The sequence below is a fragment of the Burkholderia sp. BCC0506 genome (genome assembly GCF_902833145.1).
Classification (GTDB): Bacteria; Pseudomonadota; Gammaproteobacteria; order Burkholderiales; family Burkholderiaceae; genus Burkholderia.
On the sequence record NZ_CADFEN010000001.1, the window covers coordinates 857,702 to 915,372 of the forward strand.

48 protein-coding genes and 2 pseudogenes are annotated in these 57,671 nt (G+C 67.2%); 25 read left to right on the forward strand and 25 right to left on the reverse strand.

Features of this window, described 5'->3' with window-relative positions; all coding sequences use genetic code 11:
• The first annotated feature begins 9 nt into the window (after positions 1-9).
• From HWX62_RS03745 to HWX62_RS03755, 3 genes are read left to right on the forward strand one after another with little or no spacing between them, the layout of a single operon-like run.
• Complete coding sequence (locus tag HWX62_RS03745; RefSeq protein WP_175929793.1) at positions 10-3,258, forward strand: efflux RND transporter permease subunit; 3,249 nt, start codon at positions 10-12, stop codon at positions 3,256-3,258.
• A gap of 52 nt (positions 3,259-3,310) precedes the next feature.
• Entirely contained in the window at positions 3,311-4,711 is a 1,401-nt protein-coding gene (locus HWX62_RS03750; RefSeq protein ID WP_175929792.1) for an efflux RND transporter periplasmic adaptor subunit, read from the forward strand.
• A 31-nt stretch (positions 4,712-4,742) separates the two neighbouring features.
• Positions 4,743-6,263, forward strand: a complete 1,521-nt coding sequence (locus HWX62_RS03755; RefSeq protein WP_175929791.1) for an efflux transporter outer membrane subunit — start codon at positions 4,743-4,745, stop codon at positions 6,261-6,263.
• Between the two features lie 344 nt (positions 6,264-6,607).
• Here HWX62_RS03755 and HWX62_RS03760 read toward each other — a convergent pair whose 3' ends face one another.
• The 8 genes and pseudogenes from HWX62_RS03760 to HWX62_RS03795 form a co-directional block, all read right to left on the reverse strand.
• Positions 6,608-7,006 (reverse strand): type II toxin-antitoxin system VapC family toxin, encoded by a 399-nt coding sequence (locus HWX62_RS03760; RefSeq protein WP_175929790.1) that lies wholly within the window; start codon positions 7,004-7,006, stop codon positions 6,608-6,610.
• Positions 7,003-7,248 (reverse strand): AbrB/MazE/SpoVT family DNA-binding domain-containing protein, encoded by a 246-nt coding sequence (locus tag HWX62_RS03765; protein WP_175929789.1) that lies wholly within the window; start codon positions 7,246-7,248, stop codon positions 7,003-7,005. Before HWX62_RS03765 ends, HWX62_RS03760 begins: the two co-directional genes overlap by 4 nt.
• Before the next feature lie 164 nt (positions 7,249-7,412).
• A complete protein-coding gene (locus HWX62_RS03770) occupies positions 7,413-8,873 on the reverse strand; it encodes a heavy metal sensor histidine kinase (protein WP_175929788.1) in 1,461 nt (486 codons plus the stop codon).
• Positions 8,870-9,547 carry a heavy metal response regulator transcription factor gene (locus HWX62_RS03775; RefSeq protein ID WP_175929787.1) on the reverse strand — a complete coding sequence of 226 codons (678 nt, stop codon included), beginning with the start codon at positions 9,545-9,547 and terminating at the stop codon, positions 8,870-8,872. The genes HWX62_RS03770 and HWX62_RS03775 overlap by 4 nt, the downstream gene beginning before the upstream one ends.
• Before the next feature lie 255 nt (positions 9,548-9,802).
• Positions 9,803-10,918 (reverse strand): Rieske 2Fe-2S domain-containing protein, encoded by a 1,116-nt coding sequence (locus tag HWX62_RS03780; protein ID WP_175930152.1) that lies wholly within the window; start codon positions 10,916-10,918, stop codon positions 9,803-9,805.
• Between the two features lie 24 nt (positions 10,919-10,942).
• A pseudogene (locus HWX62_RS03785) lies at positions 10,943-11,197 on the reverse strand (FAD-dependent oxidoreductase); the annotation flags it as partial.
• Positions 11,196-12,473, reverse strand: coding sequence for an ATP-binding protein (locus tag HWX62_RS03790; RefSeq protein ID WP_175929786.1), 1,278 nt, complete (start codon positions 12,471-12,473; stop codon positions 11,196-11,198). The gene HWX62_RS03790 and the pseudogene HWX62_RS03785, both read right to left, overlap by 2 nt.
• A complete protein-coding gene (locus tag HWX62_RS03795; RefSeq protein ID WP_175929785.1) occupies positions 12,457-13,206 on the reverse strand; it encodes a response regulator in 750 nt (249 codons plus the stop codon). The genes HWX62_RS03790 and HWX62_RS03795 overlap by 17 nt, the downstream gene beginning before the upstream one ends.
• 325 nt (positions 13,207-13,531) lie before the next feature.
• Here HWX62_RS03795 and HWX62_RS03800 point away from each other — a divergent pair, with 325 nt between their 5' ends.
• The 6 genes from HWX62_RS03800 to HWX62_RS03825 all read left to right on the forward strand — a co-directional run bounded on the left by HWX62_RS03800 (position 13,532) and on the right by HWX62_RS03825 (position 23,136).
• The gene (locus HWX62_RS03800) at positions 13,532-14,770 is read left to right on the forward strand and encodes an efflux RND transporter periplasmic adaptor subunit (RefSeq protein ID WP_175929784.1); all 1,239 of its coding nucleotides are present in this window, start codon (positions 13,532-13,534) and stop codon (positions 14,768-14,770) included.
• Between the two features lie 12 nt (positions 14,771-14,782).
• A complete protein-coding gene (locus tag HWX62_RS03805) occupies positions 14,783-17,980 on the forward strand; it encodes an efflux RND transporter permease subunit (protein ID WP_175929783.1) in 3,198 nt (1,065 codons plus the stop codon).
• A complete protein-coding gene (locus HWX62_RS03810) occupies positions 17,977-19,383 on the forward strand; it encodes an efflux transporter outer membrane subunit (RefSeq protein ID WP_175929782.1) in 1,407 nt (468 codons plus the stop codon). Before HWX62_RS03805 ends, HWX62_RS03810 begins: the two co-directional genes overlap by 4 nt.
• Positions 19,384-19,740: 357 nt before the next feature.
• Positions 19,741-20,667: a ribokinase gene (rbsK, locus tag HWX62_RS03815; protein ID WP_175929781.1), complete on the forward strand. Its 927-nt coding sequence runs from the start codon at positions 19,741-19,743 to the stop codon at positions 20,665-20,667.
• A gap of 40 nt (positions 20,668-20,707) precedes the next feature.
• The gene (fucP, locus tag HWX62_RS03820; RefSeq protein WP_175929780.1) at positions 20,708-22,081 is read left to right on the forward strand and encodes an L-fucose:H+ symporter permease; all 1,374 of its coding nucleotides are present in this window, start codon (positions 20,708-20,710) and stop codon (positions 22,079-22,081) included.
• 2 nt (positions 22,082-22,083) lie between these two features.
• Positions 22,084-23,136, forward strand: a complete 1,053-nt coding sequence (locus tag HWX62_RS03825) for an aldose 1-epimerase family protein (protein ID WP_175929779.1) — start codon at positions 22,084-22,086, stop codon at positions 23,134-23,136.
• A 46-nt stretch (positions 23,137-23,182) separates the two neighbouring features.
• On the opposite strand, the gene deoR is transcribed toward HWX62_RS03825, so the two are convergent.
• Positions 23,183-23,953, reverse strand: a complete 771-nt coding sequence (gene deoR, locus HWX62_RS03830) for a DNA-binding transcriptional repressor DeoR (protein WP_012337409.1) — start codon at positions 23,951-23,953, stop codon at positions 23,183-23,185.
• Positions 23,954-24,099: 146 nt separating this feature from the next.
• Here deoR and deoC point away from each other — a divergent pair, with 146 nt between their 5' ends.
• Positions 24,100-24,780, forward strand: coding sequence for a deoxyribose-phosphate aldolase (gene deoC, locus HWX62_RS03835; protein ID WP_175929778.1), 681 nt, complete (start codon positions 24,100-24,102; stop codon positions 24,778-24,780).
• Positions 24,758-25,201, forward strand: coding sequence for a hypothetical protein (locus HWX62_RS03840; RefSeq protein ID WP_244135944.1), 444 nt, complete (start codon positions 24,758-24,760; stop codon positions 25,199-25,201). The genes deoC and HWX62_RS03840 overlap by 23 nt, the downstream gene beginning before the upstream one ends.
• Here HWX62_RS03840 and HWX62_RS03845 read toward each other — a convergent pair.
• Positions 25,135-26,112, reverse strand: coding sequence for an ATP-binding protein (locus HWX62_RS03845; RefSeq protein WP_244135945.1), 978 nt, complete (start codon positions 26,110-26,112; stop codon positions 25,135-25,137). The genes HWX62_RS03840 and HWX62_RS03845 overlap by 67 nt on opposite strands.
• A gap of 53 nt (positions 26,113-26,165) precedes the next feature.
• Positions 26,166-26,330 (reverse strand): annotated as a pseudogene (locus tag HWX62_RS03850) (EamA family transporter); the annotation flags it as partial.
• Between the two features lie 72 nt (positions 26,331-26,402).
• Here HWX62_RS03850 and HWX62_RS03855 point away from each other — a divergent pair.
• Positions 26,403-27,203 (forward strand): helix-turn-helix transcriptional regulator, encoded by an 801-nt coding sequence (locus HWX62_RS03855; RefSeq protein ID WP_175929777.1) that lies wholly within the window; start codon positions 26,403-26,405, stop codon positions 27,201-27,203.
• 288 nt (positions 27,204-27,491) lie between these two features.
• On the opposite strand, the gene HWX62_RS03860 is transcribed toward HWX62_RS03855, so the two are convergent.
• The 6 genes from HWX62_RS03860 to HWX62_RS03885 all read right to left on the reverse strand — a co-directional run bounded on the left by HWX62_RS03860 (position 27,492) and on the right by HWX62_RS03885 (position 36,346).
• Positions 27,492-28,346, reverse strand: a complete 855-nt coding sequence (locus tag HWX62_RS03860; RefSeq protein ID WP_175929776.1) for a 3-hydroxybutyryl-CoA dehydrogenase — start codon at positions 28,344-28,346, stop codon at positions 27,492-27,494.
• Positions 28,347-28,384: 38 nt separating this feature from the next.
• Positions 28,385-29,578, reverse strand: a complete 1,194-nt coding sequence (gene bktB, locus HWX62_RS03865; protein ID WP_175929775.1) for a beta-ketothiolase BktB — start codon at positions 29,576-29,578, stop codon at positions 28,385-28,387.
• 48 nt (positions 29,579-29,626) lie between these two features.
• Entirely contained in the window at positions 29,627-31,300 is a 1,674-nt protein-coding gene (locus HWX62_RS03870) for an electron transfer flavoprotein-ubiquinone oxidoreductase (RefSeq protein WP_175929774.1), read from the reverse strand.
• A 36-nt stretch (positions 31,301-31,336) separates the two neighbouring features.
• Positions 31,337-33,127, reverse strand: coding sequence for an acyl-CoA dehydrogenase (locus HWX62_RS03875; protein WP_175929773.1), 1,791 nt, complete (start codon positions 33,125-33,127; stop codon positions 31,337-31,339).
• Positions 33,128-33,545: 418 nt separating this feature from the next.
• Positions 33,546-34,712: an AraC family transcriptional regulator gene (locus HWX62_RS03880; RefSeq protein ID WP_175929772.1), complete on the reverse strand. Its 1,167-nt coding sequence runs from the start codon at positions 34,710-34,712 to the stop codon at positions 33,546-33,548.
• The gene (locus tag HWX62_RS03885; RefSeq protein ID WP_175929771.1) at positions 34,712-36,346 is read right to left on the reverse strand and encodes an AMP-binding protein; all 1,635 of its coding nucleotides are present in this window, start codon (positions 36,344-36,346) and stop codon (positions 34,712-34,714) included. The genes HWX62_RS03880 and HWX62_RS03885 overlap by 1 nt, the downstream gene beginning before the upstream one ends.
• A gap of 310 nt (positions 36,347-36,656) precedes the next feature.
• Between HWX62_RS03885 and HWX62_RS03890 the strand changes: the two genes are divergently transcribed.
• Complete coding sequence (locus HWX62_RS03890; RefSeq protein ID WP_175929770.1) at positions 36,657-37,751, forward strand: AraC family transcriptional regulator; 1,095 nt, start codon at positions 36,657-36,659, stop codon at positions 37,749-37,751.
• Between the two features lie 16 nt (positions 37,752-37,767).
• Here HWX62_RS03890 and HWX62_RS03895 read toward each other — a convergent pair whose 3' ends face one another.
• Both HWX62_RS03895 and HWX62_RS03900 read right to left on the reverse strand, forming a co-directional pair.
• The gene (locus HWX62_RS03895) at positions 37,768-39,282 is read right to left on the reverse strand and encodes a HAMP domain-containing sensor histidine kinase (RefSeq protein ID WP_175929769.1); all 1,515 of its coding nucleotides are present in this window, start codon (positions 39,280-39,282) and stop codon (positions 37,768-37,770) included.
• Positions 39,282-40,001, reverse strand: coding sequence for a response regulator transcription factor (locus HWX62_RS03900; RefSeq protein WP_175929768.1), 720 nt, complete (start codon positions 39,999-40,001; stop codon positions 39,282-39,284). Before HWX62_RS03900 ends, HWX62_RS03895 begins: the two co-directional genes overlap by 1 nt.
• A gap of 265 nt (positions 40,002-40,266) precedes the next feature.
• On the opposite strand from HWX62_RS03900, the gene HWX62_RS03905 reads away from it, so the two are divergent.
• From HWX62_RS03905 to HWX62_RS03930, 6 genes are all read left to right on the forward strand, one after another.
• Complete coding sequence (locus HWX62_RS03905; RefSeq protein ID WP_175930150.1) at positions 40,267-41,046, forward strand: lysine/arginine/ornithine ABC transporter substrate-binding protein; 780 nt, start codon at positions 40,267-40,269, stop codon at positions 41,044-41,046.
• A 156-nt stretch (positions 41,047-41,202) separates the two neighbouring features.
• Positions 41,203-42,279: an FUSC family protein gene (locus tag HWX62_RS03910; RefSeq protein ID WP_175985085.1), complete on the forward strand. Its 1,077-nt coding sequence runs from the start codon at positions 41,203-41,205 to the stop codon at positions 42,277-42,279.
• 341 nt (positions 42,280-42,620) lie between these two features.
• On the forward strand, positions 42,621-43,271 hold the full coding sequence (locus HWX62_RS03915; RefSeq protein WP_175929766.1) for a hypothetical protein: 651 nt from the start codon (positions 42,621-42,623) through the stop codon (positions 43,269-43,271).
• A gap of 194 nt (positions 43,272-43,465) precedes the next feature.
• Positions 43,466-43,651 carry a hypothetical protein gene (locus HWX62_RS03920; protein ID WP_175929765.1) on the forward strand — a complete coding sequence of 62 codons (186 nt, stop codon included), beginning with the start codon at positions 43,466-43,468 and terminating at the stop codon, positions 43,649-43,651.
• 155 nt (positions 43,652-43,806) lie between these two features.
• On the forward strand, positions 43,807-44,322 hold the full coding sequence (locus HWX62_RS03925) for a universal stress protein (RefSeq protein WP_175929764.1): 516 nt from the start codon (positions 43,807-43,809) through the stop codon (positions 44,320-44,322).
• Positions 44,323-44,447: 125 nt separating this feature from the next.
• Positions 44,448-45,488: an alpha/beta hydrolase gene (locus HWX62_RS03930; protein WP_175929763.1), complete on the forward strand. Its 1,041-nt coding sequence runs from the start codon at positions 44,448-44,450 to the stop codon at positions 45,486-45,488.
• 11 nt (positions 45,489-45,499) lie between these two features.
• On the opposite strand, the gene HWX62_RS03935 is transcribed toward HWX62_RS03930, so the two are convergent.
• The gene (locus HWX62_RS03935) at positions 45,500-47,041 is read right to left on the reverse strand and encodes an MFS transporter (RefSeq protein ID WP_175930149.1); all 1,542 of its coding nucleotides are present in this window, start codon (positions 47,039-47,041) and stop codon (positions 45,500-45,502) included.
• 217 nt (positions 47,042-47,258) lie between these two features.
• On the opposite strand from HWX62_RS03935, the gene HWX62_RS03940 reads away from it, so the two are divergent.
• The 3 genes from HWX62_RS03940 to HWX62_RS03950 all read left to right on the forward strand — a co-directional run bounded on the left by HWX62_RS03940 (position 47,259) and on the right by HWX62_RS03950 (position 50,106).
• Positions 47,259-47,765, forward strand: coding sequence for a universal stress protein (locus HWX62_RS03940; RefSeq protein ID WP_175929762.1), 507 nt, complete (start codon positions 47,259-47,261; stop codon positions 47,763-47,765).
• Between the two features lie 236 nt (positions 47,766-48,001).
• The gene (locus tag HWX62_RS03945; protein ID WP_175929761.1) at positions 48,002-49,198 is read left to right on the forward strand and encodes an FUSC family protein; all 1,197 of its coding nucleotides are present in this window, start codon (positions 48,002-48,004) and stop codon (positions 49,196-49,198) included.
• 179 nt (positions 49,199-49,377) lie between these two features.
• On the forward strand, positions 49,378-50,106 hold the full coding sequence (locus tag HWX62_RS03950; RefSeq protein WP_175929760.1) for a TetR/AcrR family transcriptional regulator: 729 nt from the start codon (positions 49,378-49,380) through the stop codon (positions 50,104-50,106).
• A 29-nt stretch (positions 50,107-50,135) separates the two neighbouring features.
• Here the strand turns inward: HWX62_RS03950 and HWX62_RS03955 are convergent, their stop codons facing one another.
• The 3 genes from HWX62_RS03955 to HWX62_RS03965 form a co-directional block, all read right to left on the reverse strand.
• The gene (locus HWX62_RS03955; protein WP_175929759.1) at positions 50,136-51,458 is read right to left on the reverse strand and encodes an SGNH/GDSL hydrolase family protein; all 1,323 of its coding nucleotides are present in this window, start codon (positions 51,456-51,458) and stop codon (positions 50,136-50,138) included.
• A 58-nt stretch (positions 51,459-51,516) separates the two neighbouring features.
• Positions 51,517-52,110: an N-acetyltransferase gene (locus tag HWX62_RS03960; RefSeq protein ID WP_175929758.1), complete on the reverse strand. Its 594-nt coding sequence runs from the start codon at positions 52,108-52,110 to the stop codon at positions 51,517-51,519.
• An 88-nt stretch (positions 52,111-52,198) separates the two neighbouring features.
• The gene (locus HWX62_RS03965) at positions 52,199-53,512 is read right to left on the reverse strand and encodes a HAMP domain-containing sensor histidine kinase (protein ID WP_175929757.1); all 1,314 of its coding nucleotides are present in this window, start codon (positions 53,510-53,512) and stop codon (positions 52,199-52,201) included.
• Between the two features lie 316 nt (positions 53,513-53,828).
• Here HWX62_RS03965 and HWX62_RS03970 point away from each other — a divergent pair, with 316 nt between their 5' ends.
• The gene (locus HWX62_RS03970) at positions 53,829-54,083 is read left to right on the forward strand and encodes a hypothetical protein (protein ID WP_175929756.1); all 255 of its coding nucleotides are present in this window, start codon (positions 53,829-53,831) and stop codon (positions 54,081-54,083) included.
• Positions 54,084-54,230: 147 nt separating this feature from the next.
• Positions 54,231-54,905 carry a response regulator transcription factor gene (locus HWX62_RS03975; protein WP_175929755.1) on the forward strand — a complete coding sequence of 225 codons (675 nt, stop codon included), beginning with the start codon at positions 54,231-54,233 and terminating at the stop codon, positions 54,903-54,905.
• A gap of 207 nt (positions 54,906-55,112) precedes the next feature.
• Here HWX62_RS03975 and HWX62_RS03980 read toward each other — a convergent pair whose 3' ends face one another.
• On the reverse strand, positions 55,113-55,895 hold the full coding sequence (locus HWX62_RS03980) for a hypothetical protein (RefSeq protein ID WP_175985088.1): 783 nt from the start codon (positions 55,893-55,895) through the stop codon (positions 55,113-55,115).
• Here HWX62_RS03980 and HWX62_RS03985 point away from each other — a divergent pair.
• Entirely contained in the window at positions 55,869-56,135 is a 267-nt protein-coding gene (locus tag HWX62_RS03985) for a helix-turn-helix transcriptional regulator (protein ID WP_175985090.1), read from the forward strand. The two genes, HWX62_RS03980 and HWX62_RS03985, sit on opposite strands and share 27 nt — an antisense overlap.
• An 849-nt stretch (positions 56,136-56,984) precedes the next feature.
• Here HWX62_RS03985 and HWX62_RS03990 read toward each other — a convergent pair.
• Entirely contained in the window at positions 56,985-57,641 is a 657-nt protein-coding gene (locus HWX62_RS03990) for a MarC family protein (protein ID WP_244135946.1), read from the reverse strand.
• Between the last annotated feature and the right edge of the window lie 30 nt (positions 57,642-57,671).

Consider the following 57,671-nt stretch of genomic DNA (forward strand, 5'->3'; position numbering starts at 1 on the left):
AGCATCATCATGTGGATCGTCCGGCTGGCATTACGCAGGCCCTACACGTTCGTCGTACTCGCGCTGCTGATCTTCATCGCGGGACCGCTCGCGCTGCTGCGCACGCCGACCGACATCTTCCCGAGCATCGACATTCCGGTCGTCAGCATCGTCTGGTCGTACAACGGCTTCTCCGCGGAGGACATGGCCAAGCGGATCACGTCGAACTACGAACGCGCGCTCACGTCCGACGTCGACGACATCGAGCACATCGAGTCGCAGTCGCTGAACGGCGTGTCGGTCGTGAAGATCTTCTTTCACCCGGGCGCCGACATCAATCGCGCGATCGCGGAAGCCGCGAGCAACGCCGCGTCGATCCTGCGCATCCTGCCGCCCGGCACGCTGCCGCCGAACATCATCACGTACAACGCGTCGACGGTACCGATCCTGCAGCTCGGGCTGTCGAGCGACACGCTCGCCGAGCAGCAGCTGTACGACCTCGGCAACAGCTTCATCCGCACGCAGCTCGCGACCGTCCAGGGCGCGGCGGTGCCGCTGCCGTTCGGCGGCAAGATCCGCCAGATCGTCGTCGATCTCGATACGCGTGCGCTGCAGGCGAAAGGGCTCGCGCCGATCGACGTCGTCAATGCGATCAACGCGCAGAACCTGATCCTGCCGGGCGGCACCGCGAAGATCGGCACGCACGAATACAACGTGCAGATGAACGGCAGCACGCAGACGGTCGCCGCGCTGAACGACCTGCCGGTGAAGACGATCGGCGGCAACGTGGTGTACGTGCGCGACGTCGCGCACGTTCGCGACGGCTACGCGCCGCAGACCAACATCGTGCGCGCGGACGGCAAGCGCGCGGCGCTGCTGACGGTCGAGAAGACCGGCAGCGCGTCGACGCTGACGATCATCGACCAGGTGAAGGCGATGCTGCCGAAGATCGCGGCGGGGCTGCCGAAGGCGCTGCACATCGCGCCGCTCGACGATCAGTCCGTGTTCGTGAAGGCGGCGGTCCAGGGCGTCGTGCGCGAAGCGCTGATCGCCGCATGCCTGACCGCGCTGATGATCCTGCTGTTTCTCGGCAGCTGGCGCGCGACGCTGATCATCGCGATCACGATCCCGCTCGCGGTGCTCACGTCGCTGCTCGCGCTGTCCGCGCTCGGCCAGACCATCAACATCATGACGCTCGGCGGGCTCGCGCTCGCGGTCGGCATTCTCGTCGACGACGCGACCGTCGCGATCGAGAACATCACGCATCACCTGGAACTGGGCGCGCCGCTCGAGGACGCGATCCTCACCGGCTCGGGAGAAATCGCGGTACCGACCTTCGTGTCGACGCTGTCGATCTGCATCGTGTTCGTGCCGATGTTCCTGCTCACGGGCGTTGCGCGCTACCTGTTCGTGCCGCTGGCCGAGGCCGTGATCTTCGCGATGATCGCGTCGTACTTCTTCTCGCGCACGCTGGTGCCGACGCTCGCGATGACGCTGATGCGCGCCAGCGGAAACGGCCGGCCGCCGCGCGGCGTATTCGCGCCCCTCGTGCATTTGGCGCGTTTCCAGGCCGCGTTCGAGCATCGCTTCGAGGCCGTGCGGCTGCGTTATCGCGCGCTGCTGTCGGCGGCGATCGCGCGGCGCCGCCGCTTCGCGGCCGCGTTCCTGCTCGCGTGCGTCGCATCGACCGGCCTCTACGCGTTCGCCGGTCAGGACTTCTTCCCGTCTGTCGACACCGGCGAGATCCGCCTGCACCTGCGCGCGCCGACCGGCACGCGGATCGAGGAAACCGCGCGGCTGACCGACGAAGTCGAGGCGAAGATCCGTAGCGTGATTCCGGCCAACCAGCTCGCGGCCGTACTCGACAACATCGGCGTGCCGGTGAGCGGGATCAACCTCACGTACGACTCGTCGGACCCGATCGGCACCGAGGACGCCGACGTGCTGATCACGCTGAAGCCGAATCACGCGTCGACGGCCGCCTACGTCGCGAAGCTGCGCAACGTGCTCGCGCAGTCGTTCCCCGGCGTGACGTTCGCGTTCCTGCCGGCCGACATCGTCAGCCAGATCCTCAACTTCGGGTTGCCCGCGCCGATCGACATCCAGATCGTCGGCAACAAGCTCGACCAGAACCGCGCGGTCGCGAATGCGCTGCTCGCGAAGCTGCGCGGCGTGCGCGGGCTCGTCGACGCGCGCATCCAGCAACCCGGCGACGAACCGGCGATCGACGTGAACGTCGACCGCACGAAGGCGATCCAGGCCGGCCTCGAGCAGCGCGACGTCGCGCAGAACCTGCTGATCGCGCTGTCCGGCAGCTCGCAGACGACGCCCAACTTCTGGCTCGATCCGCGCAACGGCGTGAGCTACCCGGTGCTCGTGCAGACGCCGCAATACACGGTGAATTCGCTGCAGTCGCTCGCGAACGTGCCGCTGCCCGCCGGCACCGCGCGCTCGCCGCAGACGCCGGCCGGCGGCCCGGCCGCGGGCGTGCCCGCGCAGAACCTGCTCGGCTCGCTCGGCACGTTCTCGCGCTCGACGCAGCAGGCCGTGGTGTCGCACTACAACGTGCAGCCGGTGCTCGACATCTTCGCGTCGGTGCAGGGCCGCGACCTCGGCGGCGTCACGGCCGACGTGACGAAGCTCGTCGACGCCGCGCGCGCGCAACTGCCGCCCGGGTCGTCGATCGTGCTGCGCGGCCAGGTGCAGGCCATGCACGAGTCGTTCGCCGGGCTGCTCGGCGGCCTCGTGCTCGCGATCTCGCTGGTCTACCTGCTGATGGTCGTGAACTTCCAGTCGTGGCTCGATCCGCTCGTGATCGTCGGCGGGCTGCCGGCATCGCTCGCCGGCATCGCCTGGATGCTGTTCGTCACGCGCACCACGCTGTCGGTGCCCGCGCTGACCGGCACGATTCTCTGCATCGGTATCGCGACCGCGAACAGCATTCTCGTCGTGAACGCGGCGCGCGAGCTGCTCGCGGGCGGCGCGTCGCCGTGGCAGGCGGCGCTCGACGCAGGCTTCAGCCGCTTCCGGCCCGTCGTGATGACCGCGCTCGCGATGCTGATCGGCATGCTGCCGATGGCGCTCGGCCTCGGCGACGGCGGCGAACAGAACGCCCCGCTCGGCCGCGCGGTGATCGGCGGCCTCGCGTTCGGCACGTGCTCGACGCTGCTGTTCGTGCCGGTGCTGTTCGGCTTCGTCCATGCGTGGCTCGCGCGGCGCCGCGACGCCGCGGCCGCCCGGCGCGCGCAGCACGCGCCCGACACGCCGGCACTGCAGTGAGCGCGGCGCCCGCCCCTTCTCATCCTTCGATTCGCCCGACCCCGGACCCATCATGAACGACTCGATCGAACCCGTCGCCCCGCCACCCGCCGCCGAAACGGCCACCGCGGCCGCAGTCGTGCCGCCCGCCGCGCGCGGCGCCACCCCCGACACACCGCCGCCTCGCCGCGGCCGCACGCTCGCCGTGCCGCTCGCGGCCGTCGCGCTCGCCGCCGCGCTGCTCGCGCTCGGCATCGTGCCGCGTATCGAAGCACGCGCCGCCCAGCGTGCGCAGGTGGCCGCGCAGCAGGCGCTGCCGGTGTCGGTCATCGTGCCCGGCGCCGCGCCGGCCGACCAGACGCTGACGCTCCCCGGCTCGGTGGCGCCGTATGCGGACGCGTCGATCTATGCGCGCACGAGCGGCTACATCGCGCACTGGAGCGCCGATCTCGGCACGCACGTGAAGGCCGGCCAGACGCTCGCGCAGATCTCGGCGCCCGATCTCGACGCGCAGTTGCGCCAGGCGCGCGCCGACGAAGCGAGCGCCCAGGCGAACTACGACTATGCGAAATCCACCGCGCAGCGCTGGCAGGACATGCTGAAGACGCAATCGGTGTCGCAGCAGGACACCGACACGAAGGTCGCGGACATGAACGCGAAGCGCGCGATGCTCGCGTCCGCGCAGGCAAACGTCGCGCATCTTGCCGAGCTCGTGTCGTACGAATCCGTCACCGCGCCGTTCGACGGCGTGATCACCGCGCGCAACGTCGACGTCGGCACGCTGGTCACCGCGGGCGGCACGCCGGGCAGCCCGGGCTTGTCCGGCGAACTGTTCCATCTCGAACAGACGGACACGCTGCGCGTGTTCGTCGACGTGCCGCAGGACAGCGCGACCGGCGTGTCGGCCGGCACGCAGGTCTATCTGACGACGCCGCAGTATCCGGGGCGGCGCTTTGCCGCGCGTGTCGCGCGCAGCGCGGGCGCGATCGATCCCGTCACGCGCACGCTGCGCGTCGAGATCGACGTCGACAACCGCGATGGCGTGCTGATGCCCGGTGCGTATGCGCAGGCGCATCTCGTCTTGCCGAGCGCGGCGCCGGCGCTCGACCTGCCGGTCAGCGCGCTGCTGTTCCGCCCGAACGGCGTGACCGTCGCCACCATCGACGCGAACGGGCGCACCGCGCTGAAGACCGTGCAGATCGGGCGCGATTTCGGCACGCGGGTGGAGATCGTCGCGGGGCTCGCGGCGACCGATCGCGTGATCGACAACCCGGGCGACGCGATCGCGGCCGGCGAAGTGGTGAAGATCGTGTCGAGCGCGCACGCTGCGGCACCGGTTGCGGCTTCGTCTGCTTCGTCCGCGCAGGCCGCACAACCGGCGTCCGCGACCGTTGCACGCGACGTGCCGCCGCCGCGCGCGGCCGGCACGGCGCCGGCCGCGTCGACGCCCGCTCCGGCGCCCGCCCACGGCTGACCCATCGACGACGACACACGAGATCCCTGCCATGCGCCTTTCCCATCCGCTTCCGTTCGCCCGCCGCGCCGTCGCGCTCGGCGCCGCCACGGCATTGGCCGCATTGACCGCCTGCTCGACGCTGCCGCCCTATTCGCCGCCCACCGTCGCGGTGCCGGCGCACTACGCGGGTGCGCCGTCGGCACCTGCCGAACAAGCCGGCTGGCGCGCCGCGATGCCGGCCGACGCCGCCGCGCGCGGCGCCTGGTGGACCGTCTTCGGCGACGCCGACCTGAACGCACTCGAAGCGCGCGTCGACGTGTCGAACCAGACGGTCAAGAAAGCCGTCGCCGATCTGCAGCAGGCCCGCGCGATGGTCGACTACCAGCACGCCGGCTTCCTGCCGACGATCACGGCAGGCGCCGCGCAAAGCCGCGCGCGCGTGTCGCAGAACCGGCTCGGCTCGTCGCTCGCGGGCAAGACGACGCCCGACTACCAGGCCGGCGTGGCCGCGAGCTGGGAGCCCGACGTGTTCGGCCGCGTGCGCGACGCGGTGGCGGGCGCACAGGCGAACGCGGCCGCGAGCGCGGCCGACCTGCAGGCCGTGAAGCTGTCGGTCACGGCCGAACTCGCGACCGACTATTTCGCGCTGCGCTCGCTCGACACGCAGAAGCAGTTGCTCGACGACACGGTGCGTGCGTACGCGGACGCGCTGACGCTGCTGAAGCAGCAACTCGCGGCCGGCGCGATCGACGCGTCGGCGGTCGCGCAAGCCGAGACGCAACTCGAATCGACGCGCACGCAGGACACCGACATCGACGCGTCGCGGGCGCAGTTGCAGCACGCGATCGCGACGCTCGTCGGCGAGAGCGCGTCGACGTTCGCGCTGGCGCCGCGCGTGCAGCCCTTCCACGTGCCGGCCATTCCGGCCGGCGTGCCGTCGCAACTGCTGGAGCGGCGGCCCGACATCGCGGCGGCCGAGCGCCGGGTCGCGGCCGCGAACGCGCAGATCGGCGAGGCGCGCGCCGCGTTCTTCCCGGATCTCGTGCTGTCGGCGAGCGCCGGCCTCGAGAGTTCGTTCTTCGCGCCGTGGCTCACCGCGCCGAGCCTGTTCTGGTCGCTCGGCCCGCAACTCGCCGGCACGCTGTTCGACGGCGGCCGCCGCAGCGCGTCGCTGCGCGGCGCGCACGCGCAATACGACGGCGCGGTCGCCGATTACCGGCAGACCGTGCTCGTCGCGTTCCAGCAGGTCGAGGACCAGTTGTCCGCGCTCGACGCGCTCGCGTCCGAAGCCGTCAGCCAGCAGCGCGCGACCGACGCGGCCGACCTGTCGCTGCGGCTGACGACGAATCGCTTCAACGCGGGCGCCGTCAGCTATCTGGACGTGGTGACCGCGCAGACGATCGCATTGACGAACCGGCGCACGGCCGATCAGATCGACGCGCGCCGGATGGAAGCCGAAGTCGGGTTGCTGAAGGCGCTGGGCGGCGGCTGGCAGGCGAGCGCGGGCGCAGCCGCGGACGCGGACGCGGAATCAAAAGCCGGCGCGAAGGAACCCGCGGCGGCCAGTTGAACGTGAGAGGCGCGCAGCCGTAGCATCATTCCAACTCTTCGCTCGGCGAACAAAAGGCTGCACGTCGGTAATACGGCTCGTTGACGTCATTCCACGACATGTCACCGTCAGTCACGCGAACCATGTCTTCCCCATCACTTGCGCCCGGGTCGATTGCCTTGCGGTAGACCGTAACGACAAGGAGGGCACCGCGAAGGTTGTCGATGCGACGACCAGCTTTACCGTACAAGGCAGTCAATGGACGCTAACACGCGCCTTGATCCAGGCCCCTGACGAGGCGGAGATGTTTGCCTTTACGCCCATTGTTCAGTCCACGTTTCCCGGTTTATCGGCTCGTGCCGTGATTACTTGATCAACTGCATCCCTGCAACCTTCGAGGCGGTCACGTCGAAAGTAGCCGTGTACTCGCACCCGGCTACATGCGCTGAACGCTCGATCAAGCAGTCCGCGAAATCCGCCTTCGCGGACGCCGCAAAAACTCGAAGCGCCTTCCGCACCGTGTCCGCGCCTTCAACGACCAGTTCTTTGGTGCCGATCATCGAGTCGATGATGTCCTTCATCTGCTCTCGCTCGACACCGTAGCAGCGCCCGAGTACCCACACGATCTCGACCAGTGCGACCTGCGAAACGTACCCCGGCCGTTCGGCCGACAGGGACTCCATCAGCGCTGTCGCCTTCTTCGACTGAACGACGTCGTCCTGGGCAAAGTAGCGAACCAGCACGTTCGTATCCAGTCCGATCATCGTGCGGATGCCCCCTGCTCTGCGATGGCTCGATTCATGTCCTCGACCGACACCGGTTTCGCGGGCTTCTTCACGATGCCCTTGAGCGACGTGAGCGAGCGCGTGGCCGGGTAGATCTCATAGCGGCCGGTTGTCTCGTTGAAGCTGAATTCAATCCGGTCTCCCGAGGCCAGACCAAGCTGATTGCGCACGTCCACGGGAATCGTGACCTGGCCCTTCGAAGTGATAGTTGCTGCCGTCATGGTGATACCTCCAATATTCCTTACTTTAAGGTAAGGAGAATCGAAAAGCAAGGGCAAACCGCAGATGTACCGAACGGCAAAAACCGCCGAGATCGGCCGACCTCAGCAGAGCGCGAGTGCAGGTTCAGGCGCGGAATCGAACACCATCACGCAGGAACCCGCCGTCACGCAGCCCGCGGCCGGTTGAACGTGAGTACGAACCGCGTGCCGCGCGCATCGCTTTCGACCTGCGCGGTGCCGCCGTGCAGCTCCATCACCGAGCGCACGATCGCGAGGCCGAGCCCGGCCGTGCCGCCCGGCGCGCCGCCGCTGCGCGCGGGATCGCCGCGCACGAAGCGATCGAAGATACGCGGCAGCAGCGCGGGATCGATCGGCTCGCCCGGATTCTCGACGACGACGCGCACCGCATCGGCCGTTTCGTCGACGGCGAGCGTGATGACACCGCCGGCCGGTGTGTAACGCAGCGCGTTCGCGAGCAGATTGCCCACGGCGCGGCGGAACAGCTCGACGTCGGCGGTCAGTTGCCCCTGGCCTTCGACGCGCAGCGTCGAGCCCGCTTCGTCGGCGAGCCCCTCGAAATACTCGGAGATGCGCTCGAGTTCCTCGCGCACGTCGAACGCGCGCTGCCGCGTGACGAAGCTCGGATGCTCGGCGCGCGCGAGAAACAGCACGTTCTCGATCATCCGCGCGAGACGGTCGTATTCCTCGAGGTTCGATTCGAGCAGCGTCTGATACTCGTCGGCCGAACGCGGCCGCGCGAGCGCGACTTCGGTGGCGCCGCGCATGTTGTTCAGCGGCGTGCGCAGGTCGTGCGCGAGATCGGCGCTGAATTGCGACAGATGCGCGAACGCCTGCTGCAGGCGGCCGAGCATCGCGTTCTGCGCATCGACGAGCGCGCGCAGCTCCGACGGCGCGCGCGACGCGTCGAGCCGTGTATCGAGCTTGTCGACCGTGATCCGGCCGGTGTCGTCGACGATCTCGCGCAGCGGCGCGAGCGCCTTGCGGATCAGCCAGTAGCCGAGCAGCAGCGCGAACAGCGCGCCGAGTCCGCCCGCGATCTCGAGCCGGTCGCGGTAGCCGTCGAGCAGATCGGCCCGGTCGTGCATGTTGCGCGCGATCGCGATGCGGATCGGCGTGCGGTCGCCGAGCGCGGCCTCGATCACGACGCCGCGCATCGGCGTGCCGCCGTCGGCGGTCCACGTGACGAGCCGGTCGGCCGTGATCCGGTCGTTCGCAGGCACCGGCACCGCATGCGGCGCGAACAGCTGCGCGTCGGCCAGCGGAACCGATGCGGCCGCGGGCGCATCGTCGAGCGCGGCGAGCCGGACGTTGTGGCGCGCGAGGACCTCGCCCCCCGCATCGACGACGGCCATCGACAGCGCCTCGTTGCCCAGCACCTGGCTCGTCAGCCGCTCCGCATGCGCACGCACCGCGTCGAGCGACTCCAGCTCGCCCGCGAGCCGGCGCGTGTGGCGCGCGGCCAGCACGATGTCGAGATCGTCCTGCGTGTTCACCTGCCGCTCGAGGCCGGCATACACATATGCGCCGACGAGCGCGAACGCGGCCAGCGTGGTCGCGGCGAAGGCAAGCGCGAGCGTCGCGGCCAGCGAGCGCGGGCGCGTCATGCGTCGCCCTTCGGTTCGAGCACGTAGCCGACGCCGCGCACGGTATGGATCAGCTTGACCGGAAACGCGTCGTCGATCTTCGCGCGCAGCCGCCGGATCGCGACCTCGACGACGTTGGTGTCGCTGTCGAAATTCATGTCCCACACGTACGACGCGATCTGCGTGCGGCTCAGCACTTCCCCCTGGCGGCGCGCGAGCAGCTGCAGCAGCGAGAATTCGCGCGGCGTGAGATCGATCCGCGTGGCGCCGCGCTTCACGCGGCGGCGCACCACGTCGATGTCCAGATCGCCGACCGCCAGATGCTCGGTCTCCCGCGGCGGCCCGCGACGCGCGAGCGTGCGGATGCGGGCGAGCAGCTCGACGAACGCGAACGGTTTCACGAGGTAGTCGTCGGCGCCGAGTTCGAGGCCGTGCACGCGGTCCTGCACGTCGTCGCGCGCGGTCAGGAACAGCACCGGCGTCGTGTGCGTGTCGCGCAGCCGCTTGAGCACGCCCCAGCCGTCGAGCACGGGCAGCATCACGTCGAGCACGATCACGTCGTAACGCTCTTCCTGCGCGAGCATCAGCCCTTCGGCGCCGTCTTTCGCGAGATCGACGCTGAAGCCCGATTCCTCGAGCCCCTTCTTCAGGTACGCGCCCGTCTTGGGTTCGTCTTCGACTATCAGGATACGCATGGCCGGCTCCGTCGCATTCGTGGGGACATGCGGCGATGTTACCGGGAAACGGCGACGCGGCATCGCTGCGTGCAAGCGCGAACGGCATGGATGACAAAACTGTAATCGACCGGTCAGCCTGGCGTGCGGTTGCACGAAAACAGGGACACATTGAAGTCGCGGACTGGTTCAGACGCGCGCGCCAACGCCGGCCGTCCGTGCGGTTCATCGCTGTTCGCGCGCGCCTGACGGAACGGCGCGGCCGGCCCGGTCAGGCTAACGCCGCCGGCTCGCGCATGGCGGCTCGCTCACCCCGACGCGGTCGACCCAGCCGCGGTAGAACGCGCGGTACTTCAGCACGAGCTTGTCGTACCGGCTGTACGCGCCGCCGCCGTCCGGCTTCATCCCGTTCCAGATCTTGACGTCGTACCCGGCCGCCTGTCGGGTCTGGAGCCCGAACAGCACGTAGTCGATCGCGCGCCGCAGCACGCCGCGCGCCTTCCTGATCGAGATCAGCATGTGCATGACGTTCTTGCCGTCGCTCACCGGCGTCACGCACTGGAGCAGCTTGTATTTGACGTCTGCGTCCAGCGCGACGGTCATCACGCATCCGCCCGGGTAGCCGTCGAAATGCAGGTTCATCCGCGACATGTTCATGCCAAGCGCGCGCGACAGCATGCCGAACGGCCCGAAGTACCGGTTCACGGTGAAGTCGATCCCGGCGCCGAACCACGCGCCCGCCCGCGCCAGCGGCTCGACCTCCGGCCACGGGCGCCAGTCGTCGAAGAGCTTGAGCTCGAACGCCGAGATCGGCAGCGCGTGGACGGGCGTCGCATGCTGCGCGTCGTAGAAGTTCTCGACGATCCGCAGGACCGCCGTCGTCGTCTCGAACGCGAAGTGCAGGTGCATGAAATCGCCGTTGTCGACGTCGGCCGCGGCGATGTCGGGCAGCGGGTGCAGCGGCTGCGGCGAGCCGTACCAGACCCACACGTAGCCGTACCGCTCGACGGTGACCCACGTCGGCTGGCGCGCGCCGCGCGGCACCGGCGCCAGCTGGCGCACCGCCGGGCTGTGGCCGGGAATGTGCACGCACTGGCCGTGCTCGTCGTAGCGCCAGTGGTGAAACGGGCACTGGATGCTCCCGTCCCTGACCTGCCCGTCGGCCAGGTTCGCCCCAAGGTGCGCGCAGTGGCGGTCCATCACCACGGCCCGGCCCGTCGCGTCGCGCCAGGCGACGCAAGGCCGGCCGAACAGCGTCAACGCCGTCGGCTTGTCCTTGAGGTGGTCCGAGCGCATCGCGACGTACCAGCTCGCGGCCACGCGGGTGGTCGCGTCGTACGCCGCCGCGGGATGCTCGCCGGCATCCGCCTGATTCAATTGAACGTCGTCCATCATTTTCATTCCGGGGTCGGCCGACTACTTCAGCGCGAGGCCGATGCGGGTCGTGACGTACGCCCTGAGCAGCGCGAACATCGGGTTGTAGTCGAAGTACCGTTTCACCTCCGCCGGCGCGCTGGTTTGCGTCCAGTGCAGCAGCTTCATCGCGGGCAGCAGGCTGTACTTCGAGTTGTTGAGCTGCGGCCTGGCTCCGGTGATGCAGTAACCGAAGTCGAACATCGGCTTGGCGAACGCCCGTTCGTTGATGAGGACGTGAATCCGTGCCGCCGCCTCATTGCGCGGCGCCGTGCTTCGGAAACCTCATCGCTACGACCAGCCCGCCGTCGGCCGCGTTGGAAATTTTCAGCGTGCCGCCGTGATGGCGAACGAGGCGTTGGACGATGGCCAGGCCCAAGCCGCTGTGCGAGGTGCCGCCGCGCGCGGGATCGAGCCGGACAAACGGACGCAGCACGCGGTCGAGATCGGCCTCGGATATGCCAGGCCCGTGGTCTCGCACCACCAGTTCGTAGTGCTCGCCATGCGCTCGCGTGGCGATCTCCACGGGCGGCTCGCCGTAGGTGAGCGCATTTTCGACGAGGTTCGAAAGCGTGCGGTCGATATCGACCGTGGGCAGCATGAAGTCGGGCCCCGCGTGAAGTTCGAGCGTGACGAGCGCATCCCGATGCGCTTCGCCGCTCGGACTCGGCGCGCCCGCGTAATCGCGACGGCAATACGTGTCCACGCCGATCCGCGGCGCCCCTTCGGGGATCTCGCGCGCAAAGTCGAGAAACTGCGTGATGACACGCGACATCGACTCGGTATCGCGCAGAAAACCCTCGCGATCGCCACGGTCGGTCAGCAGGTCTGCCCGTACCTGCATGCGTGTGATCGGTGTGCGCAAGTCGTGCGCGATACTCGCCAGCATCACGGCGCGCTCGCGCTCGGCCGCGGCCAGCTCGCCCGTCATGTCGTTGAAGTCGCCGATCAGTTCGCGCAATTCGCGCGGCCCGCGCTTGCGCACGATGCTCAGAGGGTGACCGATGCGATGTTCGCGCGCGGCTGCGGCAAGATCGCGAATGGGGCGATTCAGTTGCCAGGCCAGCACGACGGCAACCCCGACAGCGAACGCCAGCGTCAACGCCAGCACCCCGGTGAAACGGCTCGGCGGCACCTCGGCTCGAGGCAACACGATGCCACGCGTGCTGCCTGCGCGGGACACGTGCAGCGTGCCGTCTTCGTCCATTGCCACGTGGGTGCCCGGCGGCAGCACGTGGCGCAATTGCCGTTCGATGGGCCCGTTCGTGTCGTCGCGAAAGCGCTGCGCGTCGGCGGCCGGCAGTTGGTTCAGGTCCACGAACGAAGCACCCAGGATGTCCGCAGCGGACCGCTCGCCGTCGCTGCCCTGCCCGCCCATGCTGGCGGCAGCCTCCACGACGCGGGAAATATGGAAGGCGGCGAGGCTCGCGCGCGTTCGCTCGATCAACAGCAGCGACGTGAGATGAACCAGCACGAGCAGGCCCACCGTGGTGATGACGAGCCGGCCGAACATCGTATCAAGTGGATTCTTCATCGGCCGGGTTGTCGGGAATGAACATGTAGCCGATCCCGCGCACGGTTTGCAGCCGTCGGGGATTGGACGGATCGTCCTCGATCAGGCGGCGCAGGCGCCATACCGGAACGTCGATGCCGCGCTCGGTCACTTCGGCATCCGGACCGTGGAGCAGCTCGATGAGCCGCGTACGCGAAAGCGTTTCCATGGGGTGCGAGGCCAGCACTTCGAGCAGCGCGTACTCGCCGCCGGTGAGCTTCACGGGTGCGCCTTCGCGCAGCAGCGTGCGCGTCGAGAAATCGAGTTCGAAACGGCCGAACCGGCACGGGGCGGGCTTCTCCCGCACCGCCGCGGTTCGCGGTGGCCCTTGGCGACGCAGCACTGCATGGATGCGCGCGAGCAGTTCCTGTGGCATGAACGGCTTGCTCAGGTAGTCGTCCGCCCCGAGTTCGAGCCCGAGCACGCGGTCTACGCCTTCGGCACGCGCGGTCAACATGATGACGGGAATCGTGTCGCCGCTCGCGCGCAGCTGCTTGAGCGCGGTGAGGCCATCCACGCCCGGCATCATGAGGTCCAGCACGATGATGGCCGGCCGCTCGCGCTCCAACCGCCGCGCGAGATTCGTTGCGTCGTGCAGAACGGAGAACTCGATGCCGCGCTGCTGGAAGAACCTGCGCAGCAGGTCGCGCAGTTCCGCATCGTCGTCGACGAGCAGCACTTGCGGCGCGGGGTCGGGGATGGAAGGTGGATGCATTTCGGGTATTCGGGGCGGCGTGAGGACGGAATGATGGTAGCCCGGATACGATCTGACTGGCTTTCGGAATATTACTGTGATTTGCGATCCCTAACGGAACCGCCACAAGGGACGGGCCGCGAGGGTATTACGTACCCCGAAATCCCGATTCTCTTTCCCCTCTCCGGGCGCGTCACTGGACAGTAAGTTTCCGTAAGCACAAAAAAATGCGCCGTCGGTAGCGTTACGCCTTGTCCAGCACCGGTACCGCCGAGGTTCCACCGAAGCGTCCGGTGCCGTCCCGTTCTCGCATCGCGCGACATCGCGATGTCCAAACAGGTCAAAGTTGAAGACGCCAATGCTCCCGAACCACGCGCACCACCCCATGACGTGCAGGCCGCGCCAGTTGTTTGCCGCACTCTCGATACTTGCGATAGTCGGAACCGCCGGCTGCAACCGGCAAACCGGCGCACCGCCCGGCGGCTTCGCCGCGCAGACCGCACAGGTGGGCGTGCTCTCGCTCGCGCCGCAGCACATCGTCGAGACCACCGAACTCTCCGGCCGCCTTTCCTCGCGGAAAGTCTCCGACGTGCGGCCGCAGGTGAGCGGCATCATCCTCAAGCGCTTGTTCGTGGAAGGCAGCGACGTGAAGGCGGGCCAGGTGCTCTACCAGATCGATCCGGCCACCTACCGGGCCGCTTACGACCAGGCGCGCGGCACGCTGGAAAACGCCCGTGCCACGCTGGCCTCGGCGAAGACGAAAGCGGATCGCTTCACTGAACTCGTGAAGATCAACGCCGTGAGCAAGCAGGACTACGACGATGCCGTCGCTGCGGTTCGCGAAGACGCGGCAAGCGTCACGGCCGACGAAGCAGCGCTCGAATCCGCGCGCGTGAACCTCGAATACACGCACGTGCGTGCGCCCATCTCCGGACGCATCGGCGCATCGACCGTGACAGAAGGCGCGCTCGTCACCTCGAACCAGACCACCGCGCTCGCGACCATCCAGGCGTTCGACCAGATGTACCTCGACGTCACGCGCCCCAGCACGGAATGGCTGAGGCTTCGCAAGGCCTTCGCTTCCGGGCGCCTGAAGAAGACGGGCAGCGACAGCGCCGCCGTCACGCTCCTGATGGAAGACGGTACCGAATACGCCCATCCCGGCGCGCTGCAGTTCTCCGGCGTCACGGTGGACGCCACTACGGGTTCGGTCACGCTGCGCAGCACGTTCCCGAACCCCGAACGCGAATTGCTGCCCGGCATGTTCGTGCGCGCCCGCCTGGAAGAAGGCGAGAACGACAACGCGATACTCGTGCCGCAGATGGCCGTGACGCGCGGGTCGGACGGCAAGGCGAGCGTGTACGTCGTGGATGCGGCCGGCAACGCGCAACAGGTGCAAGTCACGGCCGACCACGCATTCCGCGACCAATGGATCGTGACCTCAGGCCTGCACACCGGCGACCGCGTGATCGTGAGCGGCCTGCAGGGCGTGCATGCGGGCGCGCCGGTCAAGGTGGTGGCCGATATGCCGCAGACGCAGGCGAGCGCGGCAGCCACGGCCTCGGCCGTGTCGGCACAACGCTAGGCGGAGAACGGCATGGCAGCGTTCTTCATCAAGCGTCCCATTCTCGCGTGGGTCATGGCCATCGTCATCATGCTGGTGGGTGCGGCGGCGGTCACGAGTCTTCCCGTCGCGCAGTACCCCACCATCGCGCCGCCTTCGGTGCAGGTGACGGCCACTTACCCCGGCGCCTCCGCGGACACCGTCGCCGCAACCGTGACCCAGGTGATCGAGCAGAAGCTGAGCGGCATCGACAACGTGCTGTACATGTCGTCCACGAGCAGTTCCGCCGGGCAGGCCACCATCACGCTGACGTTCAACCCCGGAACGAATCCCGACATCGCGCAGGTACAGGTGCAGAACAAGGTGACGCAGGCCACGCCTACCCTGCCCCAAACGGTGCAGGAGCAAGGTGTGCAGGTAGCGAAGGCGTCGACGAACTTCCTCATGATCGTCACGCTCTCGTCGCCGGGCGGCACCTGGAATTCGGTGGATCTCGGCAACATCATCGCGACCCGGATCCAGGATCCGCTCGCCCAGTTGAACGGCGTGGGCGACGTGACGCTGTTCGGCGCGCAGCACGCCATGCGCATCTGGCTCGACCCGGTGAAGCTGCACGGCTTCGGACTCGTGCCCTCCGACGTGACCACGGCCATCACGAACCAGAACGTCGAGCTTTCCGTGGGGCAGGTCGGTGGCTCGCCGGCAACGGACTCGCAGGCGATCAACGCGACCATCCGCTCGTCGAGTCTGCTGACGAGCGCCGACCAGTTCGCCGACATCCTGCTGCGCGTGAACAGCGACGGCTCGCGCGTGCTGCTGAAGGACGTGGCGCGCGTGGAGGTGGGCGGCGACAACTACGACACCGCGTCGCGCCTGAACGGCAAGCCGGCATCCGCGCTCGCCATCAAGCTCGCCACCGGCGCCAACGCGCTGGACGCAGCCAACGCCGTGCGCGCGAAGCTCGCCGAGATCCAGCTGCAATTGCCGAAGGACGTCGCGATCAGTTACCCGTACGACACCACGCCGTTCGTTCGCATCTCGATCGAAGAGGTCGTGAAGACGCTGGTCGAAGCGGTCGTACTGGTCTTCCTCGTGATGTACCTGTTCCTGCAGAACGTGCGCGCCACGCTGATTCCGACCATCGTGGTGCCCGTTGCGCTACTCGGCACGTTCGGCGTGATGTCGATGATCGGTTTTTCGATCAACGTACTCTCGATGTTCGCGATGGTGCTCGCCATCGGCCTGCTCGTGGACGACGCCATCGTGGTGGTGGAAAACGTCGAGCGCATCATGAGCGAGGAGAAGCTCGGCCCGAAGGAAGCCACGCACAAGGCGATGGGGCAGATTACCGGCGCCCTGGTCGGCGTGACCACCGTGCTCACCGCCGTCTTCATTCCGATGGCGTTCTTCGCGGGCTCCACGGGCGCGATCTACCGGCAGTTCTCCATCACCATCGTCTCGGCGATGCTGCTGTCGGTCATGCTCGCGCTCACGCTCACGCCGGCGCTGTGCGCCACGCTGCTCAGGCGCGCCGACGTGGAGCACCACGAAAAGCGCGGCTTCTTCGGCTGGTTCAACCGGTGGTTCGCCAAGAGCAATGCGGGTTACAGTTCCTCGCTCGCACGCGTGGTCGCGCGACCTGCGCGTTACATGCTTCTCTACGGCGCGATCGCCGGCGTCGTGGCGTTGCTCTACGTCACGTTGCCCTCCTCGTTCCTGCCTGACGAAGACCAGGGCTACTTCATCGTGTCGATCAGCGCGCCCGCGGGCACGCCGGCCTCGCGTACGCTGAAGACGGTGGAGGCCGTGGAGCAGTACGTGCTGAAAGACGAGCCGGGCGTCAAGCAGGTCATCGCCATCAACGGCTTCAGCTTCAACGGCCAGGGGCAAAACAACGCCATCGCGTTCGTGACGCTCAAGGACTGGAGCCTGCGCGGTTCGCGCGACAGCGCGCCGGCCATCATCGCGCGCGCCAACCGGCATTTCGCCGGCAATCGCGACGCGCGCATCTTCGTGCTGAGTCCGCCGGCCATTCAGGAACTGGGTACGCAAAGCGGTCTCGACTTCGAGATAGAAGATCGCGGCGGCGCGGGCCACGACAAGCTGCTTGCGGTACGCAACCAGTTTCTCGGCATGGCGTCGAAGGACCCGACGCTCGCGATGGTGCGCCCGTCCGGGCTGGAAGACACGCCGCAGTTGCAGGTGGACATCGACCGCGAAAAAGCCAACGCGCTGGGGCTTTCCATCTCCGACGTCAACGCCACGCTGCAGACCGCGTTCGGTTCGTCCTACGTGAACAACTACATCGACACGGGGCGCGTGCAGAAAGTCTACGTGCAGTCGGACGCGCCGTATCGCATGATGCCTGCCGACCTTGGCGACTGGTATGTGAAGGCAAGCAGCAGTGCGTCGAGTTCGTCGTCTTCATCGTCGTCGAGCACCGCCACGAGCACGACAGGCTACGACTCCACGATGGTGCCCTTCTCGGCGTTCGCGAAGAGCCACTGGACGTTCGGCCCACCGCAGATCGAGCGCTACAACCGGCAGCTCGCCACGGGCATTTCGGCCGGCACGCGGCCCGGCGTGAGCACCGGCGAGGCGATGACGGCAGTCGAGCAGCTTGCGCGCAAACTGCCGCCCGGCTTCGCCGTGGAATGGACAGGCCAGTCGTATCAGGAGAAGCAGGCCGGCTCGCAAGCCATGATGCTCTATGCGATCTCGCTCGTCGTCGTGTTCCTGTGCCTTGCGGGTCTCTACGAAAGCTGGTCGATTCCGCTTGCGGTGCTGCTCGTCGTGCCGCTCGGCGTGCTGGGCGCGTTACTTGCCGCGCACGGGCGCGGGCTTTCGAACGACATCTACTTCAAGGTGGGGCTGCTGGCCACTATCGGCCTGTCCACGAAGAACGCCATTTTGATCGTCGAGTTCGCGAAGGATCTGCAGGCGCAGGGGCACAGCCTCGTGGACGCCGTACTCGAAGCCGCCCACATGCGGCTGCGCCCCATTCTCATGACTTCGCTCGCGTTCGTGTTCGGCGTGCTGCCGCTCGTCATCAGTACGGGTGCCGGCGCCGGCGCACGCCACGCCATCGGCACCGGCGTGACGGGCGGCATGATCGCGGCCACGGTACTCGCCATCTTCTTCGTACCGGTCTTCTTCGTCGTGGTGCGCAGACTGTTCAAGGAACACGGTCACACCACGGACTCCGCCGACATCAACGAGGGCAACGCATGAAACGCACACTGATCGCCCTTCTTTGCGCGGGCATGCTGGCAGGCTGCACGCTGGACCCGACGTACCAAAGGCCGGCCGCACCGGTCGACACCACCTGGCCCACCGTGCCCGCGCAGCGCACGGCTGCGGCGCCGCTGGGAGCAGACCTCGGCTGGCGCGACTTCTTCAAAGATCCGCGACTGCAAAAGCTGATCGAACTCGCGCTCGCGAACAACCGCGACATGCGCGTGGCCGCGCTCAACGTGGCGCAGTACGAAGCGCAGTACCGCATTGCGCGCGCCAACGTCGGACCGGCCATCAACGCATCCGGCTCGGTCACGCGCGAACGCGCGGCCGGTTCCACGAGCGCATACGGTTCGAGCAGCGCGAGCGTGGGCCTCACATCGTGGGAAATCGACTTCTTCGGCCACCTGCGCAGCCTCAAGCGTCAGGCGCTGGAGCAGTACCTCGCCACGGACGCCGCGCGCACCAGCACGCAGATCAGCCTGATCGCGACCGTCGCCACCGACTATTTGCAACTGCTCTCCGACGAGACTTCGTTGCAGATCGCGCAGGACACCGTGGATGCGGACCAGCACACCTACGACCTCACGGTGAGCATGATGAAGATGGGCAGCGCGTCGCTGCAGGACGTGCGCCAGGCCGAAAATTCGCTGGCGAGCGCGCGCTCGAGTCTCGCCTCGTACACGCGTGCGGTCGCGCAGGACCGCAACAACCTGGTGGCCGAAATCGGTGCGCCGCTACCCGACGATCTGCCGCAGGGCCCTTCGCTGATGGAAAGCGAGAACACGTTCGCGGACATCGGCGAAGGCGTGCCGTCGGATCTGCTCGCGCGGCGGCCCGACATCGTCGAAGCCGAGCACACGCTGAAGGCCGCCAACGCCAACATCGGTGCGGCCCGCGCCGCGTTCTTTCCGAAGATCGAGCTGACGGCTTCCGCGGGCACCGCGAGCGGCAGCCTCTCGAACCTGTTCAAGGCGGGCACGGGCGCGTGGACGTTTGCGCCGACCATCTCGGTGCCCCTCTTCGATTTCGGCTACAACCGCGCCACGCTGGACGTCGCGAAGGTCGAGAAGGACATCGACGTCGCCAACTATGAAAAGGCCATCCAGACGGCGTTCAAGGAAGTGTCGAATGCACTCGCAGGACGCACCACGTACGTCGCCCAGGTAGCCGCGGATCGCGACTACGTCCACTCCGCGCAGCAGTACTACGACCTCGCGCAAGCACGCTACCGCAGCGGCACCGACAGCTTCCTGACCCTGCTCGATGCGCAGCGCACGCTCTACGCCGCGCAACAGCAACTGGTCACGGACATGCTCGCCAAGCAGTCCAATCTCATCACGCTGTACAAGGTGCTGGGCGGCGGCTGGCGGGAAACGAGCGCGGTGGTGCAGCGGTAGCCTTTGTACGCCCGTGAACGACGTGCTTTCACACATCACGGGCGTCTTGCCATCCGTGCCTCGTTCCCCCGCAGGAACGGGCCGCTAAAAACAGCGATGCGCACGACGGATCGCGCGCGGTTCTCACGAACGCTCACTTCTTGGCACATCCTCGCCCCGTCCTCCCACGTGCAATCTTTTTGTATGCCGACAGCGGCATGAGGTCGTCTCGTCCGCCCGGCCGGCGATCGCAAAGTGACCCTCCTAACATCACAGGATTGCATTTTCACATTAAATGTGATTTTATTATCACCTGTCGCGAGCGGCCGCCGACCATGCGCGCGCCGCGGCGCATCCCATACCAAGGAAGACACGCAGATGGAGACAATCGCCGTGATCGGCAGCAACATGGTCGACCTCGTGACCTACGTCACGCGCATGCCCGCCCGGGGCGAAACGCTGGAGGCGCCGAACTTCGCGCTCGGCTGCGGCGGCAAGGGCGCGAACCAGGCCGTCGCGGCCGCGCGCCTCGGCGCGCGCGTCGTGATGGTCACGAAGGTCGGCGACGACGTGTTCGCCGACAACACGATCCGCAACTTCGAGCGCGAAGGCATCGACACCACGCACGTGCGCAAGGTTGCCGGCGTGCCGAGCGGCGTCGCGCCGATCTTCGTCGAGCCCGATTCGAGCAACAGCATCCTGATCGTCAAGGGCGCGAATCGCCACCTGCGGCCGGCCGACATCGACGCGGCCGCGCCGATGCTCGCCGAATGCGCGCTGATCGTGCTGCAGCTCGAGATCGAGCTCGACACCGTCTATCACGCGATCGCATTCGGCGCGCGGCACGGCATTCCGGTGTTGCTGAACCCGGCGCCTGCGGTCGCCGATCTCGATTTCGAACGCATCCGCTCCGTCGAATTCTTCGTGCCGAACGAAACCGAGCTCGCGGTCGTGTCGGGCATGCCGGTCGATTCGCGCGAGAGCGCGACCCGCGCCGCCGAAGCGCTGGTCGCGCGTGGCCTCAAGCACGTGCTGGTCACGCTCGGCAGCAACGGTTCGCTGCTGGTGTCGCGCGACGACGCGCGGCACGTGCCGGGCGTGCCGGTCGACGCACGCGACACGACGGGCGCCGGCGACGCGTACATCGGCTGCTTCGCGCGCTGTTATGCGGCGTCCCGCGACGCCGTCGATGCGATGCGCTACGCATCCGCGTACGCCGCGCATTCGGTCACGGGCCTCGGCACGCAGAAGTCGTACGCCGACGCCGCGACGTTCGAACGCTTCCTCCGCGACGCCGGCATCTGACCGGCGCCTTCATCGACGAGACATTGGGAAGGAGACACCCATGAGCCGAACCCGGATCGAACACACGCCCGACGGCTATTACCTGAACCGCACGCCGCTCTTCGCGTTCACGCTGCTGTGCTGCCTGTTCGCGCTGTGGGGCACCGCCGCGAACCTGAACGACGTGCTGATCGCGCAGTTCAAGAAATCGTTCTTCCTGTCCGATTTCGAATCGGCGTTCGTGCAGTCCGCGTTCTATCTCGGCTACTTCTTCCTCGCGATTCCGGCCGCGACCGTCGTGAAGAAGTTCAGCTACAAGACGACGATCCTCGTCGGCCTGCTGCTCTACACGACCGGCTGCCTGCTGTTCTTCCCGGCCGCGTCGATGGCGAAGTACGGAATGTTCCTCGTCGCGCTGTTCGTGATCGCCGCGGGCCTGTCGTTTCTCGAAACGGCGTCGAATTCGTATTCGACGCTGATGGGCCCGCGCGACACCAGCACGCGGCGGCTGAACATCTCGCAAACGTTCTATCCGTTCGGCGCGATGGCCGGCGTCTACATGGGCAGCTTCCTGATCTTCAAGGAGGGCGACGCGTCGCATGCGCAGCTCGCGGCGATGTCGGCCGCCGATGCGCACACGCACCAGCTCGCGATGATCCAGGCCACGCTCGAGCCGTACAAATGGCTGATCGTCGTGCTCGTCGCCGTGTTCATCGTGTTCGCGCTGACGCCCTACCCCGCGTGCAAGGGCAACGGCGCGAGTACCGTCACGCACCGCATCGACGCACGCGGCACGCTCGCACGTCTGTTCGGCAACCGCCGCTTCGTCGCGGGCGTGGTCGCGCAGTTCCTGTACGTCGGCGCGCAGGTCGGCGTGTGGAGCTTCACGATCCGGCTCGCGATGCAGATCGGCGGCCTTACCGAGCGCGGCGCGTCGCGCTACCTGCTCGCGACCTTCTTCGCGTTCTTCGTCGGCAAGCTGGTCGCGACGCTCGTGATGAAGCGCGTCGGCCCGGCCAAGGTGCTGATCGTCTACGGCATCCTGTGCATCGTGCTGCTCGCGTACACGATCAGCGTGCACAACATCACGGCCGTGTATGCCGCCGTGTGCGTGAGCGTCTTCCTCGGCCCGTGCTGGCCGACGATCTACGGACTGACGATCGACGGCCTCGGCAAGGACACCGAATACGGCGGCTCGATCCTCGTGATGAGCATCGTCGGCGGCGCGGTCGTGCCGCTGATCCAGGGGCTGATCTCCGATCACACCGGCGGCAACATGCAGCTCGCGTTCGTCGTGCCGCTCCTGTGCTTCGTCGTGATCGTCTACTACGGCTTCTACTGCCTGCGTCATCTGCCGGCGGCGACGCCCGACGCGGCGGCCGACGGCCATGCGTCCGCGCGCTACGCGGCGACGCGCAACACGTCGGGCGCCTGACCATGCGCGGCGAGATCGAACTGCGGCGCGACGACTTCCGCGAAACGCCGCGCACGCTGTACCGCACCGACGGCCTCACCGTCACCGCGTTCGCGTATCCGTCCGGCGTCGAGGCGCTGAAGCTCGAGAACCGCCGCGGCCATCTCGTCGTGCTGCCGTATCTCGGCCAGATGATCTGGGCCGCCGAATTCGACGGCCGCGACCTGACGATGAAGCACATGTTCCGGCAGCCGAAGCGCGCGGCGTCGATCATCGATACCTACGGCTGCTTCATGTTCCACAGCGGGCTGCTGCGCAACGGCTGCCCGGGGCCGGACGACACGCACGCGCTGCACGGCGAGATGCCGTGCGCGCCGATGGACCGCGCGAGCCTCGTCGTCGGCACCGATGCGCGCGGCGCGACGGTCGAAGTGACCGGCGAATACGAGTACGTGCAGGGCTTCGGCAGCCACTACGTCGCGCGTCCGTCCGTGCGGCTGGCGGAGCACGATGCGCGGATGACGATCGCGATGGACGTGACGAACCTCGGCGGCACACCGATGGACCTGATGTACATGGCGCACCTGAACTACGCGTACGTGCCGGGCGGCCGCTTCGTGCAGTCGCTGCCGCCCGGCGGCATCCGGCTGCGCGAGAGCGTGCCCGCGCACGTGAAGCCGACCGCCGCGTGGCGCGACTACACGGCCGCGCTCGCGCACGCACCGGCGCGGCTCGCGACGCTCGATGCGCCGGCGCTGTACGACCCCGAGATCGTGTTCTTCATGAACGATGTTGCAACGGACGCCGACGGCGTCGCGCATTTCCGGCTCGCGCATCCGGACGGCGGCGCGTTCCACACCGCGTACCGCCCCGCGCAATTCCCGCATGCGACGCGCTGGATCCTGCACAACGCGGACCAGCAGGTCGCCGCGTTCGCGCTGCCGTCGACCTGCGAGCCGGAGGGTTACGAAGCCGAGCGCCGCAAGGGCCACGTCGCGGCGCTGGCGCCCGGCGCATCGCGCCGCTTCGAGGTGGTCACCGGCTACCTCGGCGCGGCGGAAACCCGCGATGCCTGATGCGATGACAAGTGCGATGCACAGCGCGCCGCACGCCCGCGCCGCATCAGGTCACGAGCGCGATCCCGTGCTCGCGGATCGCCGTTTCGTAGCGGCGGCTCAGTTGCCCGTCGGAGATCACGTAGTTGAAATCGGTCAGTTCGGCGAAATAGGCCGCGCGCACTTCGTCGAATTTGGTGTGGTCGACCAGCAGGAAGCGGTTCTGCGCGCGCGCCATCACCTTCTTCTTCGCATCGACTTCGTGGAAGTTGAAGCACGTGACGCCGCAGCGCTCGCTCACGCCGGCCGCCGAGATGAACGCCTTCGACACGCGCACCGAATCGAGGATGCCCGTTTCGGCGACCGATTCGAACACCATGTTCTGGCGGTGATACGCGCCGCCGCACAGGATCACGTTGCAATGCGGCTTCTGCTGCAGCTTCGCGAATACGTTCAGCGAATTGCAGACCGCCGTGAATTCGAGGTCGTCGGGAATGAAGTCGACGATGAACGGCGTGGTCGACCCGCAGTCGACGAAGATCGTGTCGCCGGTCGTCACGAACTGCGCGGCCAGCTTGCCGATACGGCGCTTTTCCTCGGTCTGCCGGTTGTTCTCGGCGCTGATCAGGTATTCGCCGATGTCGCTGCGCTGCGCGGCGAAATGGCGCGTCACGTAGCCGCCGATCAGGCTGAGGCCGTGCGGGTTGTCCGCGAGATCGCGGCGGATCGTCATTTCGGACACGCCGAACAGCTCGGCGACTTCCCTCAGATGAATCGCGTTCTGCCCTTGCAGCACGTTCATCAATGTCTTGATCCGTTCGCCCTTCTTTGTTTCCATGCCTGTATCCTGCGTGCCCGCCGCGTGAGTCGCCCGTCGTGCCGGGCGCGCAGGCCTGGCCGGAATGTCGTATTTGTAACAAACCGATGTGAAAACATCAACTTTCCGTGTGCCCTTTCCGCACACGATCCGTGGAGTCCCGACACATGCCGCTTTCCAACGCCCAACTCGCCCAAACCATCGATCACACGCTGCTCGCGCCCGACGCGAGCGACGCGCAGATCCGCGAACTCTGCCGCCAGGCGGCCGAGCATCGCTTTTACTCGGTCTGCGTGAATTCGGCGAACGTGCCGCTCGCCGCGCGCGAGCTGGCTGAAACCGGCGTGCTCGTCTGCGCCGTGGTCGGCTTTCCGCTCGGCGCGGGGCTGTCCGCCGCGAAGGCATTCGAAGCCACCGCCGCGATCGCGGCGGGTGCCGGCGAGATCGACATGGTGATCAACATCGGCGCGCTGAAGAGCGGCCGCGCCGACGACGTGAAGGCCGACATCGACGCCGTGCATCGCGCCTGCGGCACGGTGCCGCTCAAGGTGATCCTCGAAACGGGGCTGCTGACCGACGACGAGAAGGTGCGCGTGTGCGAGATGTGCCGCGATCTCGGCGTCGCGTTCGTGAAGACGTCGACCGGCTTCGGCCACGGCGGCGCGACGCTCTCGGACGTCGCGCTGATGCGCCGCACGGTCGGGCCGGCGCTCGGCGTGAAGGCGTCGGGCGGCGTGCGCGATCGCGCGGCCGCGCTCGCGATGCTCGAAGCGGGCGCGACGCGGCTCGGCACGAGCTCGGGGGTGGCGATCGTCACGGATCAGGATGGCGGCGGATCGGGGTACTGACGCGCGAACGGCCGGCAGCGGCGGCAGCGCGCCCGACTTCCGCTGCACGGCCGAAGCGTCGCACGACCGGACGCGGCCCGCCGCCATCGCGCCGTTCTTCGACGACTGGCGTGCGGCGGTCGCCGCCCTGTCGCTGCGGCACGCGGCCGTCGCCCATGTCGAGGACTGCGACCGTCTCGCATACGCGTCGATCGACCTGCCGATCGACGTCGATGCGGTGCGGCCGCTGAAGACGGTCGGGCCCGCCGGCGGCGACTTCCTCGCCCGCATCGGCGCGACCGGCGAACCGCTGTGCTTCGTCGTGCCGGGCGTCGCATTCCGCGTCCCGTCCGAGCGGCTGCTGCAGCGCGCCGTTCAGCCGGTCCGGCACACGGGTGCGCCCTCTCCCACGCCGCTTTCGTCGGCGAGCCGCCCCGCGTAATCGCGCGCGAACTGCACCGCGATGCGGCCCGAGCGCGCGCCCCGTTCGAGCGCCCACTGCAACGCGGGCTCGCGCGCCGCGCGAATCTGCGCATCGTCGAAACCGGCCGCGCCGAGACGGCTCTCGACGACGGCCAGGTACTCGTCCTGCGTGAAGCCGTAGAACGTGACCCAGATCCCGAAGCGCTCGGACAGCGAAATCCGCTCCTCGACCGCGTCGCCCGGGTGCAGCTCGCCGTTCTCCGCGCGCGTCACGTTCGCGTTGTCGCTCGCCTGCTCGGGCATCAAGTGGCGGCGATTCGACGTCGCGTACACCAGCACGTTCGACAGGTCGCTCGCGACCGAGCCGTCGAGCACCGTCTTGAGCCCCTTGTAGCCGGTCTCGCCGGCCTCGAACGACAGGTCGTCGCAAAACACGATATAGCGCTCGGGCCGCGCGCGCACCCGCTCGACGATCGCGGGCAGATCGTTCAGCCCTTCCTTGCTGACCTCGATCAGCCGCAAGCCGTGCGGCGCGAACGCATGCAGGCACGCCTTCACGATCGACGACTTGCCGGTGCCGCGCGCACCGGTCAGCAACACGTGATTGGCCGCGAACCCGTGCACGAACTGCCGCGTGTTCCGCTCGACGATCGCCGCCTGGCGGCCGACGTTGCGCAGCGCGTCGAACGCGACCAGCGCCGGCATGGCGATCGGTTCGAGCGGCGCCGCTTGACGGCCGCCACCGAAACCGCGCCGGCGAAACGCGATGGCCGCATCGAAATCGACGGGCGCCGGCTGGCCGGTGCCCGCGAGCGCCTCGAGCGCGGTCGCAATCCGTTCGAGCTGGCGCGCGAGCGCCGGCGCGGCTCCGGGCGCCCGCCCGTCCGGCAGCGCGGCCATCAGGTCCTGGAGGTCGCGATGGGCGCTCATGGGCGGGCGCCTTGCGATGCGCCGGCCTGAAACGGAAAGCGCTGCGCGATCGCGACGCGCATCAGCGCGACGGCGAGCCGCAACCGGTAGAACGTGATGGCCGACGGGGCGATCGTCGGCGCGAACGGTTTCGACACGACGACGTTATCGGCCCACGGCGCGATCGCGCAGAGGGGGAGCAGAAAAGGAGACTTGTTCATCGTGTTCGACGGATTAATATCGTGACAGGGAGCCTGGCGTGAACCGGAACGCCATCGTGCCCGTCCGCCCACTGCCTGTCTCACGCCAAAATGTCACGACTTGTCGCCAATCGGACACGCCAGTCCGCCCCGCCCTTTGCGCACGTGCGCTACGAATCGACGCCGATGCCCGTGGCGGCGATGGCGGCAACGTATGCACACGGCACGTCGATCCCGTCGCACCGCCATCGCCACGCGCAACTGCTCTATGCGATCGAGGGCGTGATGCACGTGGAATCCGAAGGCGCGTCCTGGGTCGTCCCACCGACGCGCGGCGTATGGCTCGAAGCCGGCCTCGACCATACGGTGCAGATGAGCGGCACCGTGCAGATGCGTACCGTGTTCGTCGAACCGGGCGCGGTCGAGCACCTGCCCGCGCGCAGTTGCGTCGTCGAAGTGCATCCGCTGCTGCGCGAGCTGATCCTCGCCGCGGTCGACGTGCCGCTCGATTACGCGGCGGGCTCGCGCCACGATCACCTGATGCGGCTGCTGCTCGCCGAAGTGACCGTCGCGCCGCTGTTGCCGCTGTACCTGCCGTGGCCGCACGACGCGCGCCTGCGAACGATCTGCGACACGCTGGTCGCCACGCCCGACGACCCGCGCACGATCGCCGAATGGGCCGACCTGCTCGGCCTGTCGGTCCGCACGCTGCATCGTGCGTTCCGGCGCGAGACGGGGCTCGGCTTCCGCCGCTGGCGCGAACAGGCGCGGCTGCTGCTCGCGCTCAAGCGCCTGGCGCACGGCGAGAAAGTGCTGACCGTCGCGATGGATCACGGCTACAGCAGCCAGAGCGCGTTCTCCGCGATGTTCAAGCGGCACTTCGGGATGTCGCCGTCGGCGTTTTATGCATAACGGCGATGCGCGACGGCAGCGCCACCGCGCCGCGATTCCCGCGATGAAGCATGCGTATGCGGCTGCCGATGCCTCCGCGGGTATGGGATTCCACTTCGTCCAGTCGAGCAGGTAGCGCGGCGACGGCACCGCGTCTTGCATCGTGGCCGGGTCGGCCACGGCAGGCGCATCGGTGAGCGCAGCCACGGCGACGTCGGCGATGTCGTCCGCATCGACGAACGGCTCGCGCACCGCGCAAAGCACGCGGCCGCCCGAAGGCGGCCGCGCGAAGCACCGTGGATGGCGCGCTTACTTGCTGTAGTCGTACACGCCGCGCCCGGTCTTGCGCCCGAGCCGCCCGGCCGACACCATCTCGCGCAGCAGCGGACACGCGCGATACTTCGGATCGCCGAAGTCTTTCAGGAACACGTCCATCACCGCGAGGCACACGTCGAGGCCCACGAGGTCGGCCAGCGCGAGCGGCCCGATCGGATGGTTCGCGCCGAGCTTCATCCCCGCGTCGATCTCCTCGGCCGATGCGATGCCTTCGGCCAGCACGAAGAACGCCTCGTTGATCATCGGCACCAGGATCCGGTTCACGACGAAGCCCGGCGAATTGCGCACGCCGATCGGCGACTTGTCGAAGCGCTCGGTCAGCGCGCGCACGGCCGACGCGGTCGCGTCGCTCGTCTGCAGCCCGCGGATGATCTCGACGAGCGGCATCAGCGGCACCGGGTTGAAAAAGTGCATGCCGAGGAAGCGCGACGGATCGGCGAGCGGCGCCGCGAGCGCGGTGATCGAGATCGACGACGTGTTGGTCGCGATGATCGCGTCCGGGCGCGCGACGGCCTCGATCTGCTTCAGGATGCGGCCCTTCAGCTCGACGTTCTCGGTGGCGGCTTCGATCACGATGTCGACAGCGGCAAGCTTCGCGTAGTCGGTCGATGTCGTGATGCGCGCGAGCGCCGCATCGCGAGCGGCCGCGTCGAGCTTGTCCTTCGACACGAGCCGCTCGAGGCTGCCCTTCAGCGTCGCGAGGCCCTTGTCGAGCGCGGCGTCGCTGACGTCGATCATCACGACGTTCAGTCCTGCAACGGCGGCGGTTTGCGCAATGCCGTTACCCATGGTTCCGGCGCCCACGACGCCGACGGTTTCGATGGCCATGACGATTCCTGTGTATTCGGATGCGGAGCGGTCGATTATCAGATGTTCTCGAAGATCGCCGCAATCCCCTGGCCGCCGCCGATGCACATCGTCACGAGCGCGTAACGCCCGCCGATGCGCTTGAGCTCGTACAGCGCCTTCACCGTGATCAGCGCGCCGGTTGCACCGATCGGGTGACCGAGCGAGATGCCCGAGCCGTTCGGGTTGACCTTGGCCGGATCGAGGCCGAGTTCCTGCGTGACCGCGCAGGCCTGCGCGGCGAACGCCTCGTTGGCCTCGATCACGTCGAGATCCGTGATCTTGAGGCCCGCACGTTCGAGCGCCTTCTGCGTGGCCGGCACCGGGCCGATGCCCATGTATGCCGGATCGACGCCTGCGTGCGCATACGCGACGAGCCGGGCGAGCGGCTTCACGCCCTGCGCGCGCGCGGCGTCCGCGCTCATCATCAGCACGGCGGCGGCCGCATCGTTGATGCCCGATGCGTTGCCGGCCGTCACGGTGCCGTTCTCCTTCACGAACACCGGCTTGAGCTTCGTGAAATCGTCCGCGCTCGCGTCGTGGCGCACGTGCTCGTCGGTGTCGAACGCGCTTTCGCCCTTCTTCGTGCGGATCGAGATCGGCAGGATCTGGTCCTTGAAGCGCCCTTCCGCGATCGCGCGCGCCGCGCGACGATGCGATTCGAGCGCCAGCGCATCCTGCGCTTCGCGCGAGATGTCGTATTTCTTCGCGACGTTCTCGGCCGTCACGCCCATGTGGATCGTCTGGAACGGATCGTGCAGCGCGCCGAGCATCATGTCGACGAGCTTCGCGTCGCCCATGCGCTGGCCGAAGCGCGCGGCCGGCACCGTGTACGGCGCGCGGCTCATGCTCTCCGAGCCGCCGCCGATCGCAACGTCGGCATCGCCGAGCATGATCGTCTGCGCGGCCGACACGATCGCCTGCAGGCCGGAGCCGCACAGGCGGTTCACGGTCAGCGCCGGCGTGTGCTGCGCGACGCCGCCGTTGATCGCCGCGACGCGCGCGAGATACATGTCCTTCGGCTCGGTGTTCACGACGTGGCCGAACACGACATGGCCAACCGCATCGCCCGGCACGTTCGCGCGCGACAGCACTTCGGCGACCACCTTCGCGCCGAGGTCGGTCGGCGAAAAATCCTTCAGGCTGCCGCCGAAATCACCGATCGCGGTACGGACACCGCTCACCACCACGACTTCCTTCGCTGCATTGCTCATCGTCTCACTCCGGTTCGTTCGCGCCCGCGGGTGCGGGGATGCGTTGCGTTACATGTTCGGGTAGTTCGGCCCGCCGCCGCCTTCAGGCGTGACCCACACGATGTTCTGCGTCGGGTCCTTGATGTCGCAGGTCTTGCAGTGCACGCAGTTCTGCGCGTTGATCACGAGGCGATCGCCGCCGTCGTCGTTCTTCACGAACTCGTACACCGCCGCCGGGCAGAAGCGTGCCTCCGGCCCCGCGTACGTGCGCAGGTTCACGTTCACCGGCACGCTCGCGTCCTTCAGCGTCAGGTGCGCCGGCTGGTTCTCCTCGTGGTTCGTGTTCGAGATGAACACCGACGACAGCCGGTCGAACGTCAGCTTGCCGTCCGGCTTCGGATACTCGATCGGCGTGCATTGCGACGCCGGCTTCAGCATCTCGTGGTCCGCATGCTGGTGATGCAGCGTCCACGGCACGTTGCCGCCCATCACCTTCTGCTCGAGCCCGACCATCAGCGTGCCGAGGTACAGGCCCTTGGCCATCCACTGCTTGAAGTTGCGCGCGCGGTACAGCTCCGTGTACAGCCACGATTGCTTGAATGCGTCCGGGTACGCGTTGAGTTCGTCCGACCGACGGCCGGCCTGCACCGCGTCGAAGGCCGCGTCGGCCGCGAGCATGCCCGTCTTGATCGCCGCGTGGCTGCCCTTGATCCGCGATGCGTTCAGGAAGCCTGCGTCGTCGCCGATCAGCGCGCCGCCCGGGAACACCGTCTTCGGCAGCGACAGCAGGCCGCCTGCCGTGATCGCGCGTGCGCCGTACGACACGCGCTTGCCGCCTTCGAGGAACGCGCGGATCGACGGATGCGTCTTGTAGCGCTGGAATTCCTCGAACGGCGACAGGTACGGGTTCGTGTAGCCGAGGCCCACCACGAAACCGACCACGACCTGGTTGTTGTCCATGTGATACAGGAACGAGCCGCCGTACGTATCGGACTTCAGCGGCCAGCCGGCCGTGTGGATCACGAGGCCCGGCTTGTGCTTCGCGGGGTCGATTTCCCACAGCTCCTTGATGCCGATCCCGTACGCCTGCGGATCGGCGTTCGCGTCGAGCTTGAACTTCGAAATCAGCTGGCGGCCGAGATGGCCGCGACAACCTTCGGCGAACAGCGTGTACTTCGCGTGCAGCTCCATGCCGAGCTGGAAGTTCTCGGTCGGCTCGCCGTCCTTGCCCACGCCCATGTTGCCGGTGGCGACGCCCTTTACCGAACCGTCGTCGTTGTAGAGGATCTCCGCAGCGGGGAAGCCGGGGAAGATCTCGACGCCCAACGCTTCCGCCTGCTGGCCCAGCCAGCGCGTGACGTTGCCCAGCGAGATCACGTAGTTGCCGTGGTTCTTGAAGTTGTCGGGCAGCGCCCAGTTGGGCGTGGTGACCGCGCTTTTCTCGGACAGGAACAGGAAGCGGTCTTCCGTCACCTCGACGTTCAAAGGCGCGCCCTGTTCCTTCCAGTCGGGAAACAGCTCGGTGATCGCGCGCGGGTCCATCACCGCGCCCGACAGGATGTGCGCGCCGATCTCGGAGCCCTTCTCGAGCACGCACACGCCGATTTCGGTGCCTTTCTCGGCGGCCAGCTGCTTGAGCCGGATCGCCGCCGACAGCCCGGCGGGGCCGCCGCCGACGATCACGACGTCGTATTCCATCGATTCGCGCGGGCCGTACTGCGCGAGCAAGTCCTGTGTGGTCAAAATCCTGTCTCCTGCTGTGTCCCGACCGTCAGCCGGTCAGAACTGGTCTTCCGTCAACGCGAGCACGCTCTCGTTGCCTTTCGCGCCGACGATCGACGCTTCGAGCGCGCCCGCCTGCACCAGCACGTGCTCCGCATAGCATTGCGCGATCGCGATCTTCGCGTCGAAGAACGCCGTGTCGCTCGCGCGGTTCGCGTGCGCGGCCACCAGTGCGCGGGCCATCTGCCATCCGCACAGCACCACGCCCGCCAGCTTCAGATACGGCACGCTGCCCGCGAACACCGCGTTCGGGTCCTGCTTCGCGTTCGCGAGCACGTAGTCGACCACCGTCGACAACGCGCGTGCACCCTTCTCCAGCTGTGCCTTCATCGACGCGGCCGCCGCGCCGTCGATCTTGCCGAGCGCCGCGACCGTGTCGCCGATCTCCGCGATCAGCGCCTTCGCGACCGCGCCGCCGTCGCGCAGCGTCTTGCGGCCCACGAGGTCGTTCGCCTGGATCGCGGTCGTGCCTTCGTAGATCGCCAGAATCCGCGCATCGCGGTAGTACTGCGCGGCGCCGGTTTCCTCGATGAAGCCCATCCCGCCGTGCACCTGTACGCCGAGGCTCGCCACGTCGTTCACCATCTCCGTGCTCCAGCCCTTCACCACCGGCACCAGATATTCGTAAATCGCCTGATGACGTGCGCGCGTCGCGTCGTCCGCATGGCGGTGGGCGATGTCGCTGTGCGCGGCGGCCACGTACGCGAGTGCGCGCGCGCCTTCGGTGAGCGCACGCATCGTGCCCAGCATCCGGCGCACGTCCGGGTGATGGATGATGGTGACCGACTGCTTCGCCGATCCGTCGACGGGGCGGCTCTGCACGCGCTCCTTCGCGAACGCGGCGGCCTTCTGGTACGCACGGTCGGCCACGCCGATGCCCTGCATCCCGACCCCGAAGCGCGCCGCGTTCATCATGATGAACATGTATTCGAGGCCGCGGTTTTCCTCGCCCACGAGATAGCCGATCGCGCCGCCGTGATCGCCGTATTGCAGCACCGCCGTCGGGCTCGCCTTGATCCCGAGCTTGTGCTCGATCGATACGCAGTGCACGTCGTTGCGCGCGCCGAGCGAACCGTCGTCGTTGACCATGAACTTCGGCACGATGAACAGCGAGATGCCCTTCACGCCTTCCGGCGCGTTCGGCGTGCGCGCGAGCACCAGGTGGACGATGTTGTCCGCCATGTCGTGCTCGCCCCACGTGATGAAGATCTTCGTGCCGAACACCTTGTACGTGCCGTCGCCCTGCGGCTCCGCGCGCGAGCGCACCAGCGCGAGGTCGGAGCCGGCCTGCGGCTCGGTCAGGTTCATCGTGCCGGTCCATTCGCCCGAGATCAGCTTCGGCACGTAGCGCTGCTTCTGCTCGTCGGTGCCGGCCGTCAGCAGCGCCTCGATCGCGCCGTCGGTCAGCAGCGGGCACAGCGCGAACGACAGGTTCGACGCGTTCAGCATCTCGATGCACGGCGTCGCGATCAGCTTCGGCAGCCCCTGGCCGTCGTATTCGGCCGGATGCTGCAGCCCCTGCCAGCCGCCTTCGACGAACTGGCGGAACGCCTCGCCGAAGCCCGGCGTCGCGGTCACGACGCCGTCCTTCCAGCTGCTCGGGTTGCGGTCGCCCTCGACGTTCAGCGGCGCCAGCACCTCGCCGCAGAATTTCGCGGATTCGTCGAGCACGGCCTGCGCCGTGTCGTAACCCGCATCCTCGAAGCCCGGCAACTGCGCAACGGCGTCGATGCCCGCGAGTTCCTTCAGCACGAACAGCATGTCCTTGACGGGGGCGTTATAGCTCATGGTCGATGTTCCAATCAGGCGGTGAATAGGGGCGCCACGGGGTCCGATACGGCAAAACCGGCCAGAACCGGGCGACGTGATGAGCCATCCTAACGCCGGGGGGGCGGATTTTCATTGTCATATCCGGCCCACATGGTGACAAAATCGGCCACGACGCGCACCGCCGGCGCCCCGCGCACCCGGCGGAGAGGCCCGTCGGACGGGCGTCGGCGCCCGGTTCGTCCGTATCGATAATCGCGATATCGCGCGCCAAAAAAACGATCGGGCGCCCGCGCGCCGACCCGGCTCAGCGTCGCAAAAGGAGCCAGTTATGGGAGTGTCCTCTGAAATAGCGGCCGTGAAAACCGCAAAGGAAGCCGGTTATGGGATTCGATCCGCGAACCCGCGAATCCGCGATACTCCGGCCCCGCGCCTCACGTCACGTCCGGCGCCGATACGTCCCCGGCGTACTCCCGGTCCAGTGCCGGAACGCGCGATGAAACGCGCTCGGATCGTCGAAGCCGATATCGGCGCCGATCGCCGCGATCGTGTCGGGCGTATCGGTCAGCCGCTGGATCGCGATATCGCGCCGCAGCTCGTCCTTCAGCACCTGGAACGTCGTCCCTTCGGCGGCCAGGTGCCGGCTCAGCGTGCGCACCGAACAATGCAGGTGCTCGGCCGCCTGGTCGATCGCGGGCAGGTCCGGCAGCGCCGCCGACAGGTACTGCCGCACGCGATGGCACACGAGTTGTTCGCTGAACGATTCGAAGATCCAGTCGCCGGGTGCGCGCGCGAGGAACTTGCGCAGGTTGCGCTTGCTCTGCCGGATCGGCGCGTCGAGGTAATCGGCGCTGAAGCGCATCAGCGTGCGCTCGCAGTCGAACCGCACGGCGCCGGTGAAGAAGTACAGGTGGTCGACCGCGTGCCGCGGGCGCGGGCACGCGAACTCGATCTGCAACAGCGGAATCTTCTGCCCGATCAGCCAGGAGCACACGCCGTGCACGAGCTTGAGCATCAGCTCCTGACCGAGCGCGCCGATCGGGCCGATGGCGTCGTTCGGACGCAGCAGCACCTGCGCGACGAGCTCGTCGCGCTTCGATTCGACGAAGAAGTCGTCGAGCAGGATATGGAAGAATTGCCCGAAACGATGCAGCGCCGTTTCGAGGTTGCGCGCGTCGAGCAGGCTCAGGCACAGGTATTTCAGCGTGCCGCCGCGCAGCGGGCGCGAGAAGATGCCGGGCATCTCGTCGTCGAGGTCGATCGCGAGCGTGCGGTACAGCGTCGAGAACTGCTCCTCCGTCACGCGCGCGTGCGGCTCGCCGAGCAGCTCGATCGGAATGCCGGCGCCGCGCAGGTAGCGCTCGACCACGTCGCGCTGCACGCCCGCGCTCGCGAGAAAGCCGTTGACGAGCGAGATCGGCACCGTCGCGCTCGGCGACGGCAGCGCACGCCCGGGCCGGGCGGAAAGGGAATCTGAGCCGGTCATCGCGTCCCCGTCGATCGAACCGAGCGCATTGTACTTGAGCGGCGCGCGCGCGACCGTCGCGGTTGTCGGCGCACCGGGCCGGGCCGCGACGGCCGCGGCCACGCGGCGCGCGGCTGCCATCAGTCGGCGCGGCTGAGTTCCCGGCGCAGGATCTTGCCGACCGTCGACTTCGGCAGCCGGTCGACGAAGCGAACCTGCTTCGGCACCTTGTATGCCGCCAGGCTCGCACGGCAATGCGCGACCAGTTGCTCCTCCGTCACGTCGGCGTCCGGCGCAAGCACCACGAACAGCTTGACGGCCTCGCCCGTGCGCGGGTCCGGCACGCCGATGCACGCGCATTCGGCGACACCCGGCAGCGCGGTCGCGACCGCTTCCACCTCGTTCGGGTACACGTTGAAGCCCGACACGATGATCATGTCCTTCTTGCGGTCGACGATCCGCAGGAAGCCGGCCGCGTCGAACACGCCGACGTCGCCGGTGCGGAAATAGCCGTCCGCGGTGAACGCGGCCGCGTTCGCGTCCGGCTTCTGCCAGTAGCCGCTCATCACCTGCGGCCCCTTCACGCAGATCTCGCCCGCTTCGCCGATCGCCACCTCGCGATCCTGCTCGTCGAGCAGCTTCACGTCGGTCGACGGCAGCGGCAGGCCCGTGGTGCCCGTGAACCGGTCGATCGACTGCGGGTTGAACGACACGACCGGCGACGTTTCCGACAGTCCGTAGCCTTCGCGAATGAAATTGCCCGTCACCGCCTTCCAGCGCGACGAGATCACGTCGATCACCGCCGCGCCGCCGCCCGCCGACAGCTTCAGCCGCGACCAGTCGACCTCCTTCAGCCGCGGATGGCCGGCGAGCCCCGCGTACAACGTGTTCACGCCGACGAACACCGTGGGCCGCGCGGCCTTCAGCACGTCGACGAACCCGTCCATGTCGCGCGGGTTCGCGACGAGCCAGTTCTGCGCGCCGATCGCGAAATAGGACAGGAAGTTCACCGTCAGCGCGAAGATGTGATACAGCGGGATCGCCGTCACGACGACCTCTTCGCCCGGCTGGCGCGCATCCGGCACGATCGCCGCGAACTGCGCGATGTTCGCGACGAGGTTGCGATGCGACAGCGCCGCGCCCTTCGACAGGCCCGTCGTGCCGCCCGTGTATTGCAGCAGCAGCAAGTCCGCGCTGCTCAGCGCGACCGGCTCGCACGCGAGCGACGCGCCGGCGGCGATGGCTTGCGCGAGCGCGGTCGAACCGGGCGGCAGCGCGTCGCACGCGCCGGCCGGCGCGTCGACGACGCCGAGATCCTCGCGCCCCACGCTCAGCACGGTGCGCACGCGCGTACGGCCGACCACGTCCGCGAACGTGCCCATCGACCCGCCGCACACCACGGCCACCTCGACACCCGCGTCGTCGAGCTGGTGCTCGAGCTCGCGCGCCGTGTAGAACGGATTCACGTTGACCTGGACCGCGCCGATCTTCGCGACGGCGACGAACACGACCGGAAACGCGAGCACGTTGGGCAGCATCACGGCCACGCGATCGCCCTTGCGCACGCCGACGACCTGCTGCAGATAGGCGGCCAGCGCGGTCGACAGGCGCTCGACGTCGGCATAGGTGAGCGTGCGGCCGAACGCATGGAACGCCGGACGATCGGCGAAGCGGTGCATCGCATCGTCCAGCAGCGCGCTGACGGAAGGATGGCGATCGGGGTCGATCTCGGCGGGGATCGAGCCGTACGACCCGATCCAGTGTCTCTTCGTCATGTCTCACTCCTCTGGGGACGGCACGCCAGCCTGCGTGCCGTTCGCACGGCGGCCTGCACGCCGAAGGGCGCGGGCCGCCACCTGATCGCCGACTATCGCCCGCGCGATGCGCTTTGCAAATGATCCGGGCGGCCGAAAACATGATCGAAACGGACACACGGACGCCTGCGCCTGCGCGACGTCACACGGCGAACCCCGTCCGCCGGCCCCGCTTCGTCCGTGCATCAGGGTGAACCCGGTGGCGGATGGAACCGTTCCCGAGCAGAATGGCATGCCGTCAACGATATCGATTCGGACGCAGGATCCCGCCATGTCGCGCAGTGCGCAGTTGAAACCGACGGACGCCCGTCTCCCCCCGCTGCCCGACGCCGCCCACGCGTGGCGCGTGCAGCGCTTCACGCCGGCCAAGCTCGCCGTGCTGGTCGAGGTGGCCGCGCAAGCCGGCGTCGATCCGGCGGCCGTACTCGCCGGCACCGGCCTCACGCAGGCCGACGTCACGGACGCGTTCACGCTCACGTCGCCGCTGCAGTTCCTGACGGCCGCGCGCAATGCGGTCGGCCGGTACGGCGGCACCGACCTCGGCGTGCGCGTCGGCCGCCGGCTGCATGCGTCGAGCTACGGCATGTACGGTTACGCGATGCTGTGCTCGGAATCGCTCGCGCGCGCGTTCGATTCGGCCGTCAAGTATCACCGGCTCGCGAACGGCATGCTGCCGATCCGTTGGATCGAACAGGGCGATACCGCATCGTGGCTGTTTCCTGGCCGGCACGAAGTCGCCCTGCCCGATCTCGACGAGTCGCTGTACCGTTTCCTGATCGACATGCAGTTCGCGCTGCACGTGACGATCATCAAGGACGTGATGGGTGGATGGTGCGTGCCCGCGCGCGCGCAGTTCGCGCAGCCGGAGCCGCCGCACGGGGCGCTGCTGGCGGACGCGCTCGAATGCCCGATCGCGTTCGACCAGCCGCATCACGTGCTCAGCTATCCGGCGGCATGGCTCACGCGCGCGCCGCAGCTCGCGAATCCGATCACCGCCGCGCAGGTGTCGTCGCACTGCGCGCAGTTGCTCGACGAATTGCGCAGCCAGTCGGGCATCACGCGACGCGTGTACGAGGAGCTCACCCGCACGCCGGGACAATTCCCCGACATCGACGCGATCGCCGGGATCTTGTGCATGACCTCGCGCACGCTGCGCCGCAAGCTCGAAGCCGAAGGCACGTCGTACAGCGAACTGCTGACGAGCGTGCGCAAGGCGCTCGCGATCGACTACCTCGGCACGACCACGCTCAGCACCGAGGACATCGCACTGGCGCTCGGCTTCAGCGACGCGGTCGGATTCCGTCACGCGTTCAAGCGCTGGACCGGCACGACGCCGAGCGACGTGCGGCGCAAGCGCGGCAAGTAGCGCCTGCCGACCGCGGTCAGCGCGCGCCGTCGCCCGCCGCCGGCGACGCGACCGCCAGGGCAAACTCGAACACCGCGCCGCGGCCGGGCCGGTCGACGAGCCGGATGCGGCTGCCGTTGAGCGCCAGCATCCGGTGCACGATCAACAGGCCGAGCCCGCCGCTCGTCGCCGAGCCGCCGCCCGTCGGCCGCTGCGGCCGCTGGAACAGCCCCTCGCGCCGCGCCGCCGGAATCCCTTCGCCGGTATCCGATACGGTCACGACCACGCGATCGCCCCGCGGCTCCAGCGCGATCTCGATCTCGCCCTGCGAAGGCGTATGCCGCAGCGCGTTGTCGAGCAGGTTGGTGAGCACGCGCTCGATCATCCCGAGATCGGCCGATACGACCGGCACGCGCGGCGGGATCCGCGCATGCAGTGCGACGCCGCGCGACTGCGCGGCCAGCTCGAATTTCTGGAACACGTCCTGCACGAGATCGACGAGCGAGAACGGCTCGCGCTCGGCCTGCACGCCGCCCGATTCGAGCCGCGCGAGCTCGAACAGCGCCTGCGCGAGCCGCCCGACCTTCGCGCTCTGCGCGAGCGCGATCGACAGGTAGCGCCGCCGCTCGGGCTCGGCCAGCGTGTCGGCCTTCAGCGACAGCGTCTCCAGATAGCCGTGCAGCGACGTGAGCGGCGTGCGCAGGTCGTGCGAGATGTTCGTGATCAGTTCGCGCCGCTGCTGATCCTGGCGCGTCAACGCGCGCCACTGGTCGCCGATCCGGTCGGCCATCTGCGCGAACGCGGATTCGAGCACCGCGATGTCGTCGCCGCGGCGGCCCGACGGCAAGCGCAGCACCGGCGGCGGCATGTCGGGCGCACCGCGCGCGCCGGATGCGCCGTTCGCGTCGAAGCCGCGCATCGCGGCCGTCAGCCGGCGCAGCGGGCGCGTGATGAAGCTGAACGCGACGAGGCCCGCGAGCAGGCCGAGCAGCGCGACGATCGCCATCGACCATAGCGTCGTGCGCAGCACGTTGCCGGCGTCGACGCGCGCGGCGAGCCGGTCATGCGCCTCGCCGAGCAGCACCACGTAGATGTAGCCCGACGGCGGCTGCCCCGCGCGCTGCAGCGGCGCGGCGCTGAACACCTTGCGCGCATCGGGGCTGCGCGGATCGTCGCCGAGGATCGGCAGCGGCTCGCCCGCGATGAAGCGCTGCACGGGGGCGAGGTCGACACGGTCGCGCTTCACGTGGCCCGGCGGCGCATCGTCGCCCTTGATGCGTCCCGCGTTGTCGAGCAGGTACACCTCGACGCTCGGGTTCACGCCCATCAACTGGCCGAACAGCGTGCGCACGGCGTCGGGGCGCAGCCCGTTCGCGTCCATCAGCGGCGCGCTGCCCGCGATGTTGGCGGCCAGGTCGCGCGACAGCGCCTGCACGACTTCCTTTTCGCGCATGTCGTTCGCACGGATCTGCAGCCACGCCGACGCGCCCGAGCACGCGAGCAGCAGGATCGAGAACGCGAGCGACAGCCGCTGGGTGAGGGTCAGCTTCATCACGTATCCCGCTGGCCGGGTGCAGCGAGCTTGTAGCCGCGGCCCCATACGGTGAGGATCCGCACGGGCTCGGCCGGATCGGCCTCGATCTTCGCGCGCAGGCGGTTGATGTGGGTGTTGACCGTATGTTCGTAGCCTTCGTGCTGGTAGCCCCACACCGCATTGAGCAGGTCCATCCGCGAGAACACCTTGCCCGGGTGCCGCGCGAAGAAATACAGCAGGTCGAATTCGCGTGGCGTGAGGTCGATGCGCGTGCCGTCGACGCTCGCTTCTCGCGCGATCGGGTCGATCGTCAGCCCCGCGACGTCGAGCGTGCCCGCGTCGATCCGCGAATCGCGCGCGAGCGCATCGACGCGCCGCAGCAGCGCCTTCACGCGCGCGACGAGTTCGAGCACCGAGAACGGCTTCGCGAGGTAGTCGTCGGCGCCGAGTTCGAGGCCGAGGATCCGGTGCACCTCGCTCGAGCGCGCGCTCGTGATGATGATCGGCGTGTAGCGCGTCATCGCCCGCGCGCGCCGGCAGATCTCGAGGCCGTCGACGCCCGGCAGCATCAGGTCGAGGATCAGCGCGTCCCAGTTGCCCTGTTCGAGCAGGCGCAGCCCTTCGGCGCCGTCCGCGCTGTGCACGACCTCGTAGCGTTCGTCGCGCAGGTGCAGGCTCAGCACGTCGGCGATGTCGGCGTCGTCCTCGACGATCAGGATACGTTTCGGTTGGTCCATGGCGGTGGGCGGCGGCAAGCGGGAGCGGGGCTCGGAAAGGGTTGTCGGGCGGCGATCGGCGGTCCGGGTCGAAGCGCGGCGGAAGGCCGCGCTGCCGTCATTGTGCAAAATTTTACGGCAGCGAGTGATCACATTTCGTTTATCTTTGGACCGCGCCTGTACCGCGAGCCAATATTCGCAAGACATTCGGCTCGGGGCTAAGTATCCGCTCATGCACGGGCCATACAGTTTCCGTCCAACCATGACGCGCACGGACGGAGTGCCGATGAGGAAACGACATCTTCTGGCGGTATCGCTGCTGGCGATCTGGGCAGCGAGCGCCCATGCAGACAACTGGACGACCGTTCGATTCGGCGCCGCGACGAGCTACCCGCCGTTTCATTCGCAACGAGCGGACGGGCGCCTCGCCGGCTTCGACATCGATCTCGGCGACGAGATCTGCCGTCGCATGCATGTGCGATGCGTGTGGGTCGAGAGCGACTTCGACAGCATCATCCCCGCGCTCGAGGCGCGAAAGTTCGACGGCATCCTGTCGGCGCTGTCGATCACGCCGGAGCGCGCCGAACAGATCGCCTTCTCATCGAAGCTCTACGACATCCCCTCCCGGCTCGTCGCGAGGAAAGACAGCGGCTTGCTGCCGACGCCGGCATCGCTGAAAGGCGAACGGGTCGGCGTGGTTCAAGGGTCGACTCAGGAACGCTATGCGCAGACCTTCTGGGCGCCCGAAGGCGTGACCGTCGTGTCGTACGACGATCAGCAACTCGTCTATGCGGACCTTCTGGAAGGCCGGCTCGCCGCCACGCTGACCAACGCGGCGCAGGCCGAGTACGGTTTTCTGAATACCGCGGCGGGTGCCGGCTATGCATTCGCCGGAGAGCCACTGTCCGACCCGGACATTTTCGGCGTCGGCACCGCGGTCGGTTTGCGAAAACAGGATACCGACCTCAAAGCCCGCATCGATCGCGCGATAGCGGCGATGCTCGCGGACGGCACGTATCGCAAGATCGCGAGCAAGTATTTCAGTTTCGACGTGTACGGGAACTGACGACGCACTTCGGTCCGGGCCGCGTCGCATGCGGCACCGCTCATTGTCTGCTCATTCTGCGGCGGTACAGTCGATTCCCGGCAGCCGGCGCCAGCCGACTGCACCCCGGACGCACGCGCATCCAGCGCGCGCGACATACGTCTAAAGGGAACCTCGATGAACGGTATCGCTGACGCCGGTGCCCGCACCACGTCGAAACTCGTCGTCTGGCTCGCTCGCGTCGACCCGGGCGCCCATCGACGCATCAAGGGCATAAGGCTCGTGGTCGTTTATGCCCTCGCGACGGCCATCGGATCGTGGGGCGGCTTCGCCCGGCACGCGCACACCGCCGCATCGGTCGCCACGCTGGCCGCAACGTTTGCGCTATGGGCTAGCGTGTCGGACACGCGTGCGACACGCACGGAATCCAGCCGCGATCTCGTTGTCCTTTGCACTGCTGGGGCACTCGGCGCACTGACGTTCGCGTCGTTCGGGCCCTGGCTCGTCGAGCACAGCCGCGCAGGCGCCGAGCTGATCCTTGTCACGGGCGCTTTTTGCGTCGGCTATTCGAAGCGCTTCGGCACGGTCGGCGCGGGCATCGGCTCGCAGCTTTATATCGGTCAACTGGCGGCGTACACGATGCGGATCGAGCCCGCGGATACGTCGACCATCGCCCTTGCGTTGCTCATCGCCTGGGTCGCTGCGATCGTCCCGCGCCTGCTGACCCCGACCGAAGAACGCGCCGCCGATCGGCCGGCACTCGACGCCGCGGCGGAACACGGCGGACGCGCAATATCGCCGGCGTTGGCCATGGGCCTGCAGGCAGCGAGCGGAGCGCTTGTCGTCGTGTTGCTGAACGGCGCGTTTGGCCTCACCGAATCGGTGTGTGCGATCACCGCGTGCGTGTACGTCGTCGCGACGTCGTCGACGGGAACTGCCGAGCGGGTGCGATGGCGCATCTGCGGCACGCTGGTCGGGGTGCCTGTCGCGCTCGCCTGCCTGCCGCTTGCGGAGCACCTGCCGCTCGTCGCATGGGCGATGGCGGCGCTCGCGATGGTCGTCTACGCGATGGCGCTGCCCGATCGCTACGACATTGCCTGCGGTGCGTCTGCTTTTGCGCTGATCGTGACCCTTGCCGCAAGTGGCGTGCATTCGATTCCGGTGCTCGCGGCACGCGCGTGGGAAACGTCGATCGGCGGCACGCTCGGGCTCGTTTGCGCGAAGCTGATCTTTCCTTTGAAGGCAGGACGGTAGCGTCGACGAGACGCCCGGGCAGCGGCCGGATGTGCCCGCCCGACTTAGTTTCAAATCCTGACTTCGAGCTCATGCACGGCGGCTACGTTCGATTCATTGCAACCGCGATGGCGAAAGCGGCGACGGAAAAAGGCGACGTCGGTGAAGCGCGAGCGCATCGAATGCGCTGCGGCCCGAGCAGGAGACGCAACCGTACGTCGACAGCGTGACGACTGAAATCGACCAAGCCTTCGAACCCGCTAAAACGGCATCGCAACGTACGGCGCGGTCCCGCATCGCAGGAACGAGCATTCTCTCGGTCGCGGTACGAAGCGTCGCCCGTCCGACCCCAAGGAAAACACATGACTGCCCGACGCGACACGTATCGTGCTCCCGGACCCGGCGAGCAAATCGGCCTCCGTTTCACACCGACGGGCGACGCGCGGTCGCTCGCTGATGCAACACGCATGCGATCGTTCGCCGCGGAACCGCGTGGAGCCGCTTTCATTTCGCATGCCGAGCTTCCGGCACGCGATCGCGACGCAGCAGCGAACCGACATGTACCGGCCGCTCCCGAACCGACGGAACTCGCCGATCGGGTCGGAGCCACGCTCGCGGCCCGACAGTCCGTCGTGGATTCCGTCCGTCGCTACGGCCGCGGCGACGAATTGATCTTCTTCGCGCCAGGGACTGCGCCGGACGGCTGGCGGCATGCAGGCGCGAGCACGCTGACCGTTGCGTATCGCGAAGTAGCCGTGTTGCTTCGGCCGGTGATCCTGGCAGAGCGGCGAGCGCGGTCCGCTCCGGTCACGAACACGCGAACGAGCGACGGGACCACGCACAACGTGCGCTCCGACACGCGCCGCAATGGACCGAAACTGCGCACGATCGGACTCGCGCTGGCGGGCACCATTGTCGTCTGCGCCTTAGTCGCGTTCATGGTGGTACATGGGCCGGCCGGCTGGACGTATTGGCTTTACAACCGCGACAGCACCGCATTCCTTATCCGTTGACGTGTGCGCGAAAAGGAATGCGGAACCCATATCGCGCAAATCGCCGGCCTAGGCTCGTGCCTCGCCGCCGCGCCCCGTCGCACCTCCCGAACGACACCGTCGCCTCACGTAGCGCTCATTTCCGGCACGTAGGATTTTCGGCATCGACAAGCGCATCCGCACGGCGTGCGGTGCTCCACCTCCAGGAGAAGATCATGATCGACAAGCTGCTCGCGAAGCTGTTCGCCAACCTGGTACTCACGGGAAACCTCCAGCGCGACGTATATCTCGACCATTTCACCGGTCCCGTCGACCTTACAAGCCACAGTCACTATTTCGTGGCGAATCATGCGCCGTTCTCGCTGCCGTACGACGATCGTCGGCGCGACGGGCGCGACTGATGTCGTTCCGCGCCCGCTTTACGTTGACGGCGCGATACGCGTCTGCGCAAGCGACCCGACTCATCCCGATCTCATTCGAGCACATCAGGACGACGATGTCGCAATCCGGTCCGTCCGATGTTTCCCGTGTTTCCTTTTGTCAGCCGAGCCCGAACATGTCCAAGACCATTGTCGTTGCGATCAATCACAACTTCACCGACGCGTTTCTCGCCGCCGCGCTCGAGACCGCACGCGAGCGCGATGCGCGCATCGCGGCCGTCCACGTCATCGATCTGACCCACTGTTATGCAGGCGTAGGCGATTGCAATTACGGCCTGGTCGTTGGTGCGATGCTTGCCTACGGGCGAGCAGCGCTCGACCGCGCGATGACGACGCTCGACCGCAATGCACGCGGAGCCGACGCGCATCTGCTGACGCTGCCCGTTTCAGGCTCGCGCATCGGCCGTCAGATCGCGTCGGTCTGCACTGCGACGAATGCCGAACGCGTGCTGCTCGGCGCACGCAAACACGCATGGTGGCGCGTCGTCAGCGAAGACGTCGCGACGACGTTGCGCAGAGCGACGTCCACGCCGATTCAAATCGTCGACGAGCGTCCTGCGACTCAAAAAACCGCACATCTCGCCGATGCGCATCCGGGCGTACGTCATCGGCAGCGTCGGTGGCAAGCCTGAGCGGTTCCGCGATGTCGGCACGCGTGGCGTGCGGGGTACATCGCGATCGCGTCGGCCCACACGGGCCGCATACCGATCGATGTTTCAAAAGAACGCGCTGAAAACAACGACTCAGGAGGCCGGTGATGTCACACCCGATTCTTCCCGCCGATCACGTACCTGACAGCCCACGCCCATCGCGCGATGCGCGCTGTCCGTCGCTTCACCAGGCCGCGCTCGCGGTGCTGATGGCCGGCGCACTGAACATCCCCGTTTCCGCGCGCACCGCCAGCTACCCTGCCGGCCCCGATTGCGCGGCCGTCGCCCGCGACCGCGTACCGGCGGTTGCGCTTCGCGAGCGAATCGCACATACGGCGAACGGCGACATCGCGTACTACCGCTTCGGGAGCGGCAGCCCGATCGTGCTGCAGACGGGCTTTCGCGCAAGCATCGGCGAATGGAACGCCGATTTCGTCCATCGCCTCGCGCAGCATCACGACGTGATCGTTTTCGACAATCGCGGGATCGGGCGTTCGATTCCCGACGCCGCTCGCTTCACCGTGCGCGACATGGCGTCCGATCTGCACGCACTGATCGATGCGCTCGCGCTGAAGGACGTGACGGTCGTCGGATGGTCGATGGGCGGCGCCGTTACCGCGCAGTTCGCGATCGAATACCCTCACGCCGCGCGGCGGATCGTGCTGATGGCCGCACCGGCGCCGGGATCGCCCGCGGCGCGCATCGCGCCCGCCGTCGACGCAACGCTGTCCGGCACACCAGGCACGACGTTCGACGACGTGATGTCGGTACTTTTCCCGAGTGCCGCGTTACCGCTCGCCGAACGATGCTTCCGCGACGCGATGTTCGTACCGCCCGATTACACGCTTCCCGAAATCTCCGCGACCGTGACGGCCGGGCAATCCTCACTGCTGCGCAACTGGTCGACAGATGCCGATGCGGCGCGCGCGCTTCACCGACTGTCGCTGCCGACGCTCGTGCTCGCGGGCGACGACGACACGGTATTGCCGCCAAGCAACGCCGAGACACTTGCCGGCACGATCGCCGGTGCGCAACTGCTCGTCGTGCGCTCCGCAGGCCACGCGATGATGTTTCAGTATCCTCGCGAGCTCGCCGCTGCAATCGATGCATTCATCCTGCAATCGGACACCAGGCGCTCCGACGATTGATGCGGCTGGCATCATAGCCAGGACAAACGAAACCGCGCCACTCGGGTGATCGTGACCGCGCAACACGCGAACAGCGACACGGCGACCAGCATCACCATGCATGCGCGGTAGCCGTGCATGAAATACTGCGTGACGAGATCGCGAACCGCGTCGCCGGCGATGCCCAGACGTGACAATCGCTCGCCGCCCGACAGCGGATCCGAGACGAGCGCAGCCAATTGCTTCGGGTCGATCCCGACGCGTGTCGCCAACGCGCCGGACAGCCAGCGGCCGGCGAAAACCTGATAGACGGTCGTCGCTATCGAAAGTCCCGTCGCCCCGCCGAGATTGTGTAACGTCCAGCTCGTGCCAACCGCCGTGCCGCCGCCCGCTTCCGAAACCGACGCGAGCGCGAGCACCGTCGACGGCCCCAGGATGCAGGCCCAGCCGACACCCATCACGGCAAACGCTGCAATCACGCGCCCCATCGAAACGGGCAGCGGAAATTCCGCCTGCATCGCGGCCGATGTCGCCAGCAACACGAAACCGACCGCGACGAAACAGACGGGCCCGATGCGATCGGTCGCCCGTCCGACGAACGGGGACAGCAGTGCAATGAGCGCGGTGGTCGGAAGCAGCATGACCCCGATCATCCGGTCGCCGAACCCCGCGACGATTTTCAGGTAGAGCGGCATCAGGAAGAACGCCGCGCAATAAAAGAACGCCAGCGACGAAGTCGCGATGCCGGCCCGCACGAAGTCCCCGTTCGAGAACAGGTCGAAGCGGATCAGCGGCGACGACGCCGCGCGTTCGACGCGCACGAGCACCGCAAACAGCACGACCGCGACAATGAATGACGCCTGCGTCCTGAACGAAGCCCAGCCCCAATGCGTGCCCTGCGTGATGCCGAGCAGCAGCAGCGGCACGACGATCGCGAGCAGAACGAGACCGATCCAGTCGATCCGCCCGCGCACCTTGACGTCAGGCACGTCGCGGCTGCCGTATCGGCACAGCGCAACGCCGAGCGCGACGAACGGCACGTTCGCCAGAAAGATCGCGCGCCAGCCGAGCGCACCGACCAGCAGGCCGCCGACGACGGGGCCGATCGCGAGGCCGATGCCGTTCGATCCGAACAGAATGCCGAGCGCCCTGCCGCGCTCCGCTTCCCCGAACGTCGCCGACGCGATCGCGGTCGTTGCCGTATAGAGCACCGCGCACGCGATGCCTTGCACGAAGCGAAACGCAATCACGACATCGATAGCGGCCGCCAACCCTGCGCCAATCGAGGACACACCGAATACCGCCAGCCCCACATAGAGCACGCGGCGCCGGCCATACAGGTCCGCCATCCGACCGGCCGCGATCATGCCGGTGCAAAGCGCAATCAGGAACGCGGTGACGATCCACTGGCTCTGCGCGACGCTGGCGCGCAGATCGATCTGGATCGCCGGGATCGCGGTATTGACGATCGTGAAGTCGATGCAGCCGAGAAAGCTGGCAATGCACACGCCGGTCAACAGCCACCATCGTCGGTCGTGCGGCGCGCGCGGACAGGAGTCGGTCGATTCGCTCATCGCGGATGTCGAAAAAGGTAGTCGGGAACGCAATAACGCATCGTGCAACTTTATTGCGCCGTGACGCCGGCGTCTGCCCTCTTTCGAGACGACAAACGGCCGCGCGAGCGGTGCGTGCCGCTGCGGTACAACACCGGATGCGCTCACGGGACGCTCATTCCGCATTCCGACAATGGACGCATCGTCACCGGTCCTTCAGGCCGACAGGAGTTCGAAAATGACCGGCCCGATCCTTGTTGCAGTCAGTGTACGCACGGCAGAGCACGTGTTCGCGCACGCCGTGGCGGCTTCGCGCGAGCGCGGCGCATCGATCATGCTGTTGAACGTGATCGATACGGCGAGCTGCTTTATCGGCGCAGCCGATTTCGACTGCGGCCTCGCGATGGAAGTGATGCAGGCGCAGAGCCGGCAGATCGTGTCGGCCGCCGAGCAGTGGTTCGTGTCGCGGCGCTGCGCCGTCGACACGCACGTTCTTCGGTTGCCCGCTTACGGGCATACGGTCGGGCAGGCCATTGCCGCGTTCGCGGACGCCATCGAAGCCGATCTGGTTCTGCTCGGCACCACGCAGCACGACCGCTGGCTATGGTTCCGCGACGATATTGCAGCGGAAGTCGTGCGCGATACGCGAGCGGCGGTCCGGCGCGTGTCCGGGCCGATACCCGCCGACCCGATGCGTCGCGGCGCACCGCCATGCACGACGGCTCGCGCAACCGGACGTGCGTAGCGCCATGCGCGGCTCACATCGGCTCGACCGGATCCGGAACATCGCCGATCACGCTCGCCGCTCGATCCGACACTTGACGATAGTCCGCTTCTCGCCCAAAATCTTTCCATTGGAATGATATACGCGCTGCGGCGTCGTCCCGGCGTGCGTTTTCGGCTTACCGCTGCGACGGACGAAACGCGTCATCCGGTCCGGATTTCGTGCACCGGTCCATCGAAGGTCTTACGGCTCACCACATGACCCTGTTCAGCTCACTCGCACTGGACGGCGTTGCTGCCGTCACCGCTTTGGGCCGCGAGCTCCGAGCGTGGAAAGGCACCCGCACGCGCGCACTGTTCAACGTGCAGGCGGTGCTGTCCGTCGCACTCGCGGTGCTGCTCGCGCGCATGCTGCATCTCGAGCACACGTGGTGGGCAGCGATCAGCGGCTTTGCGATATTGCGCGACAGCGTCCGCGGCTGCATCGAGCGCGGCGCTCATCGAATGCTCGGCACACTCGCCGGCGCCGCGTTCGGCGTGCTCGCGGGACCGTGGATCGCCGATCGCCCCTGGCTCGTCGTGCCCGTGCTCGGCGCGGTAGCGGGCTGCACCGTGCTGCGGGCAAACGCTTCGGCGTCGTCGTACGCGTGGGTGCTCGGCGGCGTCACCGCGACGATGGTGATCGCGGAGGCGCGCGTGCTCGGCTCGGCGCGCACGACGCTGGACTTTGCGCTTTCGCGGGTGGCGGAAGTCGCGGTCGGCACACTGGCGTGCGTGCTCGTCGCCACGGTCGTGACACGCATCGTTGCCCGTCATCCTCGCGTGTCGGTGCGCGTCCCCTCCGCCACGTGCCGGACGGACATCGGCGCATGGGGCCATAACGACGTCGTCGTGCGGACGTCCACGGGCGCCGCGCGCGTACGGCTCGGCATCTGCGCGGCGCTCGCGACCGCCGTGATGGCGGCGTTCGGTTACGTCGTACATTTGCCCGGCAGCGCACAGGCGATGGTGACATCGATAGCACTGCTGATCCTGCCCGCCGACGCGCTCGTCGATCGCACGCCGGCAGCCGTGCGTGAGCGCATGATGCAGCGCCTGATCGGGTGCGTGCTGGCGGGTGCGCTCGGCGTAATGCTGCTGCCGCTGATCAACGGCGCGGCGCTACCGTGCATGCTGGCGTTGTCGTTCGGCGTGTGGGCCGGCTGCCACGTGCAGAACGGTGCCGAAGGCGCGAGCTACGTCGGCAGACAGTTCGCGGTAGCGTTCGTCATGGTGTTCGTGCAGGATCATCACTGGTCGGCCGATCCGCATCCGGCGCTGATGCGCTTCTGCGGAATCCTGACGGGTGTCATCGTACTGTCGCTCGTGATGCTTGCGATACGCGTCGTATGGCCCGTACACGGCGACCATGCGCGCGCGGGCAGCGGCGATCTCGACGCAAGCGCACTGCGATGATCGGCGAACACCGCGCGCATGCGTGAGAGCCGCTCGCCGCACGACGCTTCGTCGCGTACCGGGACGCGCATTTCGCCCGGCACCGCGAGCCGCCGCACGGTCGTTTTGGCACATACTGCGTTTTTGACTGGGCTGACTCTTTTTGTTAGAGTCGGCCATCCTTATCGACTCCGGCAACTATGACTCAAGGGACAGGAAGCCAGCGCGCTTCGCGTTCATCGAAAGCGCAGGCCGGGAAGAGCACCGCCCGCGCCTCTTCCGACAAGCCCTATCACCATGGCGCACTGCCTCAGGCACTGCTCGATGCCGCGGAAATCGTGTTGCGCCGCGACGGCATGCGTGGGCTGACGCTCCGGGCCATTTCCCGCGAAGCCGGCGTTTCGCACACCGCGGCTCAGCATCATTTCGGCGATATGTCGGGCGTATTGAGCGAGCTGGCGGCCAGCGGCCATCGCCGACTCGCGTCCGCACTCTCCAGCGCGACCGAAAACGTGAAGGCGATGCATGCAGGCCGCCAGGCCGTCGCGCATGCGTATGTGCGCTTCGCAGTGGACAACCCCGATCTGTTCCGTCTGATGTCGCGCAACGAGCTGCTGGACGCCACGCGGCCCGCACTTGCCGAGGCACGCCGGATCAATGCGCGCGCGCTCGCGCGCCTGCACGGAATCGACGATGCGTCCGCGCGCGACGGCGATCAATATGGCGGCCCCGACATCAAGCAGGCGATCGGCATGACGTCCGCATGGGCGTTCGTGCACGGGCTGGCGAGCCTGTTGATCGACGGTCGTCTGAACGCATTGGCGAGCGCCACCGAAGGCGTGCGCGATGCCGCGGATCTCGTCTCCGCCGCGATCGAGCACATACGCCTCGTTCAAAGCACATCTCGCGACGACACCAAGCAGCGGTGACGCGAAAGGATCGCGCGTCGCGATCCCGATCACGACTCACGCGCCGCGGCCGCGGGAAAGTGCAGATGCACGAACGCCGCGACGCGATCGGCCAGGAGCCGGTGCGTGCGCGTCGTCGGGTGCAGGACGTCCCAGAACACGAACGTATCGGGGTTCCGGCATGCCGGTCGCGGGCGGTGGCTTTCCATGAAGTTCGACAAACCTGTCCTGTCCATCTCCAGACACGATTCGGTGCTATTCGAAAAACCATACACGCGCGGCTCGTCGAACAGACGCGCGAACAGCGCATGCGTATCGAATAGCTGGATGTTGACGCTGCCTGCGTGTTCGTCCTGCATCGACGCAATCATCGTGCGCAAACCGACATTGATCGCTTCGACCTGCGCAGCCGCGCGATCTGCGCCGCCTTTCAGCTTGAAGATCGGTGCGCGCGAAACGTCAGGCAGATTCAGCACGAGAATATTCTTTGCGCCCGCATCGATCAGCACGTCGATCGCCTCGCGCTCCTTCGCGAGAATCTCGTCCGGCGGCGTATCGAAATAAATCAGATCGTTTCCACCCACCAGCACGGTAAACAGCGTCCGGGCCGGATCGTACGATCGATCTGCGCGCGTCGCGCGCCGCCAGTCGCGCACTTGCGACAGCAGCCCCGGCATCTCCACCCACTGCAATACGCGACGATCCGAAACGCCGGTGCCGCCCACCGCCCAATCGTAGAGCGGCACGTTCAGATCGTCTGCCAGATACTCCACCCAGTTGCGGCCGTTGGTGAAACGGCCGTCGAACCATGATGTCCCGTCGGGAACGCGTCCGTACGTAGCGTCGTACAGGTTGTGCGTGTCCGACAGACTGTCGCCGAATGCGACGACGCGATCGATCCGCGCGCCGGGTCCGCCGGCACTCCACGGCGTCGCGTCGATCGCGAACGCGTTCGCGCGCGCAGCCCACCCCGTGAGCTCCGCGGTAATGCCGTGGCGCCGCAGGCTGCCTTCGCACAGAGAACGCAGTTCGTTCGTCGAGTCGGTCGTAGGGAAGATCGGTGCCCACCGACGCGTATCGTCGCCGCGCCACCCGCCCGGCAGCCGATAGAACCAGTCGGTGTGAGGATCGATGGCCCATACGTACCCCACATCGAAGCGGAATGGGTCGTCGGACTTCCGGTAGTAACAGCGCAGGTAGGTCGACGTCTGCTCCGATGCGTCCGGCAGTGCACCGGCGGGATGCGTGGCATCGGCATCCGAACCCGGTCGATCGCGCGCGGGCGCGGGCGTCGTCCCGTCGCATCCGGTCAGCATGATCGCGACAAGCAACACCGCGAATCGCGACAGCCGCCGCAGGAGAGGCGTGTTCATGCGCCGTCCTCCGGTGTGAACGCGCCGGTCGTCGCGCCGCGTGCGCAGTCCGTGACGCTCAGTTGCATACTCGCTCGTACGACAGAAATTGCGATGCGCTTCGCATCAGCAGAAACGGCGGAAATGCGGGCAGCTTCATCTGTACGCAATCGGTGACGATCAACCCCATCGCGTGATAGAAGCCGATCGCGCCGGTCGCACTCGCGCTGACCGTCAGCGACAGATCGTCCCGGTAGCCGGCCGCGCTCGCCATCGCTTCGGCTTCGCGGAACAGCCGTTTGCCGATGCCTTTGCCCTGCATGTCGGAAGCGACCGCGAGCGTATCGATGTAAAAGCTTTCCGGAACCTGCAGATGCTTGAAAGGCGCATGCAGGCCGTCGATACCGTGCCGCGAACACCGGCTCCAGTCGGTCGGCACATAGTCCGTCAACGGAGCGCAGACCAATGCTCCGATGACCTTGCCGCCACGCGCCGAGTCGAGCAGCACGTACGAACTTCCGAGACGCGGCTCTACGAGAAATCGCGCGAGAAACGCACGATAGTCTAGCCCTTCCAGATTGTTTGCCACTGCGGTTCGATACGGACCGGTCGTACAGATCAATTCGACGAGTTCGTCGATATGGCGCGGCTGCGCGCTGACGAGGTCGCTCATGACGCTCTCCTTCATCGTGATGCGTGAGCAACCAATCTAGCGTTCGTGTCTGAGCGGAAAATGAGCGCTCCGAACACCGTGTCCGCAGCTATGCGTGCGCGGGGAAACTGATCGAAGCGACGAGTCCGGATGGTCCGTCGTCGCGATTGCGCAGAATCGCAACGCCACCGTATCGAGCCGCGACGGCCTGTACGATCGACAATCCGAGGCCCGTTCCTTCGATCTCGGTATTTGCGCGAAAGAAGCGGTCGAACACACGGGACAGCAAGTGCTCCGGAATACCCGGGCCGGTGTCGATCACATCGATCCACGCTACGTCGCCGGCCCGGCGCACACACAGGTCTACCTTCCCGCCGTCGGGCGTATAGCGAATCGCATTGCAGACGAGATTCCGCACCGCGATGCTGACGTCGGACGCGACCGCGTTCACGTGCACGGACAGCAGATCGTCGGCGCCGATGTCGATGTTGCGGCTCGTCGCGATGGGCAGCACGTCCGCGATCGCGTTCACGACGACCGACGTGACGTCGACACGCGTCACCGCAGCCGCGCACACCGCGGTCTCGGCCCGCGCGAGGCCGAGCAGCTGTTCGACCACGCACGCGCCTCTCGCGATGCCGCTCTGGAGTTCGCGAAAACGCTGCTGATTGTCCGGCACGATGTCGCGCGCGAGATTGGTCGCCTGGATCTGAAGCGCAGTCAACGGCGTTCTCAATTCGTGAGCGGCATCGGAGATGAACTTGCGCTCCGCGTCGATCGACTTCGCGAGGCGCTCGATCATCCGGTTGATCGAGTCGATGAACGGCCGGATCTCGACCGGAACGTGCGCGACGGACAACGTCTGCAGCCGGCTCACGTCGATCCGCTGCACTTCCTCGCCGAGCCCGTCCAGCGGCCCCAGCGACCAGTTGATCACGATCAGCACCAGCACGCAGACGAGCGGGATCAGCACGAACATCGGCCACAGCGTCTTGACCGCGTTCTGCTCGGCCAGCTCCGCTCGCACGGCCGACCGTTGCGCGACCTGGATCACGCGATCGCGGTCGTGCAGCGTATAGACGCGCCAGCGCTCGCGATCGATCGTCACGGACGCGAATTCGTCCGCTGCATCGCGTGGCAACCGCAGTGTTGGTTCGGTGCTGCGGTACGGCGTGGACTGCCGGTCCTTCCAGATCGTCACGACCACGTCGCGTTCCGGTTGCGAAGCGCGCGTTGCACTCGCCGGCAGCAGGTCGGCCAGGTCGCCGTGCATCCGGTTCGCCACCTGCTCGAGCCGCAAATCGAGCAATGCGCTCATGCCCGCTTTCGACAGCTGATAGGAACTGAGACCCTGGACGATCGCGAACACCGCCACCAGCATGCACAGTGCGGACGCGAGCCGCCCTCGAAGCGAATGATTCATGTTGATGCTCTGACTCGTATTAACGCATTGCCGGCCATCCGTGACGCATGCCGATCCGACCGCGCGAGCATCGGCGCATGCTGCATTCCGCGCCGCCTGACGCAACGCGCCAGCGAACGATATCACACAATCTTTCCAGTGGAAATATTTATGTCGACACGCGTGACCGCATCGTCACGGCACACGACATGTCCTTCCGCGAGAGGACAGACGCGTGCCGACGCCCACCCTAGAATGGCCTCCGGAATGACACGACGCTCGACGCATACGATCGCGGACGGGCGCCGATTCCGATTCCTTTCACGGAGAGATTCGATTGATCAGAAAACTCGCGACAGCAACGGCCGCGCTCGCGCTTGCGGCAGCCGCGTCCGCGACGCGCGCGGACGATCTCGCGCGGCATCCCAACATTGCAGCGGCGGACAGCGATGCGCAGAACGCAATCGCGCGCCTGCACGACGCGCAGCGCGCGAACAACTACGACATGCACGGACATGCGGCGCGTGCGATCAGCCTGCTGCAGGAAGCGCGCACCGAAATGCGTGCGGCCGCAGCCGACGCCACGCATTGACGCCGCCGGACGTGCGCATCGGACGCAACGCACGCTCTCCGGCCCTTTTCCCGACCTCCCGAGCAGGCCGCTTCCTCGCGCCTTCGCCTGCACGACGATACCGGCCGCGTCCGACCAAGCAGGACTGGATCACTGTGATACCGAATCATGAGATTGCTACTGGTTGAAGACGACCTGTCGATCGGGCAGAGCCTGCTGCGCGCACTGTCCGACGCCGGCTATGGTGTCGAATGGGTGCGCGACGGCGCGACGGGACGCGCATCGATCGATGCGTTCGAATACACCGCGGTGCTGCTCGATCTCGGACTGCCCGGCATGAGCGGCCTCGACGTGCTGAGATCCGTGCGTGCGAGCCACAAGGAAGTGCCGATCCTGATCCTGACTGCGCGCGACGATGTCGACACGCGCGTGCAAGGCCTGGACCTCGGCGCCGACGACTATCTCGCGAAGCCGTTTCAGGTCCGCGAGCTGCTCGCCCGCGTACGGGCCGTAATGCGGCGCAAGGCCGGCTACGCGGCGTCGCGGCTCGGCGACGAATCGCTATGCCTCGATCTCGACAAGCGCACGCTCAGCTGCCACGGTGTCGAGCTGGCACTGACGTCCCGCGAGTTCGCGCTGATGCTTGCCTTCCTCGAACGGCCAGGCACGATCCTGTCGCGCGAGCAACTGGAAGACAAACTGTACGGATGGGGCCGGGAGATCGAAAGCAATGCGATCGACGTACTGATCTACTCGATCCGCAAGAAGTTCGGGCAATCGGTGATCCGCAACGTCCGCGGCATCGGGTGGACCGTGATACTCGATCAGGACCACCTGAACTGACCCGCCGCATCGTGCGCTTGACACGCGCGTTTCGGCCGGTCCCCGCCGCGCTGCACCGTTTTCCGCGACGCAGGCAAGCCGGGCTTGCCCAACCGGCTTCACCGATCCGACAAATGGGTGACGGACCGCTCGCCGCCAGCGGTCGGGCCTGAACCGCCACTCCGATGCGACGCCCCACGCACGCAGCGGACGTGCCGCGCAACGGCGTCAATGCATTTGCTTCGCCAATAAATATTTCCAATGGAAAGATGTATTGACCGAAGCGAGCATCGCCGCGAAAATCTTACCAATGGAAACATATGCGTACCCGATCCGTCGGGCCGCCCCGCTCGATGGAACGTCGATGAACCTGTTGCCCGCCTGTGCTCCGCTTCTCGCGTCGGTCGTCGCCGGACGTTCGCTGTACACCTCGTGCAGCGTCGTGGTCCGGTCGAACGCGTCGCGCTTCCCGCAATACGCGCAACTGCACACGGGGCGGGCAGCGACGTAACGGCCATGCAGACCTTCACCTCCACCCAGTTTGCCGAATGTGTGCGCGCCGCCGGCTTCGACGATTTCGTCGCGACGCTGGCCCATGCGCTGAACGGAATCGTCGCGATCGACTGCGCGTTGCTCGTCGACGCCGATCCGGACGATGCCGCGCTGTCGTGTTCCGCATCGCACAGCGCGGGGCCGTGTTTCGATCCGTCTTCCGAAGCGCGTGCATGCACCAGCGTATTCGGTGCGTGGCGTGCCGCCGAACGTTCGACAGCGACGGCGCGCGCGCGGCGCGATCCGCTCCTGCTGCATCGATCGACGCACGCATGCGCGAATCGAATCGTGTACGGCCCCGTACCGATGGCCGATCGCTGCTTCATCGTGATGCCGCGCGGCGGCGGCACCGCGATACTCGGCTTGTACCGACACCCCGGCAGCCGGCCGTTCTGCGACGACGATCGCGCTGCGATTGCCGCCGCGATCGACGTGATCGCCGCGCTTGCCGACATCCATCTTCGGGTCGGTGCCGTGCGCAACGTGCCGCGCGACCTCGAGCAGGCGTGGAACGCCGGACTGTCGGAGCGCGAACGGGCTGTCGCGAGACTGCTCGCGCGCGGAGAAACATCACGCACGATCGCGGCGATGCTGGGCGTCGCACCGACCAGCGTGATCACGTACAAAAAGCGTGCGTTCCTGAAACTCGGCGTCACACGACAGTGCGAATTGACCGCGCTGGTCGGCGCGTTGGGTTGACATACGCGCCGCGCTGCCGCGGATGCGCTCGACGGTACAGAGTGCAAACGAGCCGTCGCGCGCGACAGCTGTCGACAGACCGGATTTCCTGACCGATGTGTGTCACGCCGTGCGAAACCGGCGATGACTGGCACACACGCACGGCAACAGCGCGCGGTGCGGACGCATGCGCATCGGTTCGCATGTCGCCCGCTACCGCACATCGGTCATTGCCACGTGCCGTTCGGCAGGCGTCCGTGATAGGGCGTGTTGCGACAATGTCCCCACGGGCCGATCCAGTATCCCGGCGGGCAGACGGAAGCGGGCGGCGGCGGTGGCGGATAAATCACCGGTTGAGGTGCGACGTAAACCGGTGCCGCGTAGCGGCAGTAGCCCCAGGGGCCGCGCCACCCGTTAGGGCCGCAGCCTTGACTGGCGACGGCGGTTCCGGTGGCAAGGACGGATGCCGCTAACACGGCTGCGATGAGCATAGGACGAGGTTTGAACATGATGTTTTCCGCCGAGATGTCGATGTCGGGAGCCGAAGAAACGATTTGCTGCGGGATTCATGATCGCGCTGCTGAATGAGCGCAGCGTGAGCATCCGAAACGGTCGGCGCCAGTCGCGGACGCGATGCAAGCGCACACGCGCTATTCCGTTCGTGCGGCTGACTTGATGTGTGCGCTGGAAAGCACGTACGACATCGGCTTGATCGCCGGATGCCGTCTCGGTCGAACGCGGCCGGTGCAATCGCTGCCCGCCGCTGCCTGCGGCTTGGACAGTGCAGTCTGTTCCATCGCCGCGTTGCGGCCGAAACGCCGTCGTTCCGCCATGAAAATCCGCGTTCGATCGTGCGGCACGCCGTGCCGCTCAGTGAAACCGCAGCGACGTCAGCAATTCCTCGACGCCGAGCCAGAAAATCTGCACGCCGATACAGAACAGCACGAACGCGAACAGCCGCATCGCGGCCTGCGTGCCGGTCTTGCCGAGCAGTGCCTCGATCACCGCCGAGAAGCGTACGCTCGCATAGATGCTCGCGCACAGAATGGCCAATGCGGCAACGACGCCGAGGAAGTGAACGGGAGCCAGTCCTTCGCGTGGCGAGCCCGTGCCCAACGCGATCGCCACCGCGATCGAACCGGGCCCGACGGTGAACGGAAGGGTCAGCGGATAAAACGCCCTGGCGCGCAGCGATTCGCGCTGCGTCGGTCCCGCCTGCTCGTCCGGCGCCACACGCTGCGCATTCAGCAGGTTCCATCCTGCCATTCCGATGACGATTCCAGCCGCCACGCGCAATACCGGCATCGATATGCCGAAGAACGACAAAACATACGCACCGATCGACAGCGATACCGCGAGTATCGCGAGGCTGTTGAACGCGATGCGCCGCGCCAGCTCTTCCCGGTCCTCCGATGTCGCGTCGGGGACGACGCTGAACACCATCAAGCCGGCGGCCGGAGGATTGATCACGGGAAAGAGTGCAGCGACGATCAGCAGAATGGTTTTCGTGAACTCGTGCAGCATCATGTCGAGGTCCGTGGGTGACCGGAGTATCGG

Coding starts and splice junctions, on each gene's coding strand:
- HWX62_RS03745 (WP_175929793.1), top strand. CDS start 10: ATGTGGATCGTCCGGCTGGCATTACGCAGGCCCTACACGTTCGTCGTA.
- HWX62_RS03750 (WP_175929792.1), top strand. CDS start 3,311: ATGAACGACTCGATCGAACCCGTCGCCCCGCCACCCGCCGCCGAAACG.
- HWX62_RS03755 (WP_175929791.1), top strand. CDS start 4,743: ATGCGCCTTTCCCATCCGCTTCCGTTCGCCCGCCGCGCCGTCGCGCTC.
- HWX62_RS03760 (WP_175929790.1), bottom strand. CDS start 7,006: ATGATCGGACTGGATACGAACGTGCTGGTTCGCTACTTTGCCCAGGAC.
- HWX62_RS03765 (WP_175929789.1), bottom strand. CDS start 7,248: ATGACGGCAGCAACTATCACTTCGAAGGGCCAGGTCACGATTCCCGTG.
- HWX62_RS03770 (WP_175929788.1), bottom strand. CDS start 8,873: ATGACGCGCCCGCGCTCGCTGGCCGCGACGCTCGCGCTTGCCTTCGCC.
- HWX62_RS03775 (WP_175929787.1), bottom strand. CDS start 9,547: ATGCGTATCCTGATAGTCGAAGACGAACCCAAGACGGGCGCGTACCTG.
- HWX62_RS03780 (WP_175930152.1), bottom strand. CDS start 10,918: ATGGACGACGTTCAATTGAATCAGGCGGATGCCGGCGAGCATCCCGCG.
- HWX62_RS03790 (WP_175929786.1), bottom strand. CDS start 12,473: ATGAAGAATCCACTTGATACGATGTTCGGCCGGCTCGTCATCACCACG.
- HWX62_RS03795 (WP_175929785.1), bottom strand. CDS start 13,206: ATGCATCCACCTTCCATCCCCGACCCCGCGCCGCAAGTGCTGCTCGTC.
- HWX62_RS03805 (WP_175929783.1), top strand. CDS start 14,783: ATGGCAGCGTTCTTCATCAAGCGTCCCATTCTCGCGTGGGTCATGGCC.
- HWX62_RS03810 (WP_175929782.1), top strand. CDS start 17,977: ATGAAACGCACACTGATCGCCCTTCTTTGCGCGGGCATGCTGGCAGGC.
- rbsK (WP_175929781.1), top strand. CDS start 19,741: ATGGAGACAATCGCCGTGATCGGCAGCAACATGGTCGACCTCGTGACC.
- fucP (WP_175929780.1), top strand. CDS start 20,708: ATGAGCCGAACCCGGATCGAACACACGCCCGACGGCTATTACCTGAAC.
- HWX62_RS03825 (WP_175929779.1), top strand. CDS start 22,084: ATGCGCGGCGAGATCGAACTGCGGCGCGACGACTTCCGCGAAACGCCG.
- deoR (WP_012337409.1), bottom strand. CDS start 23,953: ATGGAAACAAAGAAGGGCGAACGGATCAAGACATTGATGAACGTGCTG.
- deoC (WP_175929778.1), top strand. CDS start 24,100: ATGCCGCTTTCCAACGCCCAACTCGCCCAAACCATCGATCACACGCTG.
- HWX62_RS03840 (WP_244135944.1), top strand. CDS start 24,758: ATGGCGGCGGATCGGGGTACTGACGCGCGAACGGCCGGCAGCGGCGGC.
- HWX62_RS03845 (WP_244135945.1), bottom strand. CDS start 26,112: ATGAGCGCCCATCGCGACCTCCAGGACCTGATGGCCGCGCTGCCGGAC.
- HWX62_RS03855 (WP_175929777.1), top strand. CDS start 26,403: ATGTCACGACTTGTCGCCAATCGGACACGCCAGTCCGCCCCGCCCTTT.
- HWX62_RS03860 (WP_175929776.1), bottom strand. CDS start 28,346: ATGGCCATCGAAACCGTCGGCGTCGTGGGCGCCGGAACCATGGGTAAC.
- bktB (WP_175929775.1), bottom strand. CDS start 29,578: ATGAGCAATGCAGCGAAGGAAGTCGTGGTGGTGAGCGGTGTCCGTACC.
- HWX62_RS03875 (WP_175929773.1), bottom strand. CDS start 33,127: ATGAGCTATAACGCCCCCGTCAAGGACATGCTGTTCGTGCTGAAGGAA.
- HWX62_RS03880 (WP_175929772.1), bottom strand. CDS start 34,712: ATGGCAGCCGCGCGCCGCGTGGCCGCGGCCGTCGCGGCCCGGCCCGGT.
- HWX62_RS03885 (WP_175929771.1), bottom strand. CDS start 36,346: ATGACGAAGAGACACTGGATCGGGTCGTACGGCTCGATCCCCGCCGAG.
- HWX62_RS03890 (WP_175929770.1), top strand. CDS start 36,657: ATGTCGCGCAGTGCGCAGTTGAAACCGACGGACGCCCGTCTCCCCCCG.
- HWX62_RS03895 (WP_175929769.1), bottom strand. CDS start 39,282: ATGAAGCTGACCCTCACCCAGCGGCTGTCGCTCGCGTTCTCGATCCTG.
- HWX62_RS03900 (WP_175929768.1), bottom strand. CDS start 40,001: ATGGACCAACCGAAACGTATCCTGATCGTCGAGGACGACGCCGACATC.
- HWX62_RS03905 (WP_175930150.1), top strand. CDS start 40,267: ATGAGGAAACGACATCTTCTGGCGGTATCGCTGCTGGCGATCTGGGCA.
- HWX62_RS03910 (WP_175985085.1), top strand. CDS start 41,203: ATGAACGGTATCGCTGACGCCGGTGCCCGCACCACGTCGAAACTCGTC.
- HWX62_RS03915 (WP_175929766.1), top strand. CDS start 42,621: ATGACTGCCCGACGCGACACGTATCGTGCTCCCGGACCCGGCGAGCAA.
- HWX62_RS03920 (WP_175929765.1), top strand. CDS start 43,466: ATGATCGACAAGCTGCTCGCGAAGCTGTTCGCCAACCTGGTACTCACG.
- HWX62_RS03925 (WP_175929764.1), top strand. CDS start 43,807: ATGTCCAAGACCATTGTCGTTGCGATCAATCACAACTTCACCGACGCG.
- HWX62_RS03930 (WP_175929763.1), top strand. CDS start 44,448: ATGTCACACCCGATTCTTCCCGCCGATCACGTACCTGACAGCCCACGC.
- HWX62_RS03935 (WP_175930149.1), bottom strand. CDS start 47,041: ATGAGCGAATCGACCGACTCCTGTCCGCGCGCGCCGCACGACCGACGA.
- HWX62_RS03940 (WP_175929762.1), top strand. CDS start 47,259: ATGACCGGCCCGATCCTTGTTGCAGTCAGTGTACGCACGGCAGAGCAC.
- HWX62_RS03945 (WP_175929761.1), top strand. CDS start 48,002: ATGACCCTGTTCAGCTCACTCGCACTGGACGGCGTTGCTGCCGTCACC.
- HWX62_RS03950 (WP_175929760.1), top strand. CDS start 49,378: ATGACTCAAGGGACAGGAAGCCAGCGCGCTTCGCGTTCATCGAAAGCG.
- HWX62_RS03955 (WP_175929759.1), bottom strand. CDS start 51,458: ATGAACACGCCTCTCCTGCGGCGGCTGTCGCGATTCGCGGTGTTGCTT.
- HWX62_RS03960 (WP_175929758.1), bottom strand. CDS start 52,110: ATGAGCGACCTCGTCAGCGCGCAGCCGCGCCATATCGACGAACTCGTC.
- HWX62_RS03965 (WP_175929757.1), bottom strand. CDS start 53,512: ATGAATCATTCGCTTCGAGGGCGGCTCGCGTCCGCACTGTGCATGCTG.
- HWX62_RS03975 (WP_175929755.1), top strand. CDS start 54,231: ATGAGATTGCTACTGGTTGAAGACGACCTGTCGATCGGGCAGAGCCTG.
- HWX62_RS03980 (WP_175985088.1), bottom strand. CDS start 55,895: ATGGATGTCGGCAAGCGCGGCGATCACGTCGATCGCGGCGGCAATCGC.
- HWX62_RS03990 (WP_244135946.1), bottom strand. CDS start 57,641: ATGATGCTGCACGAGTTCACGAAAACCATTCTGCTGATCGTCGCTGCA.